Annotated in this window: 55 protein-coding genes, 2 rRNA genes, 8 pseudogenes and 2 other annotated features; all 65 genes and pseudogenes read left to right on the top strand. The window is 45.0% G+C overall.

What is annotated here, in order from left to right; translation table 11 throughout:
• A 23S ribosomal RNA gene (locus L0M13_RS00005) occupies positions 1-2,619 on the top strand.
• 82 nt (positions 2,620-2,701) lie between these two features.
• Positions 2,702-2,817 (top strand): 5S ribosomal RNA (rrf, locus tag L0M13_RS00010).
• 130 nt (positions 2,818-2,947) lie between these two features.
• On the top strand, positions 2,948-3,193 hold the full coding sequence (locus tag L0M13_RS00015; protein ID WP_235197787.1) for a hypothetical protein: 246 nt from the start codon (positions 2,948-2,950) through the stop codon (positions 3,191-3,193).
• A gap of 154 nt (positions 3,194-3,347) precedes the next feature.
• Entirely contained in the window at positions 3,348-3,818 is a 471-nt protein-coding gene (locus L0M13_RS00020; RefSeq protein WP_235199229.1) for a CtsR family transcriptional regulator, read from the top strand.
• An 11-nt stretch (positions 3,819-3,829) separates the two neighbouring features.
• Positions 3,830-4,363, top strand: coding sequence for a UvrB/UvrC motif-containing protein (locus L0M13_RS00025; RefSeq protein ID WP_235197788.1), 534 nt, complete (start codon positions 3,830-3,832; stop codon positions 4,361-4,363).
• Positions 4,353-5,447, top strand: a complete 1,095-nt coding sequence (locus L0M13_RS00030; protein ID WP_235197789.1) for a protein-arginine kinase McsB — start codon at positions 4,353-4,355, stop codon at positions 5,445-5,447. The genes L0M13_RS00025 and L0M13_RS00030 overlap by 11 nt, the downstream gene beginning before the upstream one ends.
• Positions 5,444-7,887: pseudogene (gene clpC, locus L0M13_RS00035) on the top strand (ATP-dependent protease ATP-binding subunit ClpC). The gene L0M13_RS00030 and the pseudogene clpC overlap by 4 nt, the downstream one beginning before the upstream one ends.
• A gap of 60 nt (positions 7,888-7,947) precedes the next feature.
• Positions 7,948-9,324: a DNA repair protein RadA gene (gene radA, locus L0M13_RS00040; RefSeq protein ID WP_235197790.1), complete on the top strand. Its 1,377-nt coding sequence runs from the start codon at positions 7,948-7,950 to the stop codon at positions 9,322-9,324.
• 103 nt (positions 9,325-9,427) lie between these two features.
• Entirely contained in the window at positions 9,428-10,525 is a 1,098-nt protein-coding gene (locus L0M13_RS00045; protein ID WP_235197791.1) for a PIN/TRAM domain-containing protein, read from the top strand.
• A 13-nt stretch (positions 10,526-10,538) separates the two neighbouring features.
• A complete protein-coding gene (ispD, locus tag L0M13_RS00050) occupies positions 10,539-11,234 on the top strand; it encodes a 2-C-methyl-D-erythritol 4-phosphate cytidylyltransferase (protein WP_235197792.1) in 696 nt (231 codons plus the stop codon).
• Positions 11,231-11,689, top strand: a pseudogene (ispF, locus tag L0M13_RS00055) (2-C-methyl-D-erythritol 2,4-cyclodiphosphate synthase); the annotation flags it as partial. The gene ispD and the pseudogene ispF, both read left to right, overlap by 4 nt.
• Before the next feature lie 81 nt (positions 11,690-11,770).
• Positions 11,771-13,234, top strand: a complete 1,464-nt coding sequence (gene gltX / locus L0M13_RS00060) for a glutamate--tRNA ligase (RefSeq protein ID WP_235199230.1) — start codon at positions 11,771-11,773, stop codon at positions 13,232-13,234.
• A gap of 71 nt (positions 13,235-13,305) precedes the next feature.
• Positions 13,306-13,522, top strand: a binding site (T-box leader).
• A gap of 52 nt (positions 13,523-13,574) precedes the next feature.
• A complete protein-coding gene (gene cysE / locus L0M13_RS00065; protein ID WP_235197793.1) occupies positions 13,575-14,213 on the top strand; it encodes a serine O-acetyltransferase in 639 nt (212 codons plus the stop codon).
• Positions 14,214-14,232: 19 nt separating this feature from the next.
• Complete coding sequence (gene cysS, locus L0M13_RS00070; RefSeq protein ID WP_235197794.1) at positions 14,233-15,633, top strand: cysteine--tRNA ligase; 1,401 nt, start codon at positions 14,233-14,235, stop codon at positions 15,631-15,633.
• A 4-nt stretch (positions 15,634-15,637) separates the two neighbouring features.
• Positions 15,638-16,057, top strand: a complete 420-nt coding sequence (locus L0M13_RS00075) for a Mini-ribonuclease 3 (RefSeq protein WP_311195595.1) — start codon at positions 15,638-15,640, stop codon at positions 16,055-16,057.
• On the top strand, positions 16,054-16,806 hold the full coding sequence (rlmB, locus tag L0M13_RS00080) for a 23S rRNA (guanosine(2251)-2'-O)-methyltransferase RlmB (protein ID WP_235197795.1): 753 nt from the start codon (positions 16,054-16,056) through the stop codon (positions 16,804-16,806). Before L0M13_RS00075 ends, rlmB begins: the two co-directional genes overlap by 4 nt.
• Positions 16,807-16,810: 4 nt before the next feature.
• Positions 16,811-17,319, top strand: a pseudogene (locus L0M13_RS00085) (NYN domain-containing protein).
• Between the two features lie 70 nt (positions 17,320-17,389).
• Entirely contained in the window at positions 17,390-18,040 is a 651-nt protein-coding gene (gene sigH, locus L0M13_RS00090) for an RNA polymerase sporulation sigma factor SigH (protein ID WP_052654218.1), read from the top strand.
• A gap of 82 nt (positions 18,041-18,122) precedes the next feature.
• Complete coding sequence (rpmG, locus tag L0M13_RS00095; RefSeq protein ID WP_397443529.1) at positions 18,123-18,257, top strand: 50S ribosomal protein L33; 135 nt, start codon at positions 18,123-18,125, stop codon at positions 18,255-18,257.
• Positions 18,258-18,316: 59 nt separating this feature from the next.
• Positions 18,317-18,502 (top strand): preprotein translocase subunit SecE, encoded by a 186-nt coding sequence (secE, locus tag L0M13_RS00100; RefSeq protein WP_235197796.1) that lies wholly within the window; start codon positions 18,317-18,319, stop codon positions 18,500-18,502.
• Positions 18,503-18,610: 108 nt separating this feature from the next.
• A complete protein-coding gene (gene nusG / locus L0M13_RS00105; protein ID WP_235197797.1) occupies positions 18,611-19,144 on the top strand; it encodes a transcription termination/antitermination protein NusG in 534 nt (177 codons plus the stop codon).
• Between the two features lie 164 nt (positions 19,145-19,308).
• Complete coding sequence (gene rplK / locus L0M13_RS00110) at positions 19,309-19,734, top strand: 50S ribosomal protein L11 (RefSeq protein ID WP_052654209.1); 426 nt, start codon at positions 19,309-19,311, stop codon at positions 19,732-19,734.
• 105 nt (positions 19,735-19,839) lie between these two features.
• Positions 19,840-20,535 (top strand): 50S ribosomal protein L1, encoded by a 696-nt coding sequence (gene rplA / locus L0M13_RS00115; protein ID WP_235197798.1) that lies wholly within the window; start codon positions 19,840-19,842, stop codon positions 20,533-20,535.
• A gap of 46 nt (positions 20,536-20,581) precedes the next feature.
• Positions 20,582-20,729 (top strand) — a sequence feature (ribosomal protein L10 leader region).
• Between the two features lie 35 nt (positions 20,730-20,764).
• A complete protein-coding gene (gene rplJ, locus L0M13_RS00120; RefSeq protein ID WP_235197799.1) occupies positions 20,765-21,265 on the top strand; it encodes a 50S ribosomal protein L10 in 501 nt (166 codons plus the stop codon).
• A 55-nt stretch (positions 21,266-21,320) separates the two neighbouring features.
• Entirely contained in the window at positions 21,321-21,680 is a 360-nt protein-coding gene (rplL, locus tag L0M13_RS00125) for a 50S ribosomal protein L7/L12 (protein WP_235197800.1), read from the top strand.
• Between the two features lie 124 nt (positions 21,681-21,804).
• Positions 21,805-22,407 (top strand): class I SAM-dependent methyltransferase, encoded by a 603-nt coding sequence (locus L0M13_RS00130; protein WP_235197801.1) that lies wholly within the window; start codon positions 21,805-21,807, stop codon positions 22,405-22,407.
• Between the two features lie 215 nt (positions 22,408-22,622).
• A complete protein-coding gene (gene rpoB / locus L0M13_RS00135) occupies positions 22,623-26,177 on the top strand; it encodes a DNA-directed RNA polymerase subunit beta (protein WP_235197802.1) in 3,555 nt (1,184 codons plus the stop codon).
• Between the two features lie 108 nt (positions 26,178-26,285).
• Entirely contained in the window at positions 26,286-29,891 is a 3,606-nt protein-coding gene (gene rpoC / locus L0M13_RS00140; protein WP_235197803.1) for a DNA-directed RNA polymerase subunit beta', read from the top strand.
• 130 nt (positions 29,892-30,021) lie between these two features.
• Positions 30,022-30,270 carry a 50S ribosomal protein L7ae-like protein gene (locus L0M13_RS00145; protein ID WP_235197804.1) on the top strand — a complete coding sequence of 83 codons (249 nt, stop codon included), beginning with the start codon at positions 30,022-30,024 and terminating at the stop codon, positions 30,268-30,270.
• A gap of 100 nt (positions 30,271-30,370) precedes the next feature.
• A complete protein-coding gene (gene rpsL / locus L0M13_RS00150; protein WP_052654186.1) occupies positions 30,371-30,790 on the top strand; it encodes a 30S ribosomal protein S12 in 420 nt (139 codons plus the stop codon).
• Positions 30,791-30,835: 45 nt separating this feature from the next.
• On the top strand, positions 30,836-31,306 hold the full coding sequence (rpsG, locus tag L0M13_RS00155; RefSeq protein ID WP_008432480.1) for a 30S ribosomal protein S7: 471 nt from the start codon (positions 30,836-30,838) through the stop codon (positions 31,304-31,306).
• Positions 31,307-31,360: 54 nt separating this feature from the next.
• Positions 31,361-33,439, top strand: a complete 2,079-nt coding sequence (gene fusA, locus L0M13_RS00160; RefSeq protein WP_235197805.1) for an elongation factor G — start codon at positions 31,361-31,363, stop codon at positions 33,437-33,439.
• A gap of 115 nt (positions 33,440-33,554) precedes the next feature.
• Positions 33,555-34,743, top strand: a pseudogene (gene tuf, locus L0M13_RS00165) (elongation factor Tu).
• Between the two features lie 534 nt (positions 34,744-35,277).
• Positions 35,278-36,177 carry a branched-chain-amino-acid transaminase gene (gene ilvE, locus L0M13_RS00170; RefSeq protein WP_235197806.1) on the top strand — a complete coding sequence of 300 codons (900 nt, stop codon included), beginning with the start codon at positions 35,278-35,280 and terminating at the stop codon, positions 36,175-36,177.
• 352 nt (positions 36,178-36,529) lie between these two features.
• Positions 36,530-38,256: pseudogene (gene ilvB / locus L0M13_RS00175) on the top strand (biosynthetic-type acetolactate synthase large subunit).
• Positions 38,253-38,765 (top strand): acetolactate synthase small subunit, encoded by a 513-nt coding sequence (ilvN, locus tag L0M13_RS00180; protein ID WP_052654169.1) that lies wholly within the window; start codon positions 38,253-38,255, stop codon positions 38,763-38,765. Before ilvB ends, ilvN begins: the two are co-directional and overlap by 4 nt.
• Positions 38,766-38,794: 29 nt before the next feature.
• Entirely contained in the window at positions 38,795-39,829 is a 1,035-nt protein-coding gene (gene ilvC, locus L0M13_RS00185; protein ID WP_235197807.1) for a ketol-acid reductoisomerase, read from the top strand.
• Positions 39,816-41,357, top strand: a complete 1,542-nt coding sequence (locus tag L0M13_RS00190) for a 2-isopropylmalate synthase (protein WP_235197808.1) — start codon at positions 39,816-39,818, stop codon at positions 41,355-41,357. Before ilvC ends, L0M13_RS00190 begins: the two co-directional genes overlap by 14 nt.
• Positions 41,358-41,387: 30 nt before the next feature.
• The gene (gene leuB / locus L0M13_RS00195) at positions 41,388-42,488 is read left to right on the top strand and encodes a 3-isopropylmalate dehydrogenase (RefSeq protein ID WP_235197809.1); all 1,101 of its coding nucleotides are present in this window, start codon (positions 41,388-41,390) and stop codon (positions 42,486-42,488) included.
• Between the two features lie 18 nt (positions 42,489-42,506).
• Positions 42,507-43,925, top strand: a pseudogene (leuC, locus tag L0M13_RS00200) (3-isopropylmalate dehydratase large subunit).
• A gap of 19 nt (positions 43,926-43,944) precedes the next feature.
• Positions 43,945-44,534 (top strand): annotated as a pseudogene (gene leuD, locus L0M13_RS00205) (3-isopropylmalate dehydratase small subunit).
• Between the two features lie 234 nt (positions 44,535-44,768).
• Positions 44,769-46,094 (top strand): Na+/H+ antiporter family protein, encoded by a 1,326-nt coding sequence (locus L0M13_RS00210; RefSeq protein WP_235197810.1) that lies wholly within the window; start codon positions 44,769-44,771, stop codon positions 46,092-46,094.
• A gap of 255 nt (positions 46,095-46,349) precedes the next feature.
• Complete coding sequence (rpsJ, locus tag L0M13_RS00215) at positions 46,350-46,658, top strand: 30S ribosomal protein S10 (RefSeq protein ID WP_033542800.1); 309 nt, start codon at positions 46,350-46,352, stop codon at positions 46,656-46,658.
• Between the two features lie 49 nt (positions 46,659-46,707).
• A pseudogene (gene rplC, locus L0M13_RS00220) lies at positions 46,708-47,336 on the top strand (50S ribosomal protein L3).
• 28 nt (positions 47,337-47,364) lie between these two features.
• The gene (gene rplD, locus L0M13_RS00225; protein WP_052654139.1) at positions 47,365-47,988 is read left to right on the top strand and encodes a 50S ribosomal protein L4; all 624 of its coding nucleotides are present in this window, start codon (positions 47,365-47,367) and stop codon (positions 47,986-47,988) included.
• Entirely contained in the window at positions 47,988-48,272 is a 285-nt protein-coding gene (gene rplW / locus L0M13_RS00230; protein ID WP_235197811.1) for a 50S ribosomal protein L23, read from the top strand. Before rplD ends, rplW begins: the two co-directional genes overlap by 1 nt.
• A gap of 48 nt (positions 48,273-48,320) precedes the next feature.
• On the top strand, positions 48,321-49,151 hold the full coding sequence (rplB, locus tag L0M13_RS00235; protein ID WP_235197812.1) for a 50S ribosomal protein L2: 831 nt from the start codon (positions 48,321-48,323) through the stop codon (positions 49,149-49,151).
• 60 nt (positions 49,152-49,211) lie between these two features.
• On the top strand, positions 49,212-49,490 hold the full coding sequence (rpsS, locus tag L0M13_RS00240; protein ID WP_006828932.1) for a 30S ribosomal protein S19: 279 nt from the start codon (positions 49,212-49,214) through the stop codon (positions 49,488-49,490).
• A gap of 19 nt (positions 49,491-49,509) precedes the next feature.
• Positions 49,510-49,851, top strand: coding sequence for a 50S ribosomal protein L22 (gene rplV, locus L0M13_RS00245; RefSeq protein WP_052654130.1), 342 nt, complete (start codon positions 49,510-49,512; stop codon positions 49,849-49,851).
• 3 nt (positions 49,852-49,854) lie between these two features.
• Positions 49,855-50,511, top strand: a complete 657-nt coding sequence (gene rpsC / locus L0M13_RS00250) for a 30S ribosomal protein S3 (protein WP_235197813.1) — start codon at positions 49,855-49,857, stop codon at positions 50,509-50,511.
• Between the two features lies 1 nt (position 50,512).
• Positions 50,513-50,947 (top strand): 50S ribosomal protein L16, encoded by a 435-nt coding sequence (rplP, locus tag L0M13_RS00255; protein WP_052654124.1) that lies wholly within the window; start codon positions 50,513-50,515, stop codon positions 50,945-50,947.
• Positions 50,937-51,137 carry a 50S ribosomal protein L29 gene (gene rpmC, locus L0M13_RS00260; RefSeq protein ID WP_052654121.1) on the top strand — a complete coding sequence of 67 codons (201 nt, stop codon included), beginning with the start codon at positions 50,937-50,939 and terminating at the stop codon, positions 51,135-51,137. The genes rplP and rpmC overlap by 11 nt, the downstream gene beginning before the upstream one ends.
• Positions 51,138-51,161: 24 nt before the next feature.
• The gene (gene rpsQ / locus L0M13_RS00265; RefSeq protein WP_052654109.1) at positions 51,162-51,425 is read left to right on the top strand and encodes a 30S ribosomal protein S17; all 264 of its coding nucleotides are present in this window, start codon (positions 51,162-51,164) and stop codon (positions 51,423-51,425) included.
• Between the two features lie 47 nt (positions 51,426-51,472).
• Entirely contained in the window at positions 51,473-51,841 is a 369-nt protein-coding gene (gene rplN / locus L0M13_RS00270) for a 50S ribosomal protein L14 (protein WP_052654106.1), read from the top strand.
• Positions 51,842-51,876: 35 nt separating this feature from the next.
• Entirely contained in the window at positions 51,877-52,188 is a 312-nt protein-coding gene (gene rplX, locus L0M13_RS00275) for a 50S ribosomal protein L24 (RefSeq protein ID WP_235197814.1), read from the top strand.
• A 27-nt stretch (positions 52,189-52,215) separates the two neighbouring features.
• The gene (rplE, locus tag L0M13_RS00280) at positions 52,216-52,755 is read left to right on the top strand and encodes a 50S ribosomal protein L5 (RefSeq protein WP_036803924.1); all 540 of its coding nucleotides are present in this window, start codon (positions 52,216-52,218) and stop codon (positions 52,753-52,755) included.
• A gap of 19 nt (positions 52,756-52,774) precedes the next feature.
• A complete protein-coding gene (rpsN, locus tag L0M13_RS00285; RefSeq protein WP_006828941.1) occupies positions 52,775-52,960 on the top strand; it encodes a 30S ribosomal protein S14 in 186 nt (61 codons plus the stop codon).
• Positions 52,961-52,989: 29 nt separating this feature from the next.
• On the top strand, positions 52,990-53,388 hold the full coding sequence (gene rpsH, locus L0M13_RS00290) for a 30S ribosomal protein S8 (RefSeq protein ID WP_052654104.1): 399 nt from the start codon (positions 52,990-52,992) through the stop codon (positions 53,386-53,388).
• Positions 53,389-53,418: 30 nt separating this feature from the next.
• On the top strand, positions 53,419-53,958 hold the full coding sequence (gene rplF / locus L0M13_RS00295; RefSeq protein ID WP_235197815.1) for a 50S ribosomal protein L6: 540 nt from the start codon (positions 53,419-53,421) through the stop codon (positions 53,956-53,958).
• A gap of 33 nt (positions 53,959-53,991) precedes the next feature.
• Positions 53,992-54,354, top strand: coding sequence for a 50S ribosomal protein L18 (gene rplR / locus L0M13_RS00300; protein ID WP_235197816.1), 363 nt, complete (start codon positions 53,992-53,994; stop codon positions 54,352-54,354).
• A 20-nt stretch (positions 54,355-54,374) separates the two neighbouring features.
• Positions 54,375-54,875 (top strand): 30S ribosomal protein S5, encoded by a 501-nt coding sequence (gene rpsE / locus L0M13_RS00305; RefSeq protein ID WP_052654093.1) that lies wholly within the window; start codon positions 54,375-54,377, stop codon positions 54,873-54,875.
• 14 nt (positions 54,876-54,889) lie between these two features.
• Complete coding sequence (rpmD, locus tag L0M13_RS00310) at positions 54,890-55,072, top strand: 50S ribosomal protein L30 (protein ID WP_235197817.1); 183 nt, start codon at positions 54,890-54,892, stop codon at positions 55,070-55,072.
• 34 nt (positions 55,073-55,106) lie between these two features.
• Positions 55,107-55,547, top strand: coding sequence for a 50S ribosomal protein L15 (gene rplO, locus L0M13_RS00315; RefSeq protein ID WP_052654087.1), 441 nt, complete (start codon positions 55,107-55,109; stop codon positions 55,545-55,547).
• Positions 55,547-56,842: a preprotein translocase subunit SecY gene (gene secY / locus L0M13_RS00320; protein ID WP_235197818.1), complete on the top strand. Its 1,296-nt coding sequence runs from the start codon at positions 55,547-55,549 to the stop codon at positions 56,840-56,842. Before rplO ends, secY begins: the two co-directional genes overlap by 1 nt.
• Positions 56,843-56,902: 60 nt before the next feature.
• Positions 56,903-57,556: an adenylate kinase gene (locus L0M13_RS00325; RefSeq protein ID WP_235197819.1), complete on the top strand. Its 654-nt coding sequence runs from the start codon at positions 56,903-56,905 to the stop codon at positions 57,554-57,556.
• Positions 57,557-57,671: the final 115 nt, after the last annotated feature.

Consider the following 57,671-nt stretch of genomic DNA (forward strand, 5'->3'; position numbering starts at 1 on the left):
TTACAAAATCCGGAATTTAAGCGAAGCGACCTGGAACGGTCCGCGAGACAAGGTAACAGCCCTGTAGCTGAAAGGTTCGGATCTCCCGAGTGGATCCTGAGTACGGCGGAACACGTGAAATTCCGTCGGAATCCGGGAGGACCATCTCCCAAGGCTAAATACTCCCTAGTGACCGATAGTGAACCAGTACCGTGAGGGAAAGGTGAAAAGCACCCCGGAAGGGGAGTGAAACAGATCCTGAAACCGTGTGCCTACAAGTAGTCAAAGCCCGTTAATGGGTGATGGCGTGCCTTTTGTAGAATGAACCGGCGAGTTACGATTGCATGCAAGGTTAAGCTGAGAAGGCGGAGCCGCAGCGAAAGCGAGTCTGAATAGGGCGAATGAGTATGCAGTTGTAGACCCGAAACCAGGTGATCTACCCATGTCCAGGGGTGAAGGTAAGGTAACACTTACTGGAGGCCCGAACCCACGCACGTTGAAAAGTGCGGGGGATGAGGTGTGGGTAGCGGAGAAATTCCAATCGAACCTGGAGATAGCTGGTTCTCTCCGAAATAGCTTTAGGGCTAGCCTCAATCGTTTAGAATCCTGGAGGTAGAGCACTGTTTGGACTAGGGGCCCATCCCGGGTTACCGAATTCAGACAAACTCCGAATGCCAGTGATTTATGATTGGGAGTCAGACTGCGAGTGATAAGATCCGTAGTCAAGAGGGAAACAGCCCAGACCACCAGCTAAGGTCCCCAAATATCCGTTAAGTGGAAAAGGATGTGGCGTTGCTTAGACAACCAGGATGTTGGCTTAGAAGCAGCCATCATTTAAAGAGTGCGTAATAGCTCACTGGTCGAGTGACACTGCGCCGAAAATGTACCGGGGCTAAACGGATTACCGAAGCTGTGGATGGACCTCATCTGAGGTCCGTGGTAGGAGAGCGTTCTAAGGGCGTTGAAGTCAGACCGGAAGGACTGGTGGAGCGCTTAGAAGTGAGAATGCCGGTATGAGTAACGAAAGACGGGTGAGAATCCCGTCCACCGAATGCCTAAGGTTTCCTGAGGAAGGCTCGTCCGCTCAGGGTCAGTCGGGACCTAAGTCGAGGCCGATAGGCGTAGACGATGGACAACAGGTTGATATTCCTGTACCACCTCCCCGCCGTTTGAGCAATGGGGGGACGCAGAAGGATAAGGTGAGCGCGCCGTTGGTTGTGCGCGTCCAAGCAGTGAGGCGTGGAATGAGGCAAATCCCATTCCTGATACGTTAAGCTGTGACGGCAAGAGGATTCATCCTCGAGTCCCTGATTTCACACTGCCAAGAAAAGCCTCTAGCGAGGCGGGAGGTGCCCGTACCGCAAACCGACACAGGTAGGCGAGAAGAGAATTCTAAGGTGAGCGAGTGAACTCTCGTTAAGGAACTCGGCAAAATGACCCCGTAACTTCGGGAGAAGGGGTGCTCTGGTAGGGTGTTACAGCCCGAGAGAGCCGCAGTGAATAGGCCCAGGCGACTGTTTAGCAAAAACACAGGTCTCTGCAAAACCGTAAGGTGACGTATAGGGGCTGACGCCTGCCCGGTGCTGGAAGGTTAAGGGGAGTGCTTAGCGCAAGCGAAGGTGCGAACTGAAGCCCCAGTAAACGGCGGCCGTAACTATAACGGTCCTAAGGTAGCGAAATTCCTTGTCGGGTAAGTTCCGACCCGCACGAAAGGCGTAACGATCTGGGCACTGTCTCAACGAGAGACTCGGTGAAATTATAGTACCTGTGAAGATGCAGGTTACCCGCGACAGGACGGAAAGACCCCGTGGAGCTTTACTGTAGCCTGATATTGAATTTTGGTGCAACTTGTACAGGATAGGTAGGAGCCTTTGAGCCCGGAGCGCCAGCTTCGGAGGAGGCGTCGGTGGGATACTACCCTGGTTGTATTGAAATTCTAACCCACACCCCTGATCGGGGTGGGAGACAGTGTCAGGCGGGCAGTTTGACTGGGGCGGTCGCCTCCTAAAGAGTAACGGAGGCGCCCAAAGGTTCCCTCAGAATGGTTGGAAATCATTCGCAGAGTGTAAAGGCACAAGGGAGCTTGACTGCGAGACGTACAGGTCGAGCAGGGTCGAAAGACGGGCTTAGTGATCCGGTGGTTCCGCATGGAAGGGCCATCGCTCAACGGATAAAAGCTACCCCGGGGATAACAGGCTTATCTCCCCCAAGAGTCCACATCGACGGGGAGGTTTGGCACCTCGATGTCGGCTCATCGCATCCTGGGGCTGTAGTCGGTCCCAAGGGTTGGGCTGTTCGCCCATTAAAGCGGTACGCGAGCTGGGTTCAGAACGTCGTGAGACAGTTCGGTCCCTATCCGTCGCGGGCGCAGGAAATTTGAGAGGAGCTGTCCTTAGTACGAGAGGACCGGGATGGACACACCGCTGGTGTACCAGTTGTTCTGCCAAGGGCATCGCTGGGTAGCTATGTGTGGCCGGGATAAGTGCTGAAAGCATCTAAGCACGAAGCCCCCCTCAAGATGAGATTTCCCATTGCGCAAGCAAGCAAGATCCCTCAAAGACGATGAGGTAGATAGGTTCGAGGTGGAAGCGTGGCGACACGTGCAGCTGACGAATACTAATCGATCGAGGACTTAACCAAAATGGCTTTCTGAAGAGCGCGTTTCCTGTATTCAATGTCGAATATCCAGTTTTGAGTGAACAAGTCACTCTGAAAAAAATAGTCCAGTGATGATGGCAAAGAGGCCACACCCGTTCCCATCCCGAACACGGAAGTTAAGCTCTTTTGCGCCGATGGTAGTTGGGGGTCTCCCCCTGTGAGAGTAGGACGTCGCTGGGCACATGGAAAGTCGTTACCGTAGCCGGTAACGGCTTTTTTGTATTTAAAAAGTAAAACTATCTTATATAATTCAAGGAAATGTAGGATTAAAAAACTTCAATTTGGGGGAAACTGAAGTGAGGTGAATATCATGAAAGCAGGTTTATATAAAGTAGAAAACATTGATAAACGCTCAGCTTTACTCATTTCACTTGATGGAGAAAAGGAACATTTTACTTTTCCAGTAGCCGATTTCACGCACAATGTCTCTAAGGGTGATGTAGTGGAAATTTGGAGAGAAGGCGTAAAGTGGACAACCAAATACCGAGAAGAAGAAACAAGGTCAGCATCGAGCCACGCAAAAGACTTCGTAAAAAAAATACTTGAACAAGAATAAAATCATTTAATGTCTCGGGAATCACTCTCGGGACATTTTTAATTATTTTGGCATCGAATCATACTATTTGAAATGCACAAAATGTATAGTGTATAATTAAGTCAAATATAGTCAAAGTCAGTTTTGACATATTAGTATCGAAGAGGTGATGACGATGCGGAATATTTCTGATGTAATTGAAGGTTATTTAAAAGAAGTTATCGAATTAAGCGATAGAGAACATATTGAAATAAAGCGCAGCGAAGTTGCTCAAAAATTTCAATGTGTTCCTTCGCAAATTAATTATGTTATAAATACTCGTTTTACTGTCGACCGTGGATATATCGTTGAAAGCAAAAGAGGCGGAGGCGGTTATATTCGAATTAAGCGGATTCGCTTTCATCAAAAGGCAGATTTTATTGCTGAGATTATTGAGCGATTGAAGCAGGGTGCGACACAAAGTATGGCTGAAGACATTGTCTTTCGGTTGCTTGATGAAGAGATTGTCTCTAAGCGTGAAGCCAACTTGATTTTGAGTGCGGTTGATCGATCGACATTGCTGATGCCTTTGCCGGTCCGTGATGAAATTAGAGCAAGAATATTAATTGCTATGCTGTTTACCTTAAAGCATCAGCCGAACATGTAAGGAGTGGTAATATGATTTGCGATCAATGCGGCGATCGGCCTGCCTCCGTGATAGTAAAACAGAATATCAATGGGCAAATGACTGAACGACAGTTATGCCATGTATGTGCAGCAGGAAACCACAATTTTAATATTGTTTTTGAACAGGATCCTCTAGCGATACATCAATTACTGTCTAATTGGTTTCCAAACCAGCAAACTTCTCCAAATCCAATAAAAAAAGAAGTGGCTGTTTGCCCGTCCTGTGGATTTACATTTAATAAGTTTCTAAAGTTAGGTAAATTCGGGTGTGCTGAGTGCTATGAAGTATTCGAGTCTCAATTGGATGAGATCTTTAAAAGACTTCATAACGGAAACAGTGAGCACACTGGCAAAATACCCGCTTCTTATGGAAGTACCTTAAAAATAAAAAAAGAGATTGAAGAGCTGCGTAAGCAAATGAAGTCTTCAATTGAGCAGGAGAATTTCGAACAGGCTGCAAAGTTAAGGGATCAGGTAAAAGCTCTTAATGTTCAGCTGGAAGGAGGTGCTTCTGATGGCAATTGAGCGCTTTCTTCAGCCAAGGGCAAGCAGTTGGATGTCGAATGACGGTGAGAATGTAGATATTGCAATGAGTACTAGAATTCGACTGGCCCGAAATTTGAACAATTTTAAATTTCCTTATGCTTATACGGAAGACGAGGCTTTGAAAGTAGACAAGGAAATATCTGCTGTCTTGCTCGATAAGGGAAAAGAATTGAAACATTCCTTTACTCATATTAGTATTCAAGAAACTCCTCAATTAGAAAGAGAAGTTTTAGTAGAGAAGCATTTGATTAGCCCTTATTTAGCAAAAGGCACTCATTCGGGGTCAGTATTGATTTCGGAAAATGAGGAACTCAGTATTATGGTAAATGAGGAAGATCATTTGCGTATTCAAAGTTTGCAGTCAGGCTTTCATTTACAGGAAGCTTATCAACGAGCGAATGAGTTAGACTCTTTACTCGAAAAACACTTATCTTACGCTTTTCATGAAAAGTATGGATATCTAACAAGTTGTCCGACGAATACAGGAACTGGAATGCGCGCATCTGTCATGCTCCATTTGCCAGCGTTGACCATGTCTCACCAAATCACTCGCATTATTCCAGCTATATCACGTTTAGGAATGGTAGTAAGAGGTATTTACGGAGAAGGCAGTGAAGCGCTTGGAAATGTTTATCAGATTTCCAACCAAGTTACGCTTGGGAAATCAGAATATGAGATTCTGCAGGATCTGGAAAATATGACAGATCAGATTATCCAGCAAGAGCGCCGGGCAAGAGAAGCTATTTTAAGCAACTCTCCAGTTGTTCTGGAAGACCGAATTTATCGCTCGCTTGGCACGCTGACCAATGCAAGGTTGCTGACAACAGAAGAAGCGGCCACTTGTCTCTCCGATGTCCGTCTTGGAATCGACTTGAAAATGATTGAAGGCATGGACATGTCCATACTGAATGAGCTGATGGTATTTATGCAGCCCGCTTTTTTACAGCGCTATTCAGACAAGCCGCTGCAGCCGAAGGAAAGAGACTATGCCCGAGCCAAATTGTTCCGGGACCGTTTAAATAATGAAGATGTTACTAACAACAGAGGAGAGGATTTTGCATGATGTTTAATCGATTTACACAACGCGCACAAAAAGTTCTTCAATTAGCCCAAGAAGAAGCTATTCGTATGAAGCACGAGTCAATTGGTACTGAGCATATCCTATTAGGTTTAATTCGTGAGGGTGGCGGTATCGCCGCTAAAGCTTTGGAAGCGATTGAAGTGAACACGCAATTGATTGAAGAAGGAGTTAAAGAATTGGTTGGTGTCGGTGAGAAAGATGTAGGCCCAATCGTTCACTATACGCCAAGAGCGAAAAAAGTCATTGAACTTTCGGTTGATGAATCTCGTAAACTTGGCCATTCTTATATCGGAACTGAACATTTACTGCTTGCCTTGATCCGTGAAGGTGAAGGTGTAGCGGCACGCGTTCTTGGAAATGCCGGTGTCAGCTTGAACAAAGCACGCCAACAAGTCTTGCAGCTTTTAGGCAGCAATGAACAAGCGTCTACAGGAAGCAGCCCGAATGCTTCTGCAAACACGCCGACTCTTGATGGTCTGGCACGTGATTTGACGCAAGTAGCCCGTGAAGGCAGCTTAGATCCAGTGATCGGCCGCAGCAAAGAAATCACACGTGTTATTGAAGTCTTGAGCCGCCGGACTAAAAACAATCCAGTATTGATCGGGGAACCGGGTGTTGGTAAAACAGCGATTGCTGAAGGCTTAGCACAGCAAATTGTAAATAATGAAGTACCGGAAACTTTGCGCGACAAACGCGTAATGGTTTTAGATATGGGTACAGTTGTCGCAGGTACAAAATACCGCGGCGAGTTTGAAGACCGGTTGAAAAAAGTGATGGATGAAATTCGCCAAGCCGGCAACGTGATTCTGTTCATCGATGAGCTGCATACCTTGATTGGTGCTGGCGGTGCAGAAGGTGCAATCGATGCGTCAAATATCTTGAAGCCGTCCTTATCCGCGGTGAGTTGCAATGTATCGGTGCTACGACTTTAGATGAGTACCGTAAATATATTGAAAAAGACGCAGCCTTAGAACGCCGTTTCCAACCGATCCAAGTAGACGAGCCAACTGTTGATGAATCGATTCAGATCATTAAAGGGCTTCGTGACCGCTATGAAGCGCATCACCGTGTGAAAATTACGGATGAAGCCATCGAAGCAGCAGCAAAAATGTCTGACCGTTATATTTCGGATCGGTTCTTGCCGGATAAAGCGATCGATTTGATTGATGAAGCGGGATCTAAAGTCCGTCTTCGTTCGTATACGACTCCGCCAGATTTGAAAGAGTTGGAAGCGAAGTTAGAAGCGGCTCGTTCCGAGAAAAATGAAGCGGTGCAAAGCCAGGAGTTTGAAAAAGCGGCTTCGCTTCGTGATGCTGAACAGAAATTGAAAGACCAATTGGATAAAACGAAAAAAGAATGGAAAGAAAAGCAAGGCAAAGAAGAGTCTGAAGTGACAGTGGAAGATATTGCAACAGTGGTCTCTATGTGGACAGGCATTCCAGTATCGAAACTGGCTCAAACAGAGTCTGATAAATTATTGAACTTGGAAGAAATTTTGCATAACCGCGTCATCGGCCAAGAAGAGGCGGTAACCTCGATATCTAAAGCGATCCGCCGTGCACGTGCAGGGTTGAAAGATCCGAAACGTCCAATCGGTTCATTCATTTTCCTTGGGCCTACTGGTGTCGGTAAAACAGAGCTTGCGCGCGCGCTAGCTGAATCAATGTTCGGTGATGAAGACGCCATGATCCGCATCGATATGTCCGAATACATGGAAAGACACTCGACTTCACGCCTTGTCGGTTCGCCTCCAGGTTATGTCGGTTATGAAGAAGGCGGCCAATTGACTGAGAAAGTCCGCAGAAAACCTTATTCTGTCGTCCTTCTTGATGAAATCGAAAAAGCGCATCCGGATGTCTTCAACATTCTCTTGCAAGTGCTTGAAGATGGCCGCTTGACTGATTCCAAAGGACGCCGAGTAGATTTCCGCAACACCGTCATCATCATGACTTCTAACGTCGGTGCAGAAGAATTGAAATACAATAAATACGTTGGGTTCAATTTAGAAGATGCGAAAACGGATTATAAAGACATGAAGGGCAAAATGTTGGCTGAATTGAAGAAAGCCTTCCGTCCTGAATTCTTGAACCGTATTGACGACATGATCGTCTTCCATTCTCTTGAGAAAGAGAACCTTCGCGAAATTGTGACCTTGATGTCTAAGCAATTAACGGAGCGTTTGAAAGAACAAAACATTGATTTGGAACTGACAGACGCTGCGCTTGAAAAAGTAGCCAAAGAGGGGTATGATCCTGAATATGGAGCACGGCCTCTTCGTCGCGCACTTCAAAAATATGTAGAAGACCGTTTGTCTGAAGAGTTGTTAAAAGGCACAGCGATTGCAGGTCAGCGCATTGTATTTGATGTGGAGGACGACGAATTCGTTGTTCGCACCAATGAAGCGGTTACGGAAGTAAAGTAAGGTAAATTTTCCGCTCGCCGAGTTTCGGCGAGCGTTTTTTATTTGGAAAAGGAGGTACCCATGGCTAAGAAAAAGACGAAGTTTGTATGTCAGTCGTGCGGTTATGAGTCAGCTAAATGGATGGGGAAATGTCCAGGCTGCGGAGAATGGAATCAGATGGTGGAAGAAGTGGAAGTGGCTGCACCTAAAGGAACGCGAGGAGCGTTTCAGCATTCGGCTGCAGTTCCGCAAAAAGCGGTTTCCATAAATGCCATTGAGACAAAAGAAGAGCCGCGCGTAGAAACCGAACTTGAAGAATTAAACCGTGTACTCGGCGGCGGGATTGTTCCAGGATCGCTTGTTTTGATCGGTGGAGATCCCGGAATCGGGAAGTCGACTTTGCTGCTGCAGGTATCTGCGATGCTTGCGAACAGTGGAAGCCGCGTCTTGTATATTTCAGGTGAAGAATCGATTCGCCAAACCAAATTGCGCGCACAGCGTTTGAATGCCTCTTCTTCGGAACTCTATATCTATGCGGAGACCAATTTGGAATTGATCCATCATACGATTGAAGAAGTGGCACCGGATTTCGTCATTGTCGATTCCATCCAGACGGTACACCATCCGGAAGTGACATCTGCTCCCGGCAGTGTGACCCAAGTTCGGGAAAGCACGGCTGAATTAATGCGGATCGCTAAGACGAAGAATATTGCTATTTTCCTGGTAGGACACGTAACAAAAGAAGGGCAGATTGCCGGCCCTAGAATCTTGGAGCATATGGTGGATACCGTTTTGTATTTTGAAGGCGAACGCCATCATACGTATCGGATTTTGCGAAGTGTCAAAAACCGTTTCGGGTCGACCAATGAAATCGCGATTTTTGAAATGCTGCAAGGCGGATTGAAAGAAGTGCTGAATCCGTCTGAATTATTTCTTCAAGAACGCTCAAGCGGGGCAGCAGGCTCTACTGTTGTAGCATCCATGGAAGGGACGCGTCCGATTTTGGTTGAAATCCAAGCATTGGTCACGCCTTCAAGCTTTAACTATCCGAAGCGGATGGCTACGGGAATCGATCAAAACCGGGTGTCGCTTTTGATGGCCGTGCTTGAGAAGCGGATGGGCATGTTGCTGCAGGCACAGGACGCCTATATCAAAGTTGCGGGCGGCGTAAAATTGGACGAACCGGCGATCGACTTGGCCGTACTTGCGAGCATTGTTTCAAGTTACCGCGATCTCGCACCGAATGTCTATGATTGTATAATTGGTGAAGTAGGTTTAACAGGGGAGATCCGACGGGTATCCCGTATTGAACAGCGAGTTCAGGAAGCTGCGAAATTAGGGTTTAAACGGGCCATTATTCCAGCTTCGAATCTTGGCGGCTGGGATTATCCGGAAGGAATCCGAGTAGTCGGCGTTGAAAGTGTAAATGATGCGTTAAAAGAGATTTTCCCACAATAAAGGAGGCAATTTGCCTCCTTTTTCTTTAGCTAATTTCCTGAAAGGGTCTGCAGAGCGTTTCGTCATCAAAATGTGTATAATTATTATAAAGGAGGTGGAGTCTATGCTAAAAAGAATTATTCAAGTGTTATTTTTGCTTGTTGGTGCCACTGTCGGGATTCTATTTTTACCATACGGTTTTGAACTTATTCCTATTCTTGACAATCCCTGGGTCAATAATGCAATTGCATCTGCTTTAATCGGTGCACTTATCTTTTTTCTTTTGTCTCTATTGTTTGCGGATGCCATCGTTAGGTTTATGAAGTGGATGGAGGAAAGGCTTCTTCATGCCCCCACTCCGGATCTGCTGTTTGGTACAGTCGGACTCATCATTGGGTTGATTGTCGCTTTTTTGATCGGTTTTGCATTGAATACGATTGATATTCCGGTGGTGGCGACAGCGGCTCCGATCATCTTATCGGTGGTATTGGGATATCTAGGTTTCCAAGTCGGCTTCCAAAAGCGAGAAGAGATGATAGCAGCGCTGACGCCTCAACGTCTAGTGGTATCGAAAAAACCGGAAATTGAGGAAGCCGTTGAAAAGACTTCTTATAAGCTTCTGGATACGAGTGTCATCATTGACGGTCGGATTGCTGACATTTCCGCGACTGGATTTATGGAAGGGACGTTTGTCGTTCCTCAATTCGTGTTGTCGGAGCTGCAGCATATCGCCGATTCTTCCGATACTTTGAAAAGAACGCGCGGGCGCAGAGGGTTGGATATTTTGAAACGCCTTCAAAGTGAACGCGAAGGTGCTATTATGATTACGGAAGAAAGTTTTGACGAAGTCAGCGAAGTGGATTTGAAGCTGATGCGCGCCGCTAAAAAAATGGGCGGGCAAGTCGTCACAAATGATTTTAACTTAAATAAAGTCTGTGAGCTCCACAATGTTCCGGTCTTGAATATTAATGACTTGGCGAATGCGGTGAAACCGGTCGTAATCCCAGGAGAAGATATGCATGTCGTTGTTATTAAAGACGGGAAAGAACAAAATCAAGGTGTAGCTTATCTTGATGATGGTACAATGATTGTCATTGAAGACGGCAAAGGGTTTATCGGGCAAGCAATTGATGTTACGGTAACGAGTGTGCTTCAAACTTCGGCGGGCCGAATGATTTTCGCGAAACCGCGAGAAGGCCGCCAAGTCACAATGAATGGATAAAGGATGGCACAATATGAATTATACAGTCGTTCTTCCTGCTGCGGGCAGTGGGAAACGGATGAAGGCAAATAAGAATAAATTATTACTCGAGCTATTCGATAAACCGATTTTCCTTTATACCCTGGAAGTGTTCCAGCAGGATCCGAATTGCGAAAGCATTTGGCTCGCTGTCAAAAAGGATGAGCGTGAACTAATCGAAACTTGCGTCAACCAATACGGCATTACGAAAGTCCATGGCTATGCAGAAGGCGGAATGGAGCGGCAAGACAGTGTTAGAGCATGTCTTGAAGCGATTCCGCCTTGTGGCGTTGTATTGGTCCATGATGCAGCGAGGCCATTCATTGATCCGTCAGTCATTTCGGAACTGGTGGGAACCGCTCGTGCTTCTGGAGCAGCGATTGCAGCTGTTCCGGTAAAAGATACGATCAAAAAGGCACGGGATGGCATCATTACGGAAACGGTCAACCGCGAGCAATTATGGATGATTCAAACGCCGCAAGCTTTTCGATATGACTTGATTTTGGCAGCTGCACAGGCAGCAGCCAAAGATGGTTTTTTAGGAACGGATGAAGCGATGCTAGTGGAGCGCTTAGGGCATCCGGTAGAAATTGTGGAAAGTACGTACGAAAATGTAAAAATGACTACACCGGAAGATTTAATTTATGGCAAGGCCATTTTAGAAAACCGGAAACAGGAGGAACAGAAATGATCAGAATTGGACAAGGATACGATGTTCACCAATTAGCAGAAGGGCGCCCGTTCATTTTAGGCGGCATTGAAATCCCTCATGACAAGGGCTTGCTTGGCCATTCGGACGCAGATGTCTTGCTGCATACCATTACAGATGCAGCGCTTGGCGCAATTTGCGGCGGTGATATCGGCAAGCATTTCCCGGATACGGACCCGGAATTCAAAGATGCGGATTCGCGTAAATTGTTAACGCATATTTGGCAATACGTAAAAGAACAAGGCTATGAACTGGGCAATGTCGATTGCACCGTCATCGCACAAAAACCGAAGCTTGCTCCTTATATCGAACAGATGCGCGAATCGATTGCAGGCTTATTGGAAGCGGACATTTCACAGGTGAATGTGAAAGCCACAACTTCCGAACACTTGGGATTCACTGGCCGCGAAGAAGGGATCGCTGCACTTGCAGTCATCTTATTGACAAAACGCCGCTTCCGCTGGATGCTCCAGAGTGATAAAATAGAACATACTGTTATTCAATTAGGAGGAAAAAACATGACACAAGAAGTACGCGTACGTTATGCTCCGAGCCCGACTGGCCATTTACATATCGGCGGAGCCCGGACAGCGCTCTTTAATTATTTATACGCACGCCACAACAACGGGAAGTTCATCGTCCGCATCGAGGACACGGATATTGCCCGCAATATCGAAACAGGCGAATTATCGCAATTGGATAATTTAAAATGGCTTGGTTTGGAATACGATGAGTCCGTTGATATCGGCGGCGAATACGGCCCTTACCGCCAAATGGAACGTTTGGATATTTACAAAGGCTATGCCGATGAAATGCTCGAAAAAGGAACGGCTTATAAATGCTTCTGTACGCCTGAAAAGTTGGAAGCAGAACGCGAAGCACAAAAAGCGGCAGGAATTGCTGCCCCTCAGTATAGCGGAACATGCCGCAATTTAAGCGCAGAAGAAGTGGCAGAAAAAGAAGCGGCAGGAATGCCTTACACGCTGCGCATGAAAGTGCCGGCTAACGTAACATATGCATTTGAGGATTTGGTCCGTGGACCGGTTTCATTCGAATCGAAAGATGTGGGTGACTGGGTGCTGGTAAAAACGAATGGCATCCCGACTTATAACTTTGCTGTTGTAATTGATGATCATTTGATGAAAATTTCTCACGTATTCCGCGGGGAAGAGCATTTGTCAAATACACCAAAACAAATGATGGTTTTTGATGCTTTTGGATGGGATTATCCTTCATTCGGGCATATGACCTTGATTATTAACGAAGATCGCAAGAAATTGTCGAAGCGCGATGAGTCGATTCTTCAGTTCATTTCCCAATACAAAGACCTTGGCTATATTCCAGAAGCTTTGTTTAATTTCTTTGCATTGCTTGGCTGGTCTCCAGAAGGGGAGGAAGAAATTTTCTCGAAAGAGGAATTGATCCGCATCTTTGATGTGAAACGCCTTTCTAAATCGCCATCCATGTTCGATAAGCAAAAAATGATGTGGATGAACAATCAATACATTAAGCAAATGCCGCTTGATGAAGTGGTGAAACTCGCGCTTCCTCATTTGCAGAAAGCGGGCAAACTGCCTGAAGAATTATCAGAAGAACAAACCGTTTGGGCTGAAAAGCTGATTGCTTTGTATCATGATCAAATGAGCTACGGTGCTGAAATTACGGAGATTTCGGATCTGTTCTTCACAGAAGAATTGTCGTTCGGCGAAGAAGAGAAAGAAGTGCTGGCTGGCGAGCAAGTGCCGGAAGTGATGGCTTCGTTCATCGAGCAGCTTGAAAGCCTGGAAGCATTTGAACCTGCGGAAATCAAAGCAGCGATCAAAGCGGTCCAAAAAGCGACTGGCCATAAAGGCAAGAATTTATTCATGCCGATCCGCGTTGTTACGACAGGGCAAATGCATGGACCGGAATTGCCGGATTCCATTGCGCTTTTAGGAAAAGAAAAAACCATTGCACGCTTAGCTAAATTCGCACAGGCATAAGGCGAGTAGCTGCCGCAGAGAGTGCAAGAAATTGACTTATGGCGGCAAGCGTGTAAAATGAACTTACTATTAGTAAATCGTTGACGAGAAGAAGTAAATGCAGCAAGCTCCAAAGAGAGGATCATCACCGGCTGAAAATGATCCGGGCCGCTGCTGCGTTGAAATGCCTCTCCGAGTGCTGAGTCGAATCAAGTAGACCAGACGTATCGCCTGCGTTAAAGGCATTCGAGAGAGAAGGGCAAACGCCTTTCTAATCAGAGTGGAACCGCGCAATCATGCGTCTCTGTCATTTTTATGGCAGAGGCGCTTTTTATTTTGCACAAGAAAGGAGAGAGTGAGTTTGTGGAAATTTTTAAAAGAAGACGTTGACGTTGTGTTTGAGCAGGATCCGGCTGCCCGAAGCTATCTGGAAGTCATCTTGACCTATTCGGGGCTGCATGCCATTTGGGCACACCGCTTAGCGCATTTTTTCTTCAAGAAGAAATTATTTTTCATTGCCCGTGTCATTTCGCAGATCAGCCGCTTTTTCACGGGCATCGAAATCCATCCGGGAGCGGTGATCGGCCGCCGGTTTTTCATTGACCACGGCATGGGGGTAGTCATCGGTGAAACGTGTATCATCGGTGATAATGTCACCTTGTACCAAGGTGTGACGCTTGGAGGAACAGGAAAAGAACGCGGCAAACGCCATCCGACGCTTGAAGATAATGTGTTGGTCGCTACAGGCGCGAAGGTCCTCGGCTCGATCGTCATCGGGGAAAATTCAAAAGTCGGCGCAGGTTCCGTCGTGCTGAAAAGCGTTCCGGCCAATGCGACGGTTGTAGGTATTCCCGGGAAAGTGGTGATCCAGGACGGCGTGAAAGTGAAGCCGGATCTGAATCATCAAGATATGCCGGATCCGATGATGGATAAATGCGAAAGCATGGAAATGAAAATAGCTGAACTGAAGCGGGAAATTGAACGATTAAAAAACGCATAAAAGAAAGAAGGGCAACCGAATGGCAATTCAAATTTTTAATTCGCTATCGCGTCAAAAAGAAGCATTTATTCCTTTAGAAGAGGGAAAAGTAAAAATGTATGTGTGCGGTCCAACGGTCTATAATTACATTCATATCGGCAACGCGCGCCCGGTTATCGTCTATGACACGGTTCGCCGTTACCTGACTTACCGCGGCTATGACGTTACGTATGTGTCCAACTTTACGGATGTCGATGACAAATTGATCAAGGCTGCCAATGAATTAGGCGTGGAAGTGCCGGAAATCGCGGAACGCTTTATCCAAGCTTATTTTGAAGATACGAAAGCACTGGGCTGCGATGAAGCGGATGTGCATCCGCGCGTCATGGACCATATGCCGCAAATCATTGATTTTATCGAAGCGCTTGTTGAAAAAGGCTATGCGTACGAATCACAAGGGGACATCTACTACCGGACGCGTAAATTCGAAGGCTACGGAAAATTATCGCATCAATCGGTCGATGAGTTAAAGGTGGGCGCACGGATTGAAACCGGCGACAAGAAAGAAGATGCTTTGGATTTCGCTTTATGGAAAGCGGCGAAGCCAGGCGAAATCTCTTGGGAGAGTCCTTGGGGCAAGGGGCGTCCAGGCTGGCATATTGAGTGCTCAGTCATGGCGCGCGAGCATCTGGGCGATACCATCGACATTCATGCAGGCGGACAGGATTTGACATTCCCCCATCATGAAAACGAAATTGCCCAGTCTGAAGCTTATACCGGCAAGACGTTTGCCCGTTACTGGATGCACAACGGCTATATCAATATCGACAACGAAAAAATGTCGAAATCGCTGAATAACTTTGTTTTAGTCAATGATATTTTAAAAGAATTGGACGCGCAGGTACTTCGCATGTTCATGCTGTCTGTGCATTACCGCCATCCGATCAATTACTCCCAGCAGCTGGTCGAAGATGCCATTGCTGGACTTGAGCGCCTGCGGACGGCTTATGGAAACTTGAAGCACCGTTTGGAAACTTCGGCAGGCCTTGGCGACCATTCCGATATTTGGCTGGCTAAAATGAATGCCATTAAAGAAGAGTTTGTTGAAACGATGGATGATGATTTCAATACAGCCAATGCGATTTCGAAACTCTTTGATTTATCGCGGTTGTCCAATACGTATTTATTGGAAAAACAGACTTCGACGGAAGTGCTTGAAGCCTTCTTGAGTTTATTCGACGAATTGGCAGGCGTTTTAGGATTGCCGTTCAAACAGGAAGAAGAATTATTGGATGCTGAAGTTGAAGCGCTGCTTGCAGAGCGCATTGAAGCACGCAAGAACCGCGACTTTGCACGAGCTGACGAAATCCGTGACTTGTTCAAAGAGAAAAACATCATTTTAGAAGATACGGCGCAAGGCACGCGTTGGAAAAGGGGGTAAGGGCGTGAATGTTTTACGAAATCAGGACGTCGATCAGATGAACGCACTGGCGCTCGCTTATATGGGCGATGCTGTATACGAGCAGGCTGTGCGTGAACATCTGCTGCGCTCTGGACGCGTCAAACCCAATATTCTGCACCGCCAAGCCACCACCTTCGTTTCGGCAAAAGCGCAAGCGGTTGTGCTAAAGAAAATGACAGAAGAAACGTTTTTAACCGAGGCAGAATTGGCTGTAATGAGAAGAGGACGCAATGCGAAATCAGGGTCGGTGCCGAAAAACACCGATGTCCAAACTTATAATTTCAGCACCGCTTTCGAAGCGGTCCTTGGATGGCAGTATTTAAAAGGCGAGCAAGGGCGGGTCGATGAAATCATCGCCTATGCAATTGACACAATAGAAGAGCTGAGAGGAGCGGTCAAATGACTGAGGAACTAACACCGGAAATTATCGGCGGCAAAAACCCCGTACTGGAAGCTTTGCGCGCTGACCGGGATGTCAATAAAATCTGGATTGCTGAAGGCGTCCAGAAAAAAGGGATTACGGAATTGCTGCAGTTGGCAAAAGAAAAAGGGGTCCTGGTTCAGTTTGTGCCGAAAAAGAAAGTGGATGGATTGACGGATTCCAACCATCAGGGAATCGCGGCAGCCGTGGCTGCTTATAATTACGCCGAACTGGATGATTTATTCGAAGCAGCGGCAGCGCGTTCAGAAGATCCTTTCTTTTTGATTTTAGATGAATTGGAAGATCCGCATAACTTAGGGTCAATCATGCGGACTGCGGATGCAATCGGCGTACATGGCATCGTAATTCCAAAACGCCGGGCAGTCGGTTTGACGGCCGTTGTTGCCAAGTCATCAACGGGTGCCATTGAGCACGTGCCGGTCGTGCGCGTCAATAATCTATCCCAAACGGTAGATGAATTGAAAAAACGCGGCGTGTGGATTGCCGGGACGGATGCAAAAGAGTCTACGGATTACCGCAACATGGATGCAGGCTTACCGCTTGCCGTGATCATCGGAAGCGAAGGGAAAGGTATGAGCCGAATCTTGCGCGATAAATGTGATTTCCTTTACCAATTGCCGATGGTCGGGCATGTGACTTCGCTTAATGCATCAGTGGCTGCGAGTTTATTGATGTACGAAGTTTATCGAAAGCGCCATCCACTCGGGTGATTCCATGGATATTCTGCTGGTTGATGGCTATAACATCATTGGAGACTGGGTGGAACTTAGAGAATTAAAAAAAGACAAGCTTGTAGATGCCAGGGACCGTTTGATCGAACGCATGGCTGAGTATAAAAGTTACAAAGGCTGGCGAGTCATCATCATTTTTGATGCGCATCTGGTCCCAGGAATCGAAGCAAAGAATATGCACCATGAAGTTGAAGTTATCTTTACGCGGAAAGTGAAACGGCGGATGAACGGATTGAAAAGTTGGCTACTAGTCTAAGCAACCGCAGAGACCAAATTTATGTAGCCACTTCCGATCAAACCGAACAACGGGTTATTTTTGGCAAAGGGGCTCTTCGTATTTCAGCCAGGGAACTGGAAATTGAGATGGAAGAAATTCAACGGAATATTTCGAAAAAAGTGAAAGAAATCCAAGAGCAGCGTGCATTCTCTAAAATTCATCTATCCGAAGAAGTGGCAGAAATTTTCGAAAAATGGCGACGTGGACTGAAATGACTGGTTGACGCTCAATTTTTTCTTCATGTATACTGAAGTTATCGAGGTTCACGCAACCGGAGGGATAGCCGTGGTAAATCATGAGCAAGTTCAAACGCACCGATTCACAGAAATGACAGATGAAGAACTTGTCAGTTTGGTCCACAGCGGAAATACCGAAGCCTTGGATTTTTTAATTACGAAGTTTCGGCATTTTGTTCGCATGAAAGCCCGTTCCTATTTCTTAATAGGGGCTGATAAGGAAGACATCATCCAAGAAGGGATGATTGGCTTATACAAAGCGATCCGCGATTTCCGAAGTGATAAATTGTCTTCTTTCCGGGCCTTTGCCGAATTGTGCATCATCCGCCAAATCATCACGGCGATCAAAACGGCGACAAGGCAAAAGCATATTCCGCTGAATTCCTATGTTTCCTTGGATAAGCCGATCTATGATGAAGAGTCGGATCGGACGTTGATGGATGTTTTGACTGGGACTGGTGTAGATGATCCTGAAGAGTTGATGATCAATAACGAAGAGTTTTTGTATATGGAAGAAAAAATGGGTGAAGTGCTGAGTGACTTGGAACGTGAAGTTCTGGCTTTGTACTTGGACGGCCAATCGTATCAGGAAATTTCCGATAAATTGGAACGGCATGTCAAATCGATTGATAATGCGCTGCAGCGAGTTAAACGAAAACTGGAGCGGCATCTTCAATTTGACGAGACCCAGATGTCCTAAGGCCTAGTTGACAGCTCCGTTTTAAGGTGATAACCTTGAAAAAGCTGCAAACTCGAATAGGGTGAGAAAAATGGCTAAAAAAATGGTTTTAAGCTGCTCGAAATGTGCTTCCCGTAATTATACGGTACCTTCGAAAGAAGGGCGCAGTACACGTTTGGAACTCAAAAAATTCTGTGCTCACTGCAATGGGCATACCGTGCATCAACAAACCTTATGAATTTTAATTGAATGCCGGACGATATAGAGTAATTTTGAAAGTCGGAGGTTTTTAAAACAATGGGCAACATTGGTGGTTTCTTTAAAAATGTCGTTTCGGAAATGAGAAAAGTAAGCTGGCCAAAACGCAAAGAACTGACACGCTACACAGTAGTTGTTCTTTCAACTGTAATCTTTATGGCTCTTTTCTTCGCATTAGTCGATACTGGCATCTCGGAATTATTCCGTTGGTTCTTGGCACTTTGATTTTAGGTATTCAACAAGAATAACGCATAAAAAATAGCCCGTCATTCTTAGAGAACGGGTTTTTTCATTTGGCAAAAAAGGAGGGATGGACGTCTAGTCCGCACGATTATGGAGAAAAATTGGTATGTAGTCCATACGTATTCAGGTTATGAAAACAAAGTAAAAGCAAACTTGGAAAAACGCGTAGAAACAATGGGCATGCAAGATAAAATCTTCCGCGTCATCATTCCCGAAGAACAGGAAACGGATTTCAAAGACGGAAAGAAACGTACAGTTATGCGCAAAACTTTCCCGGGATACGTTTTAGTGGAATTGATCATGACAGATGAGTCTTGGTATGTTGTACGAAATACACCAGGTGTAACCGGATTTATCGGTTCATCAGGCGGAGGCGCGAAACCGACGCCTTTATTGGATGAGGAAGTTGAGTTCATCTTGAAACAGATGGGCATGACGGCGCGCAAAGTGGATATCAACTTTGCTGTTGCTGACGTGGTCGAAGTCATGGAAGGGCCATTCGCGAACTTCCAAGGCAAAGTGGAAGAAATCGATGAAACAAAAGGCAAGGTAAAAGTTTCAATCGATATCTTCGGCCGGGAGACAAAAATGGAACTTGATTTCGAGCAGGTTCAAAAAATATAAAAGCCGCTTGCTATTATGGTGAAGAAGTGGTATTATTTCATAGGTCAGACTGTCATAGGACAATTTGTACAATTTAGCTAATTCTATCAACAAAGTTGACAGACAGATATTGAGTGGGAGGGGAAACCCTATTACCACATCACGGACTTAAGGAGGTGTGTTTCGTGGCTAAAAAAGTGATTAAAGTTGTAAAATTGCAGATCCCTGCAGCAAAAGCTAATCCAGCGCCGCCGGTTGGTCCAGCATTGGGTCAAGCAGGTGTTAACATCATGGGCTTCTGTAAAGAGTTCAACGCACGTACTGCTGAACAAGCAGGACTGATCATTCCGGTTGAGATTTCGGTATTTGAAGACCGTTCATTTACATTCATTACGAAAACTCCGCCCGCTGCTGTTCTATTGAAAAAAGCAGCTGGTATTGAATCAGGTTCAGGCGAACCGAACCGCAATAAAGTAGCGACTGTGAAACGCGACCAAGTTCGCGAAATCGCAGAAACTAAAATGCCAGATCTAAATGCTGCTTCAGTTGAAGCTGCAATGTTGATGGTTGAAGGTACTGCTCGCAGCATGGGCATTACAATCGAAGACTAATACAGTAGTTGTTTTTGGATGGGTTGCGCGCGTTCGCCAGAACCGCGCAGCCTTTAATCGTGGGAGGTTTAAAACCGCTCGACCACAACAAGGAGGACATTTAAAATGGCTAAAACAGGCAAAAAGCTGCAAGAAGCAGCAAAATTAATCGATCGTTCAAAATTGTACGATGTAAAAGAAGCAATCGAACTTGCGAAAAAAGCTAGCACAGTTAACTTTGACGCAACAGTAGAAGTAGCTTTCCGTCTTGGAATTGATACGCGCAAGAACGACCAGCAAATCCGCGGAGCAGTAGTGCTTCCAAACGGAACTGGTAAAACTCAAAGCGTATTGGTTTTCGCTAAAGGCGAAAAACTTAAAGAAGCTGAAGCAGCTGGCGCAGATTTCGTCGGCGATGCTGAATATATCCAAAAAATCCAACAAGGATGGTTTGACTTCGATGTAATCGTTGCAACTCCTGACATGATGGGTGAAGTTGGTAAACTTGGACGCGTATTAGGACCAAAAGGCTTAATGCCAAACCCTAAAACAGGCACAGTTACATTCGATGTAACAAAAGCTGTTCAAGAAATCAAAGCTGGTAAAGTGGAATACCGTGCAGACAAATCAGGTATCATCCACGCGCCAATCGGAAAAGTTTCTTTTGATGACAGCCAACTTGCTGAAAACTTAGAAGCGATCCACGAAGTAGTTCTTAAAGCGAAGCCATCTTCTGCTAAAGGAACTTACATCAAATCACTTAACGTTACTACTACAATGGGACCTGCTGTAAAAGTGGATACAAACAGCGTAGCTAAGTAATTTAAGTGTTGACAATCTATTTCACGCTTGCTACAATGGCTTAGTTGTGAAATGCATATTTGTACCGCAGACAGCAGGGGCGCTAGCCGCTTAATTTATCCCTGCCGAGGACATGATGAATTCAGTAAACATCTTTTTGATGCTGAACTTATGCCTCTGTGTCTGTAAAGACCAGAGGCTTTTCTTATGGACGAACGGTACGAATGAAAAATCTATAGGAGGTGCCAAAATGAGAAAAGCAGTTGAAACGAAAAAAGTTGTTGTGCAAACGATCGCTGACAAATTCGAAGCTGCAGCTTCGGTTGTAGTTGTGGATTACCGCGGCTTGAACGTTGCTCAATTAACAGAACTTCGTAAACAGCTTCGTGAAGAAGGCATTGAGTTTAAAGTTTACAAAAACTCAATGACTCGCCGTGCTACTGAAATGCATGGACTTGAAGCAATCAACGAACACTTTACAGGACCAAATGCGATTGCATTTTCTAACGAAGATGTAGTAGCACCAGCGAGAATCATCAACGATTTCGCTAAAAAGAACGAAGCGCTTGAAATTAAAGCGGGTATCATCGAAGGCACTGTATCATCTGCTGACGATATTAAAGCATTGGCAGAACTTCCATCACGCGAAGGTCTACTTTCTATGCTACTCAGCGTACTACAAGCTCCAGTCCGCAACTTCGCTGCTATTACAAAAGCAGTTGCAGACAGCAAAGAAGAACAAGGCGCTTAATAAGTTAGCCGGATAAGCACGACAAAAAATCAACTTTCCATAGGAGGAAACTATAATGACACAAGAACAAATCTTAGACGCAATCAAAGAAATGACAGTTCTTCAACTTAACGACCTAGTAAAAGCAATCGAAGACGAGTTCGGCGTAACTGCTGCTGCTCCTGTTGCTGCAGCTGCTGCTGGCGGTGCTGCTGCTGAAGAACAAACTGAATTTGATGTGATCCTAGCTTCTGCTGGAGATCAAAAAATCAAAGTTATCAAAGCAGTACGCGAAGTTACTGGCCTAGGCTTGAAAGAAGCTAAAGCACTAGTTGACGAAGCTCCTAAAGCACTTAAAGAAGGCGTTTCTAAAGAAGAAGCTGAAGAAATCAAAGCTAAAGTTGAAGAAGTTGGCGCTTCTGTAGAAGTTAAATAATTTCAACAACTTATGAATAAGAAAGAAAGCTCGTCAGTTTATACCGACGGGCTTTTTCTTCTTTTTATATTCAAATCAGCTGAAGGTTTCACGGGTAAGTTGATTATGGTAAGGAGGGCTATCGATGTCCCAGCATTATTATTCTAAAAATCCTCAAACAAAAAGCAATCCTCAAGAATGGACAAATACATTGCGAGGCGAGAAATTCCGTTTTCAGACAGATTCAGGCGTATTCAGCAAAGGCGATATTGATTTCGGTTCCCGTTTATTGGTTGAAACGTATGAAGATTCATCAATTGATGGCCCAGTGTTAGATGTGGGTTGTGGGTATGGACCGATCGGAATGGCGATCGCCAAAGCGTTTCCTCAAAAAGAAGTCCACATGGTTGACGTAAACACACGTGCAATTGAATTAGCGAAGAAAAATGCGGAAAAAAACAGCATTGAGAACGTGAAGATCTATGAAAGTGATGGGTTGTCTGCTGTAGCAGAAAACGACTTCTCAGCGATTTTGACCAATCCGCCGATCCGTGCAGGCAAAGAAACGATTTTCCGTTTTTATGAAGAAGCTTACGACAAGCTGAAGCAGGGTGGATCGTTGTGGGTTGTGATACAGAAAAAGCAAGGGGCGCCTTCGACTCAAGCGAAATTAACGGAGCTTTTCGGAGATTGCCAAGTAATTGACAAGAAAAAAGGGTATTTTATTTTCGAGGCAAGAAAAGTTTGACTTGACAAAACCGCTATGGTATTATAACTAAATGCAAAATTTATTATTTTGAGGTCGTTTGCCCTTTTTAGGGCATGGCATAGCGACAGATTTGATCACGGTAAACCGAGAATGAGCTAATTTTTAGCCTCGTTTTCTTTTTGTCTTTTCGATATCATACACTATTTAGTGGGAATCGCAAAGACCTATAATCGTTTTATTGAGGGGTGAATAAGTTGGTAGGTCAACTAGTTCAGTACGGGCAACATCGTCAACGTAGAAGTTTTTCGAGAATTAAAGAAGTGCTTGAACTTCCTAACCTGATTGAAATCCAATCAGCGTCTTATGAGTGGTTCCTCGAAGAAGGACTGCGCGAAATGTTCCGAGATATCTCGCCGATCGAAGATTTCACAGGAAATCTATCGCTTGAGTTTGTTGATTACAGTCTCGCGGAACCAAAGTATCCAGTCTCTGAATCGAAAGAGCGCGACGTCACTTATGCGGCTCCTTTGCGCGTGAAAGTTCGCTTGCACAACAAAGAGACAGATGAAGTGAAAGAACAGGATGTCTTTATGGGTGATTTCCCATTAATGACTGAAACAGGAACTTTTGTCATCAATGGAGCAGAACGCGTTATTGTTTCTCAATTAGTGCGTTCACCAAGCGTTTATTTCCACGACAAAACCGACAAAAACGGTAAAAAAGGCTTTGGAGCTACGGTTATTCCGAACCGTGGAGCTTGGCTGGAATATGAAACAGATGCAAAAGACGTCGTTTACGTAAGAATCGACCGCACACGTAAATTGCCAGTAACAGTTCTTTTAAGAGCGCTTGGCTTCGGATCCGACCAAGAAATCATTGATTTGCTTGGGGATAACGAATTCCTTCAAAATACGCTTGAAAAAGACAACACGGAAAGCACGGAAAAAGCGCTTCTTGAAATCTACGAACGTTTACGTCCGGGCGAGCCACCGACAGTTGAAAGTGCAAAAAGCTTACTTTATTCGCGTTTCTTCGACCCAAAACGCTATGACTTAGCGAATGTGGGCCGCTATAAAATGAACAAAAAGCTTCACATCAAAAACCGCCTCTTCAACCAAACCATCGCTGAAACTTTGGTGGATCCTGAAACAGGCGAAATTTTAGTGGAAGCTGGTACAGTCATTGACCGCCGAGTATTGGATCGTCTAATTCCTTATTTGGAAAGTGGCGTCAATTTCCATACGGTAAGTCAAACAGGCGGAGTTCTTGAAGGCGATGTTACATTGCAATCAGTTAAGATCTATGCGCCGAATGACGAAAACCAAAAAGAGATCAATGTCATCAGCAATGCTTATATTGAAGACAAGATCAAACATGTAACACCAGCTGATATTATTTCATCCATCAGTTACTTCTTTAACCTTCTTTACGGAGTTGGAAACACAGATGATATCGATCACTTGGGTAACCGCCGTTTGCGTTCAGTAGGAGAGCTTCTGCAAAACCAGTTCCGCATCGGTTTATCCCGTATGGAACGTGTTGTGCGTGAGCGTATGTCTATCAATGATACGCAGGCAATCGTGCCTCAGCAATTGATCAATATCCGTCCGGTTATTGCGTCAATTAAAGAGTTCTTCGGAAGTTCACAGCTTTCCCAGTTCATGGATCAAACAAACCCATTGGGTGAGTTGACGCACAAACGCCGTCTATCAGCGCTTGGGCCTGGTGGTTTGACACGTGAGCGCGCTGGATTTGAAGTGCGTGACGTTCACTATTCGCATTACGGCCGCATGTGTCCGATTGAAACGCCTGAGGGCCCGAACATTGGATTGATCAATACACTTTCAACATTCGCGAAAGTGAACAAATTCGGTTTCATCGAAACGCCTTACCGCCGGGTTGACCCGGAAACTGGAGTGGTTACTCCTCACATCGACTACTTGACTGCAGACGAAGAAGATAACTATGTAGTGGCTCAGGCCAACTCCGAGTTATCTGAAGACGGCTCTTTCGTAGAAGAGGAAGTAGTAGCACGTTTCCGCGGGGAAAACACATTGATCAAACGCGACCGCATTGATTATATGGACGTTTCTCCAAAACAGGTAGTATCTGTAGCGACAGCTTGTATTCCGTTCCTTGAAAATGATGACTCCAACCGTGCATTGATGGGAGCAAACATGCAACGCCAAGCAGTTCCATTGTTAAACCCTGAAGCGCCGTTCGTCGGTACAGGAATGGAGCATTTGGCAGCGCGTGATTCTGGGGCAGCTGTAATTGCAAAATACGAAGGTATCGTAGAATCCGTAGAAGCAAGAGAAATCAAAGTTCGCCGCATCGAAGAAATCGATGGCAAAGAAGTAAAAGGTGACCTGACTACTTATAAATTGCAAAAATTCGTCCGTTCAAACCAAGGTACCAGCTATAACCAACGTCCGATTGTAAAAGTCGGCGACCGCGTGTCAAAACGCGATATCTTAGCAGATGGCCCTTCGATGGAACGCGGAGAAATGGCTCTTGGCCGCAACGTTCTTGTCGCATTCATGACTTGGGACGGCTTCAACTATGAAGATGCGATCATTATGAGCGAACGTCTTGTAAAAGATGATGTATATACTTCTGTCCATATCGAAGAATACGAATCAGATTCGCGTGATACAAAGCTCGGACCTGAAGAAATCACACGCGACATTCCAAACGTTGGTGAAGATGCACTTCGTAATCTTGATGACCGCGGAATTATCCGTGTGGGAGCAGAAGTGAAAGACGGAGATATCCTAGTCGGGAAAGTAACGCCTAAGGGTGTAACGGAACTGACAGCTGAAGAACGTCTATTGCATGCAATCTTTGGAGAAAAAGCACGTGAAGTCCGCGATACTTCATTACGAGTGCCTCACGGCGCCGGCGGTATTGTTCTTGACGTGAAGATCTTCAATCGTGAAGACGGCGATGAGTTGCCACCAGGTGTAAACCAATTAGTGCGCGCTTATATCGTCCAAAAACGTAAAATCCAAGTCGGGGATAAGATGGCTGGACGTCACGGAAACAAAGGTGTAATTTCACGCATTCTTCCAGAAGAAGATATGCCGTTTATGCCAGATGGAACTCCGGTTGATATCATGCTTAACCCGCTAGGTGTACCATCCCGTATGAATATCGGACAAGTACTTGAGCTACACTTAGGTATGGCTTCTCGTTCACTTGGTATTCACATGGCATCTTCAGTATTTGACGGTGCAAATGAAGCGGATGTATGGGAAACGATGGAAGAAGCAGGGATGTCACGTGACGGAAAAACCATCCTTTATGATGGCCGTTCAGGTGAAGCATTCGATAACCGTGTATCGGTAGGGATCATGTACATGATCAAACTTGCCCACATGGTTGACGATAAATTGCACGCCCGCTCTACTGGACCTTACTCATTGGTTACGCAACAGCCACTTGGCGGTAAAGCTCAATTCGGTGGACAGCGTTTCGGTGAGATGGAAGTATGGGCACTTGAAGCATACGGTGCCGCTCATACACTCCAAGAAATCTTAACGGTCAAATCGGATGATGTTGTTGGCCGAGTGAAAACTTATGAAGCGATTGTCAAAGGCGAAAGTGTTCCTGAACCAAGCGTTCCAGAATCATTTAAAGTTTTGATCAAAGAGCTTCAAAGTTTAGGTATGGATGTAAAAATGCTAACGATCGATGACGAAGAAATTGAATTGCGCGATTTGGACGAAGAAGAAGATCTTCAACCTGCGGATTCATTGAATATCTTGCCAATTGCAGATAAAGAAGAAACAGTTGGAACAGTTGATTGATAAAATTTTGGAAGCAGACGGTCCAAGCCTACCGTCTGTCTTCTAATCACTTGGTCGTAAACGAGGAAGAGCCACATAGAAACTCGAGACAAAAGGGAGGTAGGCTCCTTGATAGATGTTAACAATTTTGAGTATATGAAAATCGGATTAGCTTCACCCGATAAAATCCGCTCATGGTCTTATGGAGAAGTCAAAAAGCCAGAAACAATTAACTACCGTACATTAAAACCAGAAAAAGACGGTTTGTTCTGTGAACGTATTTTCGGTCCTACAAAAGACTGGGAATGCCACTGCGGAAAATACAAACGTGTCCGTTATAAAGGCGTAGTCTGCGATCGCTGTGGCGTTGAAGTCACTCGTTCGAAAGTTCGCCGTGAGCGCATGGGGCATATTGAACTTGCAGCTCCTGTATCACATATTTGGTATTTCAAAGGGATTCCGAGCCGCATGGGCCTTATCTTGGATATGTCTCCGCGCTCACTAGAAGAAGTTATTTACTTTGCTTCTTACGTAGTAATCGATCCTGCAGATACACCGCTTGAGAAGAAACAGCTTCTTTCAGAAAAAGAATACCGTGCATACCGCGACAAGTTTGGCAAGAAATTCCAAGCTGCTATGGGTGCAGAAGCGATCAAACGCCTTCTTCAAGAAATCGATCTTGAACGCGAAACAGATTCGTTGAAAGAAGAGTTGAAAACTGCTCAAGGCCAACGCCGTACGCGTGCGATTAAACGCCTTGAGGTTGTAGAATCTTTCCGTAACTCTGGGAACAACCCTGACTGGATGATTCTAGATGTTCTTCCGGTTATTCCACCTGAGCTTCGCCCAATGGTTCAATTAGATGGCGGACGTTTTGCAACTTCCGACTTAAACGATTTGTATCGCCGGGTAATCAACCGGAACAACCGTTTAAAACGTCTATTAGATCTTGGCGCTCCAAGCATCATCGTTCAAAATGAAAAACGCATGCTTCAGGAAGCTGTAGATGCGCTAATCGATAATGGTCGCCGTGGCCGTCCAGTAACTGGACCAGGTAACCGTCCATTAAAATCTCTTTCTCATATGCTAAAAGGGAAACAAGGACGTTTCCGTCAGAACCTTCTTGGTAAACGTGTTGACTATTCAGGCCGTTCCGTTATCGTTGTTGGACCGAACTTGAAAATGTATCAATGTGGATTGCCGAAAGGGATGGCGATTGAGCTGTTCAAGCCTTTCGTAATGAAAGAACTTGTTGAGCGCGGACTTGCCCATAACATTAAGAGTGCGAAACGCAAAATTGAACGTCTGCATTCAGAAGTCTGGGATGTATTAGAAGACGTAATCAAGGAGCATCCGGTTCTATTGAACCGAGCACCAACTCTTCACAGACTTGGTATCCAGGCATTTGAACCGACACTTGTTGAAGGTAAAGCGATCCGTCTGCATCCGCTTGTATGTACAGCATACAATGCCGATTTCGATGGTGACCAAATGGCTGTTCACGTGCCATTGTCATCAGAAGCGCAAGCTGAAGCACGCCTTCTCATGCTTGCTGCTCAAAATATCTTGAACCCTAAAGATGGTAAACCGGTTGTAACGCCGTCTCAGGATATGGTATTAGGAAACTACTACTTAACTCTTGAACGCGAAGGAGCTACTGGTGAAGGTGCTACATTCTCAGGTCCTGAAGAAGTGCTTGTCGCTTATCAAAATGGCCATGTCCACCTTCACACAAGAATTGCAATCCTTGCCGGATCGGTTAAAAACCCGACTTTCACAGAAGAACAAAACAAAATGCTTTTATTGACTTCTGTCGGTAAAGTCATTTTCAATGAAATTCTGCCGGAGTCGTTCCCGTACATCAACGAACCGACTGATTATAATTTGCAGGTAGAGACACCTTCGAAATATTTTGTTCCAACTACTACAGATATCCGCAGTTATTTTGCGGAAGCTGAATTAGTAACTCCATTCAAGAAGAAAATTCTTGGAGAAATCATTGCGGAAGTCTTCAAACGTTTCCACATTACGGAAACTTCTAGAATGCTTGACCGCATGAAGAGTCTTGGGTTCAAATATTCAACACAAGCAGGAATCACTGTTGGTGTTGCCGATATCGTCGTTCTTCCTGATAAAGGGGAAATCCTAGAAGAAGCGCAAGCGAACGTTGATAAAGTAATGAAACAATTCCGCCGTGGATTGATTACTGAAGAAGAACGCTACTCACGTGTTATTTCTTATTGGAGCAGTGCAAAAGATATCATTCAGGAAAAACTGATGGCATCTCTTAACAAACTGAATCCAATTTATATGATGAGTGATTCCGGAGCACGTGGTAACGCGTCCAACTTTACTCAGCTTGCTGGTATGCGCGGACTGATGGCCAACCCGGCTGGACGAATCATTGAACTTCCGATTAAATCTTCGTTCCGTGAAGGTTTAACGGTATTGGAATACTTCATCTCTACTCACGGTGCGCGTAAAGGTCTTGCCGATACAGCACTGAAAACAGCTGACTCAGGTTACTTGACACGCCGTTTGGTCGACGTTGCACAAGATGCAATTGTACGCGAAAACGACTGTGGAACAGATCGTGGCTTGCTGGTTGGAGCATTGATGGAAGGCACAGAAGTGATCGAAGAGCTGGATGAGCGTATCTTAGGCCGCCATGCGAAGAAAACGATCCGCCACCCTGAAACAAAAGAAGTTATTGTAGCGAAAGACGAATTAATCACCCAAGATTTGACTCGTTTGATTATGGAAGCGGGCATAAAAGAAGTGACAATCCGTTCTGCGTTTACATGTAATACGAAGCACGGCGTTTGTAAGAAATGTTACGGTACAAACTTAGCGACTGGAGACGAAGTTGAAGTAGGCGAAGCAGTAGGTATTATTGCCGCTCAATCAATCGGAGAGCCAGGAACTCAGCTTACAATGCGTACATTCCATACAGGCGGGGTTGCAGGAGACGATATTACACAAGGTCTTCCGCGTATCCAGGAAATTTTTGAATCACGAAATCCAAAAGGTCAAGCAGTCATTTCAGAAATCAACGGTACGATTACCGAAGTGGATGAAATCCGCGAAGGCCAAAAAGAAATCACGATTCAAGGCGACGTCGAAACTCGTAAATACCTTGCTCCATATAACGCACGTTTGAAAGTGCAAGAAGGTGATGTAATTCGCCGTGGAGAAGTATTGACAGACGGTTCGATTGATCCTAAGCAATTGTTGCAGGTTAAAGATGTTCAATCTGTCCAAGTGTACCTGTTGAAAGAAGTTCAAAAAGTTTACCGTATGCAAGGGGTAGAAATCGGCGATAAACACGTAGAAGTTATGGTTCGTCAAATGTTCCGTAAAGTCCGCGTAATCGAAGCCGGCGATACTGACTTGTTGCCAGGTTCACTTTTAGACATTCACCAATTTACAGAAGCGAACGAAAAAGCGGTTCTAGAAGGCAACTTGCCAGCTACTAGCCGTCCGGTAATTCTCGGTATTACGAAAGCTTCGCTTGAGACAGAATCCTTCCTGTCAGCAGCATCATTCCAAGAAACGACTCGCGTCCTTACAGATGCAGCGATCAAAGGAAAACGTGATGAATTGTTAGGTCTGAAGGAGAACGTTATCATCGGTAAACTTGTTCCAGCTGGAACAGGAATGCAGCGTTACCGCCAAATTAAGATTGCGCAAAGTGAAAAACAAGCGCAAGAAGAAATTGTCGGAACAGAATCATAAAATTTGGATTCCGGAGAGTTCGTAAAACTCTCCGGGGTTTTTTTAGAAATATTGTTGACACCATTTGAATACAGTGGTAACATGTTGAGGGTTGATGGTTTAACCGTCTGGAACTTTGGAGGATATGCAAATGTCTTATGAAAAAGTAAAGCAGGCAAGCAAAACGATCATCGGTACAAAGCAGACAGTAAAAGCATTGAAAAGCGGCATTGTCCAAGAGGTAATAGTGGCAAAAGACGCGGACGATCGAATGACCGAACAGATAATACAACTAGCTCAAGAAAAAGGTATTCCGATCGGATTTGCAGATTCACGATTAAAGCTTGGAAAAGCATATGGCATTCATGTCGGTGCAGCTGCTGTAGCGATTACTGGATAACAGTTTTTGTGTAGAAAACACAAAGACTTTGTTTTTACCCAAAAAATGAACCACCTGGATATGTGGTATTAGAACACCTTTTGAGAGGAGGAAAAAATCGATGCCTACAATTAACCAATTAGTTAACAAGCCTCGTAAACCAAAAAGCACGAAATCAGACTCACCAGCGTTGAACAAAGGGTATAACAGCTTCAAAAAGTCTCAGACTAACGTGAGCTCACCTCAAAAACGCGGCGTTTGTACTCGTGTTGGTACGATGACACCGAAAAAACCTAACTCCGCATTACGTAAATATGCGCGTGTACGGTTAACAAACCAAATTGAGGTCAATGCATACATTGGCGGCGAAGGCCACAACCTTCAAGAGCACAGTGTTGTACTTCTACGCGGAGGACGCGTAAAAGATTTACCGGGTGTACGTTACCATATCGTTCGTGGAGCACTTGATACTGCTGGAGTAAACGGCCGTATGCAAGGACGTTCTAAATACGGAACTAAACGCCCTAAAGTCAAAAAATAATAACTTGAAATAACGAAGAGAATTCGTTTGAAAGGAGGAACATACATGCCTCGTAAAGGTCCTGTAGCTAAACGTGACGTGTTGCCAGATCCAATTTATAATTCGAAATTGGTGACACGCTTAATTAATAAAATGATGGTTGACGGAAAAAGAGGTACTTCACAAAAGATCCTATACGGAGCGTTTGAACTAGTTAAAGAACGCAGCGGTAAAGATCCGATTGAAGTATACGAACAAGCATTGACAAATGTTATGCCAGTTCTTGAAGTTCGCGCTCGCCGTGTTGGTGGAGCTAACTACCAAGTACCGGTTGAAGTTCGCCCTGAACGCCGTACAACTTTAGGTCTTCGCTACCTTGTAAACTATTCACGTCTTCGTGGAGAGAAAACAATGGAAGAGCGTTTGGCTAATGAAATTTTAGATGCTGCTAACAACACTGGTGCAGCTGTTAAGAAACGTGAAGATATTCATAAAATGGCGGAAGCAAACAAAGCGTTTGCTCACTATCGCTGGTAATTTCTTTCGAGATGCCTATGGCATCTTAATCCGAAACGGAAGGAGAAAAACAACATGGCTAGAGAGTTCTCCTTAGACAAAACACGTAATATCGGAATCATGGCACACATTGATGCCGGTAAAACGACTACTACGGAGCGTATTTTGTACTATACAGGTAAAATCCACAAAATCGGAGAAACACATGAAGGTGCTTCTCAAATGGACTGGATGGAGCAAGAGCAAGAGCGTGGAATCACGATCACTTCTGCTGCGACAACTGCTGCATGGAAAAACCACCGTGTTAATATCATCGATACTCCTGGACACGTAGACTTCACTGTTGAAGTTGAACGTTCACTACGAGTACTTGATGGTGCGGTAACGGTTCTTGATGCACAATCAGGTGTTGAACCTCAAACTGAAACAGTTTGGCGTCAAGCAACAACATATGGCGTGCCACGTGTTGTGTTTGTCAACAAAATGGATAAAATCGGAGCTGACTTCCTATATTCTGTAGGAACATTGCATGACCGCCTACAAGCGAATGCACACCCGATCCAATTGCCAATCGGTGCTGAAGATGAATTTTCAGGGATCATTGATCTTGTAGAAATGAAAGCGCGCTTCTATGCAAACGATTTGGGAACTGATATTACTGAGGGAGATATTCCTGAAACTCATCGTGAACTTGCTGAGGAATGGCGCACTAAATTAGTGGAAGCTGTTGCTGAGCTTGACGAAGAATTGATGGAAAAATATCTTGGTGGGGAAGAACTCACAGTTGATGAACTTAAAGCGGCTATCCGTAAAGGAACTTTAGACGTTGAGTTTTATCCTGTGGTTTGCGGAACTGCTTTCAAAAACAAAGGTGTTCAGTTAATGCTTGATGCAGTAATTGATTACCTACCATCACCATTGGATGTACCTCCAATGACTGGTGTACTTCCGGATTCTGATGAAGAAGTATTGCGTAAACCTAGCGAAGACGAGCCATTCTCAGCGCTAGCGTTTAAGGTAATGACAGATCCATACGTAGGGAAATTAACATTCTTCCGCGTATACTCTGGTACTTTGAAATCAGGTTCTTACGTACAAAACTCTTCTAAAGGCAAGCGTGAGCGCGTTGGACGTATCCTTCAAATGCACGCAAACTCCCGTGAAGAGATCTCTGAAGTATATTGCGGAGATATCGCTGCTGCAATCGGCTTAAAAGATACTTCAACTGGAGATACATTGAGTGATGAGAAACACCAAGTAATCCTTGAGCGCATGGTGTTCCCAGAACCAGTTATCTCATTGTCAGTTGAGCCGAAATCAAAAGCGGACCAAGACAAAATGGGTCAAGCCCTTGCTAAATTGCAAGAAGAGGATCCAACATTCCGTGCGCATACAGATCAGGAAACTGGTCAAACGATCATCGCAGGTATGGGTGAACTTCACCTTGATATCCTAGTTGACCGTATGCGCCGTGAGTTCAACGTTGAAGCTAACGTAGGGGCGCCTCAGGTATCTTACCGTGAGACATTCCGCAGTTCAGCTCAAGTTGAAGGTAAATTTGTACGCCAATCTGGTGGTCGCGGACAATTCGGACACGTTTGGATCGAGTTCTCTCCAAACGAAGAAGGAGCAGGTTTTGAGTTTGAAAATGCTATCGTTGGTGGTGTTGTTCCACGTGAATACATCCCAGCTGTTGAAGCGGGTCTTCGTGACTCTCTAGACAACGGTGTTATCGCCGGATATCCATTGATCGACATCAAAGCTAAATTGTTTGATGGATCTTACCACGATGTTGACTCGAACGAAATGGCATTTAAAGTAGCTGCATCTATGGCTCTTAAAAACGCTATCTCTAAGGTTAACCCTGTAATTCTTGAGCCTATTATGCGCGTTGAGGTTGTTATCCCTGAGGAATACCTTGGAGATATCATGGGTGACATTACGTCACGCCGCGGCCGTGTAGAAGGTATGGACGCTCGCGGAAACGCACAAGTTGTCCGTGCTATGGTTCCTCTTGCAGAAATGTTTGGTTATGCAACTTCATTGCGTTCTAATACGCAAGGCCGTGGTGTGTTCTCAATGCACTTCGATCACTATGAAGAAGTACCAAAATCAATTTCTGAAGAAATTATCAAAAAAAATAAAGGTCAATAATTGAATTTTGATCTTTAATAAAGTATAAATAGTTTGTATGCCTGGAATAATAGGGCCCTATTATTCCGGCACTTCAAACGACCAATTAACTTATATTTCGAGGAGGATTTTTCTAATGGGAAAAGCTAAATTTGATCGCTCTAAAACACATGCGAATATTGGTACAATCGGTCACGTTGACCATGGTAAAACAACTTTAACTGCTGCAATCGCTACAGTACTTGCTAAAGCATCAGGCGGGGAAGCTCGTTCTTACGACCAAATCGATAACGCACCTGAAGAAAAAGAACGCGGTATCACTATCAATACTTCACACGTTGAGTACGAAACTGCTACTCGCCACTATGCACACGTTGACTGCCCAGGACACGCTGACTATGTTAAAAACATGATCACTGGTGCTGCACAAATGGACGGCGGGATCCTAGTAGTATCTGCTGCTGACGGCCCAATGCCACAAACTCGTGAGCACATCCTTTTGTCTAAACAAGTAGGTGTTCCATACCTAGTTGTATTCATGAACAAATGTGATATGGTTGACGACGAAGAATTACTAGAATTAGTTGAAATGGAAGTTCGTGATCTTCTTTCTGAATACGATTTCCCTGGCGACGACATTCCTGTAATCAAAGGTTCTGCACTTAAAGCTCTTGAAGGCGAAGCAGAATGGGAAGCAAAAATCATGGAATTGATGGACGCTGTAGATAGCTACATCCCAACTCCAGAACGCCAAACTGACAAACCATTCATGATGCCAGTTGAGGATGTATTCTCAATCACTGGTCGTGGTACAGTTGCAACTGGTCGCGTTGAACGTGGACAAGTTAAAATTGGTGACACTGTTGACATCATCGGTCTTACTGAAGAACCAAAACCTACTACTGTAACAGGTGTAGAAATGTTCCGTAAATTGTTAGACTATGCTGAAGCTGGCGATAACATCGGTGCTCTTCTTCAGCGGGGTTTCTCGTGACGACGTTCAACGTGGACAAGTATTGGCTAAACCAGGCACAATCACTCCACACACTGATTTCAAAGCTGAAGTTTATGTTCTTTCAAAAGAAGAGGGTGGACGTCACACTCCATTCTTCTCAAACTACCGTCCTCAGTTCTACTTCCGTACAACTGACGTAACTGGTGTTTGTAACCTTCCTGAAGGCGTAGAAATGGTTATGCCTGGAGATAACGTTGAAATGACTGTATCTCTAATCTCTCCAATCGCTATCGAAGAAGGAACTAAGTTCTCTATCCGTGAGGGTGGACGTACTGTAGGCGCTGGCGTTGTAGCTTCTATCCAGAAGTAATTCGTAAGTGTTTAATCCCTAGCTCATTAAATGAGCTAGGGATTTTTTTGTGGAATAAAAGACAGGTGGCTGATTAGATTTTTCAGGCACTCTCTTTATTTAGAGTTAGGAAGTTAGAAAGGACAACCTATTTACACATTTCTCGTTTATTTTCTAACTTTTTTCGTTAATTTGAGCCCTGTCTGATAACTTTTTAAATAGATCGATTGATTAAATTTATGGATCATCATTAGTCATTAAAAAGAATTTCTTATAAGTTAGGAGCAGCGAGTAGGCTGCTCTTTTTTTGATTTTACTGCATATGTAATATATTGCGTACAAAAAATTTTCAGTTTTTTTGTAATTCTTTAAACCGTTGGTATCACAACAATGTAAACGGATACATTAAAATCTAATATTCGAAATAAACTAAAAAGTCGTACAAAGGCGATTGACAGCCCTTAGAATAGGCGATATGATAACAACAATTTACAAGAAGGAAACAAATATTTGACGTTAAAGTAAACAAAACTTTTTCAGAAAGAAGTGGAAAGCATGGGACAACAAGTTATCTACATGAATGGTGAATTTGTTAAAAAGGAAGATGCGAAAGTTTCGGTTTATGATCATGGGTTCTTGTATGGAGACGGAGTCTTCGAAGGAATTCGCTCTTACAACGGAAACGTATTCCGGTTAGAGGAACATTTGGAACGCCTTTACGATTCAGCAAAATCAATCATGCTTGAAATTCCACATACTTTTGAAGAAATGACGAGTCTCGTTGTTGAAACACTCCGGCAGAATCAATTGAAAGATGCTTACATCCGATTGATTGTTTCAAGAGGAGTCGGGAACTTAGGAATTGACCCGCAGACCTGTTCTAGACCAAGCGTCATTGTCATTGCGGAAGCTTTGTCCTTGTTTCCAAAAGCATTATATGAAAAAGGCATTGAGATTGTTTCAGTGGCAACCCGAAGAAACCGCTCAGATGTCTTAAGCCCAAAAGTAAAATCCTTAAATTACATGAATAATATTCTAGTGAAAATCGAAGCCAATCTTGCCGGTGTTTCTGAGGCGCTTATGCTTAATGACCAAGGATATGTTGCAGAAGGATCAGCCGATAATATATTCATCGTTCGAAAGAACAAATTGCTCACACCCCCAGGTTATGTTGGAGCGCTTGAAGGCATTACCCGAAACGCCATCATGGAAGTAGCTGCTGAGAAAGGATATGACATCCAAGAAGGCGTCTTTACAAGACACGACGTCTATGTGGCAGACGAAGTATTCTTAACCGGTACTGCAGCAGAAGTGATTGCAGTAGTCAAAGTGGACGGCCGAGTGATTGGAGATGGAACTCCCGGCCCTGTAACGAATGATTTGCTTGGTTCATTCCGAGAACTCGTACAGCAAGATGGAGTAAAAGTTTATTCGGAACAATTGAATGTCGTGTGATTTTTTCTAGACAATTACATAAAAACAATTCGATGACGAGGTTAAAGTTAATGGGATTTGTAATCACAGAGAGCCGGTATTGGTGGAAGCCGGCATTACTGCCATTAGCGACATCCCCTCTGAGTGGAGTGCTGAAAGGTCCAAACCGTTTAGGCATTCCCGGTAACTGGTTTAAATAAGTTATCGTTAACAAAGGATAAGTTCAACTTATCCATGAGGCTGCGGCTGCGCAGCGAAATAGGGTGGTACCATGAAGCTTTTTCATCCCTATGCAAAGAACAAGTTTCTTTGTGTAGGATGAAAAAGCTTTTTTTATTCTACCGAAGACATAATTCAAAAGGAGGCGGAGAGATTGGGAGTAAATGTAGAAGTTGAAGAAAAAACGGAACTAAAACTGAAAGGCAGCGGGGCTGATATCCTGATTCAATCTTTGAAAGAGCAAGGTGTGGATATCATCTTTGGCTACCCAGGAGGAGCGGTGCTGCCGATTTACGATGCTTTGCATAGAAACCCAATCCGGCACGTGCTTGCGCGACATGAGCAAGGTGCGATCCACGCCGCCGAAGGATACGCTCGGGTGTCAGGAAAGCCGGGAGTGGTGATTGCGACATCGGGGCCGGGAGCAACTAACCTGGTGACCGGGATTGCAGATGCGATGCTGGATTCGCTGCCATTGGTTGTATTTACAGGACAAGTTGCCAGCACCGTCATCGGGACAGATGCTTTCCAAGAAGCCGATATCATCGGCATCACGCAGCCGATCACGAAGCATAATTACCAAGTGAAAAGTGTAGAAGACTTCCCCCGGATTATCAAAGAAGCTTTTTATATCGCTTCCACGGGGCGCCCGGGACCGGTAGTGGTAGATATTCCGAAAGATATCTCAAACGAATTGTTCAAAGGCACTCAAGAACAGTCGAAAGTAAATCTTCCAGGCTATCAGCCGACGACGCATCCAAATTACCTGCAAATCCAGAAAGCAGCCCAGCTTTTATCAAAAGCCGAAAAACCTTTGATCTTGGCAGGTGCGGGTGTACTTGCAGCGGAAGCAACTGAAGAGCTGAAGGCGTTTATCGAACGGCACCAAATCCCGATTACGAATACTTTGCTCGGGCTTGGAACGATAGAAGGCACTCATCCTTTATTCCTCGGGATGGCTGGAATGCACGGAACATATACCGCGAATACTGCAATTTGTGATTGTGATGTGTTATTGAATATCGGAGCCGCTTTGATGATCGGCTGACTGGTAATTTAGCCCACTTTGCGCCGAATGCAAAAGTGATTCATGTGGATATCGATCCAGCGGAAATCGGCAAAAATGTACCGACGGCGATTCCGATTGTGGCAGATGCAAAAGAGGCGCTAAAAGCATTGTTGGAACAGAACTTTGAAACATCAGAGAAAGCGGAATGGCTGGACAAGCTGACCGCGAATTCAGAAGAATATCCGCTTTGCTATAAAACGGGTGAAGAAAAAGGCATTCTTCCTCAACAAGCGATTGAGTTGATCCAGCGATTGACTGATGGAAATGCAGTGGTTACGACGGATGTCGGGCAGCACCAGATGTGGACGGCCCAGTATTATAAGTTCAATCATCCGCATAATTGGGTGACTTCCGGTGGGCTCGGAACGATGGGCTTTGGATTCCCGGCAGCCATCGGAGCACAGCTCGCCAGACCGGATGACCAAGTCATCTCTGTTGTTGGAGATGCAGGTTTCCAAATGACGTTGCAGGAATTATCGCTGCTGCAAGAATTGAGGCTTCCGGTCAAAATCATCATCTTGAACAATCGAAGCCTTGGGATGGTCCGGCAATGGCAAGAGACTTTCTACGAGGAACGTTATTCTCAATCATTGGTGCACGTACAGCCGGATTTCGTCAAACTTGCTGAAGCCTATGATGTAAAAGGCTATAAAGTGGAAACGATGGAACAAGCGGAAGTGGTTTTTGCCGAAGCGTTAGCTTCAACTGAACCGGTATTGATCGATTGCCGGGTGGTTCAGATGGAATGTGTTTATCCAATGGTAGCACCAGGCAAGGGGCTGAATGAAATGATCGGAGTGAAAATCGAATGAAACGAGTCATAACAACGACGGTAATCAATCAAAGCGGCGTCTTAAATCGTGTGACCGGGCTCTTGATGAAAAGGCAGTTCAATATCGAAAGCATTTCGGTCGGGCACACCGAGCAGCCCGGAATGTCGAAAATGACCTTTGTCGTAAATGTCGAAGATGAAGGGAAACTGGAGCAGCTGCTAAAACAGCTTCAAAAGCAAATTGACGTGATCAAGGTAAATGATATCACCGACAAAGCGATGGTGATGAGAGAACTCGCGTTAATCAAAGTGGTCACGCCACCGGCTGCGAGAAATGAAATCTACAGCATCGTTGAACCGTTCCGGGCGACGGTAGTGGATATGAGCAAAAACGTCACTACTTTCCAAGTGGCAGGCGATCCTGAAAAAATTGAAGCTTTTATTGATTTAATGCGGCCTTATGGCATCAAGGAGTTAACGAGAACCGGCGTATCTGCGTTTGTCCGTGAAACTCAGAAAACACATACAGCACAACTATCCATTTTATAAAAACCTAAAAATCCGAGGAGGAAATGAAAATGGCAAAAATGTATTATAACCAAGATGTAAACGAGGAAGTACTAAAAGGACAAAAGATCGCAATCATCGGATATGGTTCACAAGGCCATGCACATGCACAAAACTTAAAAGAATCAGGCTTTAACGTAGTCGTCGGGGTAAGACCTGGAAAATCATTCGAACAGGCAAAAGAAGATGGCATGAATGTAACGACAGTAGCCGAAGCGGCACAGGCAGCAGATGTCATCATGATTTTAGTACCGGATGAAAAGCAGACGAAAATCTACAACGAAGAAATCAAACCGGCATTGACAGCTGGAAAGTCTTTAGTTTTCGCTCATGGTTTTAACGTCCACTTCAACCAGATCGTTGCACCGGAAGATGTCGATGTGTTCCTAGTGGCACCGAAAGGACCAGGCCATCTTGTTCGCCGTACATACGAGGCGGGAGCTGGAGTTCCGGCATTGTTCGCTATCCATCAAGATGTGTCAGGGCAAGCGCAAGAAGTGGCACTTGCTTATGCGAAAGGAATCGGGGCTGCACGCGCCGGGGTGCTTGAAACTTCGTTTAAAGAAGAAACGGAAACGGATCTATTCGGAGAACAAGCGGTACTGTGCGGTGGGGTTACGTCATTGGTGAAAGCCGGATTTGAAACCTTAGTGGAAGCGGGCTACCAGCCGGAAGTTGCTTACTTCGAATGTATGCATGAACTGAAATTGATCGTCGACTTAATGTATGAAGGCGGACTTTCAGGAATGCGCTACTCCATCTCGGATACTGCCCAGTGGGGCGATTTCGTTTCAGGGCCGCGCATTGTGGATGCGGCGACGAAAGAGCGTATGAAAGATGTGTTGACGGATATCCAGACAGGCAAATTCGCGAAAGGCTGGCTGCTTGAGAACCAATTGAACCGCCCTGAGTTTACAGCGATCGAAAAAGCGGAAGAAACGCATCAAATCGAACAAGTCGGCCGCGTGCTTCGTGCGATGATGCCTTTCGTCAATGAAGGCAAAAAGACAAAAACAAAAGAGGTGGTCGCCAGTGCGCAAAATTGACATCTTTGATACAACGCTTCGGGACGGAGAACAGTCGGCTGGGATTAACTTAAACACTGCTGAGAAAATCGAGATTGCCCACCAGCTGGAACGTTTTGGCGCAACGATCATCGAGTCAGGGTTTCCGGCAGCTTCACCAGGCGATTTCGATGCCGTCAAACGCATCGCAGATACAGTGAAGAATTCAATCGTAACGGGCCTTGCCCGTTCGGTTGAAAAAGATATTTCCACTGCGTGGGAAGCGTTAAAAGGCGGCGAACAGCCCCACGTCCATATTTTCCTGGCGACGTCGCCGATCCATATGGAACATAAGTTAATGAAAACACCGGAACAAGTGGTTGAGATCGCAGTAGAGTCAGTCAAATACGCCCGCAAATACTTCCCGCTTGTCCAGTGGTCAGCAGAAGATGCTTCGCGTTCAGATCCAGAATTCTTGGCTCACATTATCCGCAAAGTCATCGCAGCTGGAGCGACAACGATCAACCTTCCGGATACGGTCGGATACGCAACACCGGAAGAATACGGTGCCATGTTCCGTTATATCCAGGAAAATGTAGTCGGCATTGAACATGTAAAACTGTCGGCGCATTGCCATAATGATCTCGGGATGGCGACAGCGAATACGCTGGCGGCAATCGAAAACGGAGCCACGCAAATTGAAGGAACGATCAACGGCATCGGAGAACGGGCCGGGAACGTCGCTTTGGAAGAAATTGCAGTAGCTCTGCATATTCGCAATAAAATCTATCAAACTGAAACGGGCATTCAGTTAAAAGAAATCAAACGGACCAGCCAATTGGTCAGCCAATTGACCGGCAGCCTGATCCAGCCCAATAAAGCGGTAGTCGGCAAAAATGCATTTGCCCACGAATCCGGCATCCATCAGGATGGCATGCTGAAAAATCCGTTGACGTATGAAATTATTACGCCGGAATTGATTGGCGATGCATCGACTGAATTGGTGCTTGGCAAACATTCCGGCAGACATGCTTTCAAAGACCGTGCGATTAAAATGGGCTTTGAATTGACGGACGAGAAATTGAATAAAGCTTTTGCGGAGTTCAAGAAATTAGCGGATAGCAAAAAGGAAATTGTGGAAGATGATTTGTTTGTTTTATTGACGGATCAGCAAATCAATGAAAAAGAGGTCGCGGTCTACGAATTGGAAAGTGTGCAAGTGCATTATGGTTCCGTAAACATTCCGACTGCGACGGTATCAGCCACTCATCCGAACGGTGAATTGGTGACAGAAGCAGCAACCGGTGCCGGCTCCGTGGAAGCGATTTTCAACACATTGGAGCGAGTGGTTGCAGGAGAAGTGCATATCTTAGATTACCGCGTCACTTCAATCGGCAAAGGCCGGGACGCACTTGGCGAAGCAGTCGTCAATATGACATATAACGGGGAAACCGTAACAGGCCGCGATGTCGCGCAAGATGTCTTGGAAGCTACAGCGAAAGCCTATTTAAATGCCGTTAACCGCCAATTGGTAAAAGTGGGGCAGAAAGCAAAAGCAGCCGTAGTTTAAACGGATAAATCGAAAGAGGAGGAATTTAAAATGAAAAAAACAATAGCGGTATTGCCAGGAGACGGAATCGGACCAGAAGTAACAGAAGCGGCAGTAAAAGTGCTGCAATCCATTGCAATGCGTTATGGACATACTTTTCATTTGAAGCACGCGTTGATCGGAGGCAGTGCTGTAGATGCGCATGAGACACCGCTTCCGGATGAAACCATCGCAGCATGCGAGGCGAGCGACGCGATTCTCCTTGGTGCTGTCGGAGGTCCGAAATGGGATCAGAAACCTGCGCATCAGCGTCCGGAAAAAGGATTGCTGAATATCCGGAAGCATTTTGATTTATTCGCGAATATCCGCCCGGTCAAAGCTGTGCCTGCGTTGCTTGGCTCTTCTCCATTAAAGGAGGAAGTGGCGAAAGAAGTGGATATGGTGATTGTCCGTGAGTTGACGAGCGGTTTGTATTTTGGGGAACCGAAACGCCGGACAGAAAAAGCAGCGGTGGATACGCTTGTATATACCCGAAAGGAAATCGAGCGGATTGTGGATCAGGCATTTGAAATTGCACGCGGCCGAAGAGGGAAAGTGACGTCGGTCGATAAAGCGAATGTACTGGAGACGAGCAAACTTTGGAGAGAAGTCGTAGAAGAACGCAAGGCATTCTATCCAGATGTTGAAGTGGAGCATATGCTAGTCGATTCAGCTGCGATGAAGTTAATCACCGACCCGCGGGCATTTGATGTCATGGTGACGGAAAATATGTTCGGGGACATCTTGAGCGATGAAGCTTCGGTGATCACGGGGTCACTTGGCATGCTGCCATCCGCAAGTGTACGCTCAGATGGTTTCGGCCTTTACGAACCGGTACACGGATCGGCACCGGACATTGCCGGACAAAATAAAGCCAATCCATCCGCAGCTATTTTGTCAGCGGCGATGATGCTGCGCCATTCGTTCGGAATGCAGACAGAAGCGGCGGCAATCGAAGAAGCTGTCATGAGCGTTTTGGAAGACGGCTATTGCACAGGGGACTTATCAGGTACAGGAAAGCGCGTCGTTTCAACCGAACGGTTTGTTGAGAAAGTGATCGAAGAGCTAGAGCGCGAATTGGTGTCAGAACACATCATGTATTCATATGTCTAAGTAAGAGGAGCGGTTAAAATGGCAAAAACGATTATTGAAAAGATTTGGGAACAACATATTGTCTTTGAAGAAGCAGGGAAGCCGGACCTTCTCTATATTGATCTTCATTTATTGCACGAAGTGACTTCTCCTCAGGCGTTTGAAGGGCTGCGGTTGAATGGGCGGAAAGTACGCCGCCCGGATCTATGTTTTGCAACGATGGACCATAACGTGCCGACGCGGAACCGGGAGACGATCACTGATCCGATTTCCGCAAGCAAATCAAGACTTTGCAGGAGAACTGCGAAGAGTTCGGTGTTCCGCTTGCTGGCATCAATCATCCAGACCAAGGAATTGTACACGTTATCGGACCGGAATTGGGATTGACGCAGCCGGGGAAAACGATTGTCTGCGGCGACAGCCATACGTCGACGCACGGGGCTTTTGGGGCGCTTGCGTTCGGCATCGGTACGAGCGAAGTCGAACATGTGCTTTCCACTCAAACGCTATGGCAATCAAAGCCGAAAACGATGCAGATCCGCATTGACGGAGAACTTGGATATGGGGTTTCTGCAAAAGATATAATTTTAGCGGTCATTTCAAAATACGGCGTCGATATGGGAACGGGCCATATCGTGGAATATACAGGTGAAGCGATCCGACGGCTTTCGATGGAAGAGCGCATGACCATCTGCAATATGTCAATTGAAGCGGGAGCACGTGCCGGCTTGATTAGCCCCGATGAAACGACGATTGAGTACATGAGAGGGCGCAGACATGTGCCGCAAGGAGAGGCGTTTGACAGAGCGGCGGCAGGATGGTTAGCGCTGGCGACAGATGAAGGTGCAGAATACGATGTAACGCGCACCATTCATGCGGATGAAATTTCTCCTTTCGTTACATGGGGCACGAACCCGTCGATGGGATCTGGAATTGCAGAGCACGTTCCTTATGCAAAAGACTACGAAGACCCGGCAGATCAGGAAGCGCTTAAACAGGCTTTAGCTTACATGCAGCTTGAAGAAGGCGCGCCGTTAGCTTCGATTGAAATCCAGCATGTTTTTATTGGATCTTGTACAAACGCCCGGATCGGGGATTTGCGTGCTGCAAGTGAAATCATTGCCGGCAAAAAGGTTCATCCTTCGGTCACGGCGATCGTGGTGCCGGGTTCTGAATCGGTTAAGCGAGGCTGCAGAAGCGGAAGGGCTGGATCAGATTTTCTTAAAAGCCGGATTTGAATGGCGGGAAACGGGCTGCAGCATGTGCTTGGCGATGAATGATGACGCTGTGCCGGCTGGAGAGCGTTGTGCTTCTACTTCAAACCGGAATTTCGAAGGACGCCAAGGCGCCGGGTCGATGACGCATTTAGTCAGTCCAGTAATGGCAGCGGCAGCGGCGATTGAAGGGCATTTGACCGACGTCCGCAAGTATATGAGAGAACCTGTACCGACAGCGTAAGAGACAAGGAGGCAATAAAATGGAACCGATCAATAAAATCACAAGCGTCATGACCCCGCTTGACCGTAAAAACGTTGATACCGACCAAATCATTTCAAAAGAGTTTCTGAAGCGCATTGAGCGCACCGGCTTCGGCAAGTATTTATTTTACCATTGGCGGTTCCACCCGGATGGCTCGCCGATCCAAGAATTTGTATTGAATGACCGCGTTTCCAAAGCTCTGAAATTCTAGTTGCGCAAGAGAATTTCGGCTGCGGATCTTCACGTGAACATGCCCCGTGGGCGATTCTCGATTATGGTTTTCGAGTGGTCATTGCACCGAGTTATGCGGACATCTTCTATAATAATTGCGTGAAAAACGGCATCTTGCCGATTCGCTTAGGTGAACAGGAAGTGGATGAATTGATCCGAAAAGGGCAGCAAGAAGTTTTCCGGTTGGACATCAACTTAGAAGAGCAGACAGTCACGGGCCAAGACGGAAGCCGTTATGCTTTTTCGATTGATCCGTATTGGAAAGAAATGCTGTTAAAAGGATGGGACGAAATCGCATTGACCATCCAGTACGATTCGTATATTGCCGCGTATGAGCAAAAACAACAGCAAGCGTAGCTAATAAAATTGGCTCCAAAAAGACAAATAGTTATACAGTGAAACCCTTCATGAATGGAATGAAGGGTTTTTGTGTGTCCGAAAAAGGGATTACTAAGATTAAAGGGGACCGCAAGATTTTCAGATTTTTTCTTCATTAAGGAGTAGAGGCATTTCGTGTTGACAAGGCCAGCAAAGATTTGTTAATTTAAAGTGTACGCTTTAACGCTTTAGCAAACTAAAGGAGATAATATTATGAATGCAGTACTAGTTGCCGTCCTGGTCATGCTTGTGTTGAGCTTGCTGCGGGTCAATGTGGTCTTTGCCTTATTGATCGGAGCGCTCGCAGGTGGGGTCAGCGGCGGTTTATCATTTATGGATACCGTAACATCGTTTACCAATGGATTAGGAGCAGGTGCGACGATTGCTCTCAGCTACGCTATGCTCGGCGGGTTCGCGGTGGCCATTTCAAGAACCGGAATTCCAGAGCTTCTCGTGAACGGCGTCTTGAAGCTGGTCAATAAAGAAGGAGAAGCAACGCGGCAAAACTTGGCGAAAGCGCTGATCATTTTGGCTTTGCTTGTCATGGCGATCTTTTCCCAAAACCTTATTCCGATCCACATCGCTTTTGTTCCTTTATTGGTTCCGCCGATTTTGCACATTTTAAACGAGCTGCGGATCGATCGCCGCCTGATTGCTTCTGTGCTGACATTCGGTTTGACCGCGCCTTATATTTTATTGCCTTACGGCTTCGGTTTACTGTTCCATGAAATCATTGAAAAGCAAATGGGTCTTGCGGGCTTGCCGATCGATATGGCAGACATTCCGAAAGCGATGGCGATTCCAGTAGGGGGCATGGCCATCGGTTTGGCGGTGGCGGTTTTCATCTCGTATCGCAAACCTCGGGACTATAATGAACCGACAACAAGTATTATAGAAGAAACTCCAAACAAAGCGGCTTCGAAGAAAGATATTGCGGTGACGATCCTTGCGCTCGCTGCTGCTTTGTACGGACAGATTGAAACAGACTCGATGCTCATTGGAGCGCTTGCCGGTATCGTCGTCCTTTATCTATTCGGGGCGATGAAATGGCGCGAAGCGGATGAAGTGCTGACAGCGGGCATGCGGATGATGGCATTCATCGGCTTCGTCATGATTTCAGCGAACGGCTTTGCTTCCGTCATCCAAGCGACGGGAGCGATCGAGCCGCTCGTTGAAAGCGTCGCGGATTTATTCGCAGGCAATAAAGGAATCGCGGCGTTCGTGATGCTGATCGTCGGCTTAGTCGTCACGATGGGCATCGGTTCATCGTTTGCCACCATTCCGATCATTGCAGCCATCTTTGTGCCGCTCAGCATGGAGTTCGGATTTTCAACGATTGCCATCATCGCTTTGATCGGCACAGCGGGTGCGCTTGGAGACGCAGGATCACCGGCATCCGATTCGACGCTCGGGCCGACTGCCGGGCTGAACGCGGACGGACAGCATAACCATATCTGGGATACATGCGTTCCAACCTTCCTTCATTGCAATATTCCGCTCGTAATTTTCGGCTGGATGGCCGTCATGGTACTGGCTTAAGATTAAAATGTTCGGACTATTATCGTATGTGTTGAACTCTCAAGAAATCCTGTTATACTAATAAAAGCGAATTGAAAAGAATTTCGTGGAAACACTTGCGGAATTCTTTTTTCTTTTGTATAATGGTGAATGTTGGTCTTTGACTGCGATGAAGCGAGAGGTTACTGATACACCCGGCCGCTTTGCCATGGCGAGTGTGCAGAAAATTTTCGTGGAGAATGTCTATCAAAAAATAGGCGAAAAGGAGGGAAAATAATGGCAAAACAAAAAATTCGTATCCGTTTAAAAGCATATGATCACAGAATTCTAGATCAGTCTGCAGAGAAAATTGTGGAAACAGCTAAACGTTCAGGTGCAAGTGTATCGGGTCCAATCCCGTTGCCAACTGAAAAGTCGGTTTACACAATCTTGCGTTCAGTCCACATCTATAAAGATTCTCGTGAGCAATTTGAAATGCGCACACACAAACGTCTAATCGATATCGTTAACCCAACACCACAAACTGTGGATGCGTTAATGAAACTGGATTTACCGTCCGGCGTAGACATTGAAATTAAACTTTAATCGGTAAACGAAATAGAAAAACACAAATATTATCAGGAGGTGTGACAACATGACCAAAGGAATCTTAGGTAGAAAAATCGGTATGACGCAAGTTTTTGCTGAGAACGGTGATTTAATCCCTGTAACTGTAATTGAAGCTGCTCCAAACGTAGTACTTCAAAAGAAAACAGTTGAGGTTGACGGCTACGAAGCGATCCAGTTAGGTTTTGAAGATAAGCGCGAAAAACTTTCTAACAAACCTGCTAAAGGACACGTAGCAAAAGCGAACACTGCTCCTAAGCGCTTCATTCGCGAACTTCGCAATGTAAACTTAGCTGATTACGAGGTTGGTCAAGAAGTCAAAGTAGATGTATTCGCAGAAGGCGATGTAGTAGATGTCACAGGTACAACAAAAGGTAAAGGTTTCCAAGGTGTTATTAAACGCCACGGACAATCACGTGGCCAATGGCTCACGGTTCACGTTACCACCGTCGTCCTGGATCAATGGGTCCGGTTGCTCCAAACCGTGTATTCAAACAGAAGAAATTACCTGGTCAAATGGGTGGAACAACAATTACAATCCAAAACTTGCAAATCGTACGAGTTGATACGGATCGTAACTTGCTTCTAATCAAAGGTAATGTTCCTGGATCTCGCAAAGCACTTATCCGAGTAAAATCGGCTATTAAAGCGAAATAATATTTTTAAATGAAAGGAGGAAACAGGAATGCCTAAAGTAGCTTTATTAAATCAAACAGGTTCACAAGTGGGCGACATCGAATTGAATGATTTCGTATTCGGTATCGAACCAAATGAAGCCGTGTTATTTGACGCTGTAATCGCTCAACGCGCTTCACTTCGTCAAGGTAACCATAAAGTAAAAAATCGTTCTGAGGTAGCAGGCGGCGGTAAAAAACCATGGCGCCAAAAAGGAACTGGACGTGCGCGTCAAGGTTCTATCCGTTCACCACAATGGCGCGGAGGCGGTATCGTTTTCGGACCGACACCACGCAGCTACAGCTATAAATTACCTAAGAAAGTCCGTCGCTTAGCTTTACGCTCTGCACTTTCATCAACAGTAGTTGGAGAAAAATTGATGGTACTTGAAGGTTTGACTTTCGATGCACCAAAAACAAAAGCATTTACTCAATTGATCTCAGATCTTTCAATCGGTAAAAAAGCTTTGTTCGTAACTGCTGACCCGGATGAAAACGTAGCATTATCTGCTCGCAACATCCAAGGTATGACAGTGGTAGCAGCGACTGGCATCAACGTTTTAGACTTGCTTGGACATGACAAAGTTGTTATGACAAAAGCAGCAATAGAAAAAATAGAGGAGGTGCTTAGTTAATGGAAGCACGTGATATTTTAAAGCGTCCGGTCATTACTGAGCGTTCTTCTGAAGTAATGGCAGATAAGAAGTACACTTTTGAAGTGGACACTCGCGCTAACAAAACACAAGTTAAACATGCAGTTCAAGAAATCTTCGGAGTTCAAGTTGAGAAAGTCAACATCATGAACTACAAAGGGAAATTCAAACGCATGGGCAAACACGCAGGATACACTAACAAACGCCGCAAAGCGATCGTTAAATTGACTGCTGAATCTAAAGACATCGAATTATTCGAGATTTAATTCTCATAAGTTCTTTTAGGAACTAATAAAAGAAGGAGGGGACACAACGTGGGGATTAGAAAATATAAACCTACCACAAACGGTCGTCGTAACATGACAACTTCGGATTTCGCTGAAATCACTACGAACAAGCCAGAAAAATCGCTTTTGCAACCGACGAAGCGTAAAGGCGGCCGTAATAACCAAGGTAAAATCACTGTACGCCACCACGGTGGTGGACACAAACGTCAATACCGTGTCATCGATTTCAAACGTAACAAAGATGGCATTCCAGGACGCGTTGCTACAATCGAGTACGATCCAAACCGCTCTGCAAACATCGCATTGATTCATTATGCTGATGGTGAAAAACGTTACATTTTGGCTCCTAAAGGAATCGAAGTTGGAACGCAGATCATGTCAGGCGTAGAAGCTGATATCAAAGCGGGTAACGCTTTGCCACTATCAAACATCCCAATGGGTTCTACAATCCATAACATTGAATTGAAACCAGGTGGAGGCGGACAATTAGTACGCTCTGCAGGAACTTCAGCTCAGGTGCTTGGTAAAGAAGGCAAATACGTAACTGTACGTTTGCAATCAGGAGAAGTTCGCATGATCCTTGCTACTTGCCGTGCTACTATCGGTGCAGTTGGTAACGAACAACACGAATTGATCAACATTGGTAAAGCAGGACGTAACCGCTGGAAGGGCAATCGCCCAACAGTTCGTGGTTCTGTAATGAACCCTAACGATCACCCACACGGTGGTGGTGAAGGACGTTCGCCAATCGGACGTAAATCACCAATGTCTCCATGGGGCAAACCAACTCTTGGATACAAAACACGCAAGAAAACGAACAAGTCAGACAAGTTCATCGTGCGTCGTCGTAAAAAATAATTTGATTCCGCTGCGGTTCGCCAAAAGAGCCGTGGTGCAATCACGAAGGGAGGATCCCAAATGGGTCGCAGCTTGAAAAAAGGACCTTTTGTTGATGATCATCTTATGAAAAAAGTTGAAGCACAAAAGGACTCTGAGAAAAAACAAGTGATTAAAACGTGGTCTCGCCGTTCTACAATTTTCCCGACATTTATCGGACAAACAATTGCAGTCTACGATGGTCGCAAACACATTCCCGTATACGTAACAGAAGATATGGTAGGCCATAAACTTGGTGAATTTGCTCCAACACGCAAATACGCAAGCCATGGTGCAGACGATAAGAAAACAAGACGTTAATTGAGAGGAGGATTTCCCCATGCAAGCAAAAGCTGTCGCTAGAACAGTACGTATTGCTCCTCGTAAAGTCCGTTTAGTAGTAGATTTAATCCGAGGCAAGCAAATTGGCGAAGCCGTTGCGATTTTACAACATACTCCGAAAGCATCATCTATTGTTGTTGAGAAGTTACTAAAATCTGCAGCTGCGAACGCTGAACATAACTACGAAATGAACCTGGATAACTTGATCGTCAGCGAAGTATTCGTTGATGAAGGTCCAACATTGAAACGTTTCCGTCCACGTGCAATGGGACGCGCAAGCGCAATCAACAAACGTACAAGCCACATCACACTAGTGGTATCTGAGAAGAAGGAGGGATAATTCGTGGGACAAAAAATACATCCAATCGGGATGCGTATCGGAATCATTCGTGACTGGGAGTCAAAATGGTACGCTGAAAAAGACTATGCGACACTTCTTCACGAAGATATTAAAATCCGTGAATACATCGAAGCACGTTTGAAAGAAGCTTCAGTTTCTAAAGTTGAAATCGAACGCGCTGCAAACCGTGTAAACGTAACAATTCACACTGCGAAACCAGGTATGGTAATTGGTAAAGGTGGTTCTGAAGTAGAAGTACTTCGCAAGCAACTTAACACAATGACTGGCAAGCGTGTACACATCAACATCATTGAAATCAAAAGAGCTGACCTTGATGCGAGACTAGTTGCTGAAAGTGTAGCACGTCAATTGGAAAACCGCGTGTCTTTCCGTCGTGCACAAAAACAAGCAATCCAGCGCACTATGCGTTCTGGCGCTAAAGGGATCAAAACTCAAGTATCTGGACGTCTAGGCGGCGCTGACATTGCGCGTGCTGAACACTACAGTGAAGGTACTGTTCCGCTCCATACGCTTCGTGCTGATATCGACTATGCACATGCTGAAGCAGACACTACTTACGGCAAACTTGGCGTAAAAGTATGGATCTACCGCGGTGAAGTCCTTCCAACTAAGAAGAAATCTGAGGAAGGAGGCAAATAATATGTTAATGCCTAAACGCGTTAAATATCGTCGTGAGCACCGTGGCAAGATGCGCGGAGAAGCTAAAGGCGGCAAAGAAATCGCATTCGGTGAATTTGGTCTCCAAGCTTTGGAATCATCTTGGATCACTAACCGCCAAATCGAAGCAGCACGTATTTCCATGACTCGTTACATGAAACGTGGCGGTAAAGTCTGGATTAAAATCTTCCCACATAAGCCATATACGAAAAAGCCTCTTGAGGTTCGTATGGGATCCGGTAAAGGTTCACCTGAAGGCTGGGTAGCAGTAGTAAAAACAGGTAAAATTATGTTTGAACTTGCAGGAGTATCAGAAGAAGTGGCACGCGAAGCATTGCGCCTTGCATCTCACAAACTTCCGATCAAAACGAAGTTCGTAAAACGCGAAGAAATTGGTGGTGAATCGAATGAAAGCTAAAGAAATCCGTGACTTAACCACTGCTGAAATCGAACAAAAAGTGAAATCACTGAAAGAAGAGCTTTTCAACCTTCGCTTCCAATTGGCTACTGGTCAATTAGAAAATACTGCTCGCATCCGCGAAGTACGTAAAGCGATTGCCCGTATGAAAACTGTGATTCATGAAAGAGAAATCAGTGGAACTAACTGATAATTCGAGAGGAGGTTTGCAAGTATGACTGAGCGTAACCAACGCAAAGTATACACAGGCCGTGTTGTGTCTGACAAAATGGACAAAACCGTTACAGTAATGGTTGAAACTCAAAAGAAGCACGCACTTTATGGCAAACGTGTAAAATACTCTAAGAAATTTAAGGCTCATGATGAGCAAAACGAAGCTAAAATGGGCGACATCGTTCGCATCATGGAAACTCGTCCGCTATCAGCTACTAAACGTTTCCGCGTATTGGAAATTGTAGAAAAAGCGGTTATTATCTAATTTAAATAATTTCGGAACCTAAGAAATTCCGAAGGGAGGTAACCTAAGTGATCCAACAGGAAAGTCGTTTAAAAGTTGCAGACAACTCGGGTGCTCGTGAAGTACTAGCGATTAAAGTACTTGGTGGTTCTGGTCGTAAGACTGCAAACATCGGTGACGTAATCGTTTGTACCGTGAAGAAAGCAACACCAGGTGGCGTTGTTAAGAAGGGTGAAGTCGTTAAGGCTGTCATCGTTCGCACGAAAAGCGGAGCTCGCCGTAAAGACGGTACTTACATCAAATTTGATGAAAATGCATGTGTTATCATTCGTGACGACAAAGGTCCACGCGGAACACGTATTTTCGGACCTGTTGCACGCGAACTACGCGACAACAGTTTCATGAAGATCGTTTCACTTGCTCCTGAAGTTCTTTAATAAATCAATGTGCCATACCAAGGAGGTGCGACAGAATGCATGTTAAAAAAGGCGATACAGTTAAGGTAATCTCAGGTAAAGACAAAGGCAAAACAGGTGTTGTTTTATCTGCTCTACCTAAGAAAGACCGCGTGCTTGTTGAAGGTATCAATATCATCAAGAAGCATACAAAACCGAACCAGGCAAACCCACAAGGTGGAATTGTCAGCCAAGAAGCAGCAATTCACGTTTCTAACGTTATGTTACTTGACCCTAAATCCGGCGAGCCGACTCGTGTAGGATACAAGGTTGAAGATGGTAAAAAAGTTCGTGTTGCAAAAAAATCCGGTGAAAAATTAGATAAATAAAATTCCTGAATGAAGGGAGGTACACACATGAACCGCCTAAAAGAAAAATATGTGAATGAAATCACTCCTGCTCTAGTGAGCAAGTTTGAATATAAATCAGTAATGCAAACACCGAAAGTTGATAAAATCGTTATCAACATGGGTGTGGGCGAGGCTGTCCAAAACACTAAGTCACTTGACTCAGCTGTTGAAGAATTACAAACGATCACTGGTCAAAAACCAGTTATTACTAAAGCTAAGAAATCTATCGCTGGCTTCCGTCTTCGTGAAGGTATGCCAATCGGATGTAAAGTTACACTACGCGGAGAGCGTATGTATGACTTCCTGGATAAATTGATTGCTATCTCACTTCCACGTGTTCGTGACTTCCGTGGGGTTTCGAAGAAATCTTTCGACGGCCGCGGCAACTACACACTTGGTGTGAAAGAACAGTTAATCTTCCCTGAAATCGATTATGATAAAGTTTCGAAAGTACGCGGTATGGACATCGTAATTGTAACAACTGCGAACTCTGATGAAGAAGCTCGTGAGTTATTAACACAATTCGGAATGCCGTTCCAAAAGTAAATATGAGGGAGGCGTAAACGTGGCTAAAAAATCTATGATCGCAAAACAAAAACGCACGCCAAAGTTTAAAGTACAAGAGTACACACGCTGTGAAAGATGCGGACGTCCGCATTCAGTATTACGCAAATTTAAACTTTGCCGTATTTGTTTCCGTGAACTTGCATATGTGGGACAAATTCCTGGCGTGAAAAAAGCCAGCTGGTAATCCCCTAATTTGGGAAGGAGGTAAATGTAATGACAATGACAGATCCGATTGCAGATATGCTGACACGCATCCGTAATGCGAACATGGTTCGTCACGAGAAATTAGAGCTTCCAGCTTCTAATGTGAAAAAAGAGATCGCTGAAGTTCTTAAGCGTGAAGGTTTCGTTCGTGACGTTGAGTACGTTGAGGATGACAAACAAGGCATGATCCGCATTTTCTTAAAATACGGTGCTAACAACGAACGCGTTATTACTGGTTTGAAACGTATTTCTAAACCAGGACTACGTGTATATGCTAAAACTGATGAGGTGCCACGTGTACTAAACGGTCTTGGTATCGCTTTAGTCTCTACATCACAAGGTTTGGTAACTGATAAAGAAGCCCGCGCGAAAAAAATCGGCGGAGAAATCATAGCATACGTTTGGTAATAAACAACAAACGAATGGAGGTGCAACAGAATGTCACGTGTAGGTAAAAAACCAATTGAGGTTCCTGCTAACGTTACGATCACTATTGCTGACAATAACGTCGTAACTGTAAAAGGCCCTAAAGGCGAGTTAACTCGTACTTTCAATAAAGATATTGCAATTACAGTAGAAGAAAACGTACTAACAGCGACACGTCCTTCAGATTCGAAAGAACACCGCACAATCCACGGTACAACTCGTGCTTTGTTAGCGAACATGGTTCAAGGAGTTTCAGAAGGATTCGAGCGTACGCTTGAATTAGTCGGTGTCGGTTATCGTGCACAATTACAAGGCCAGAAGCTAGTTCTTAACGTTGGATACTCTCACCCGGTAGAATTTACTCCGGAAGAAGGAGTTCAAGTTGAAGTTCCTGCTAACACGAAGGTCGTTGTAAAAGGTATCGATAAAGAACGCGTTGGAGCTCTTGCTTCAAACATCCGTCAAACACGTCCGCCAGAGCCATATAAAGGCAAAGGTATTCGTTATGAAGGTGAAGTTGTTCGCCGCAAAGAAGGTAAGACAGGTAAATAATGCTGCTTAGGCAGGCTGAAAGGAGTGACCTCAGTGATTACGAAACTCGATAAAAACGCATCTCGTAAAAAACGTCATGCACGCGTACGTTCTAAAATTACGGGTACAGCAGAACGCCCACGTTTAAACGTATTCCGTTCAAATAAATACATTTACGCTCAATTGATCGACGATACAAACGGCGTTACACTTGTTAGTGCTTCATCTATGGAAAAAGATTTCACAGGCGAATCTACTGGCAACTTGGAAGCTGCTGCAAAAATCGGCGAAACAATCGCTAAACGTGCAACTGAACAAGGCTTAAACTCAATCGTTTTCGACCGCGGTGGTTATTTATATCACGGACGTATCAAAGCTCTTGCAGAAGCAGCACGTGAAAACGGTTTACAATTTTAAAAGAAGGAGGGACACATTTCATGCGTCGTATTGATCCAAACAAACTTGAACTTGAAGAACGCGTAGTTACGATTAACCGCGTAGCGAAAGTTGTAAAAGGTGGACGTCGTTTCCGTTTCTCCGCATTAGTTGTTGTAGGCGACAAAAATGGTAAAGTCGGTTTTGGTACTGGTAAAGCACAAGAAGTTCCAGATGCAATCCGTAAAGCTATTGAAGATGCGAAGAAAAACTTAATCGAAGTACCTATGGTTAAAGGTACAACTCCACACTTAGTAACTGGTCGTTTTGGTGCAGGCCAAATTCTTATCAAACCAGCTTCACCTGGTACTGGAGTTATTGCAGGCGGACCTGTTCGTGCGGTACTTGAATTAGCTGGAGTACAAGACATCTTGTCTAAATCTCTAGGTTCAAGCACTCCAATCAACATGGTACGTGCTACTATTAACGGTTTAACTCAACTGAAGAGCGCTGATGAAGTTGCAAAACTTCGCGGTAAAACTACAGAAGAGCTATTAGGATAAGGAGGGAAAATTACATGGCTACTAAACTAGAAATTACCCTCACAAAATCAGTAATCGGTTCAAAACCAGGACAACGTAAAGTTGTTCAAGCTTTGGGCTTGCGTAAAATGCATCAAACAGTTGAGCAGCAAGATAATGCCGCTATCCGTGGTATGATCACTAAAGTCGCTCACTTAGTAACTATCAAAGAAGTTTAATCCCTGATTTCTATAGAAGGAGGTGCCAAACCACATGAAACTTCATGAATTAAAACCAGCAGAAGGTTCACGCAGTTCTAGAAAGCGTATCGGACGCGGTATCGGTTCAGGTACTGGTAAAACAGCAGGTAAAGGTCATAAAGGACAAAACGCACGTTCAGGCGGCGGAGTTCGTCCTGGATTTGAAGGTGGACAAAACCCATTGTTCCGTCGTTTGCCTAAACGTGGATTTACGAACATTAACCGTAAAGACTACGCTATTGTGAACCTTGATGTATTGAACCGTTTCGACGAAGGCACAGAAATTACACCTGCATTGTTAATCGAATCAGGTGTCGTGAGCAACGAACGTTCAGGTATCAAGATTCTTGGTAACGGAAGCTTAGAGAAAAAATTGACTGTTAAAGCTCACAAATTCTCTGGATCAGCTAAGGAAGCAATCGAAGCTGCTGGCGGACAAACTGAGGTGCTTTAATGTTTCAGACAATCTCCAATTTTATGCGCGTGACTGATATTCGAAATAAAATCATCTTTACATTACTGATGCTCATCATTTTCCGTATCGGAACTTTCATTCCGGTACCGAATGTTGATGCGGATGTACTGCAAGCTACCGATCAAGCTGGCTTGATTGGATTCTTAAATACTTTCGGTGGTGGCGCCCTTGCTAACTTTTCGATTTTAGCAATGGGAATTATGCCATACATTACAGCATCGATCATCGTGCAATTATTGCAGATGGATGTTGTACCGAAATTTGCTGAGTGGGCGAAACAAGGAGAAGTCGGAAGACGGAAACTTGCTCAATTCACTCGCTACTTCACAATTGTATTAGCCTTTATCCAAGCGATTGGAATGTCTTATGGGTTTAACCAAATTTATGGTGGCTCTTTGATTCAAGATGACTCGATTATGACCTATGTGGTAATTGCGATTGTCTTAACTGGCGGTACAGCATTTCTACTGTGGCTTGGTGAGCAGATTACGGCAAAAGGTGTGGGGAACGGTATTTCGATTATCATCTTCGCTGGGATTGTCGCTGCAATACCTGGAGCTATCAACCAATTATATGCACAGCAAATTGAAGGGGCTGGCGATCAGCTTCCAATCAATATCGCTATCATGGCGTTGCTTGCATTAGCAGTTGTTGCTGTTACCGTATTGGTTATTTATGTTCAGCAAGCGCTGCGCAAAATTCCAATTCAGTATGCAAAACGAGTTGCTGGCCGTGGCCAAACAACGAGTGCACAACAGACGCATTTGCCTTTGAAAGTAAACGCGGCCGGAGTTATCCCGGTAATCTTCGCAGTGGCGTTCATCATTACGCCGCAAACCATCGCTTCTTTCTTTGGTGCCAACGCGTTTACGGATGCAATCCAGAATACATTTGATTACACGCGTCCGGTCGGCATGATCATTTATGTCGCTTTGATCGTGGCATTCACTTACTTCTATGCATTCATTCAGGTTAACCCTGAAAACGTGTCGGACAACTTGAAAAAGCAAGGTGCTTATATTCCAGGAATCCGTCCGGGTAAAAATACGCAAGATTATTTAACAAGTGTGTTATACCGTTTAACATTTGTCGGCGCTATCTTCTTGGCACTGATTGCCGTAATGCCAATTTTCTTCATCAACCTTGCGGGCTTGCCCCAATCGGCACAAATTGGCGGAACGAGTCTTCTGATTGTCGTAGGTGTAGCACTTGAGACAATGAAACAACTGGAATCTCAGCTTGTTAAACGTCATTATAAAGGCTTTATGAAATAATCAATGGGCGCTTAGGAACGTGAAGACGTTCCTTGTCCAATTGTCTGAGGGGGCAAACGTATGAATATCGTATTAATGGGTCTGCCTGGTGCCGGCAAAGGTACTCAAGCAGACAAAATTGTTGAGAAGTACGACATCCCTCATATTTCTACAGGTGATATGTTTCGCGCTGCTATCAAAGGCGGAACGGAACTAGGCTTGGAAGCAAAATCGTTCATGGATAAGGGTGCATTAGTACCTGATGAAGTGACTATCGGTATCGTCCGTGAGCGTCTTAGCGCTGCGGATTGTGCAGGAGGCTTTCTATTAGACGGCTTTCCGCGTACAGTCCCACAAGCTGAAGCGCTGGAATCTCTTCTTGTCGATCTCGGCAAAAGAATCGAGCATGTCGTAAACATCCAAGTTGAACAAGACGAACTTGTCAAACGATTAACGGGTCGCCGTATCTGTAAAGTTTGTGGAACAGCTTACCATCTTATTTTCAATCCTCCTCAAGTTGAGGGCGTGTGCGATAAAGATGGCGGCGAACTCTACCAACGTGCAGACGACAATCCAGAAACCGTCACAAACCGTTTAGAAGTAAATATCCAACAAACTCAGCCGCTTCTTGATTTCTATGAAAGCAAAGGCGTGTTGAAAAATATAAATGGACAGCAGGACATTCAAAAAGTATTTGCTGACATTGATGCTCTTCTAAAGGGCGACCGAGGCTAAATCTTCGGCGCCGGGCGCAGTTAGTTGCCTCCATGTGGCTTTAAGGAGCACCGGAGATATGAATTTTCGAGAGCTGCAAAAGCATAAAATGCCTGGTTATATGAAATCCGGTGCA

The organism is Planococcus sp. 107-1 (assembly GCF_021513255.1).
Lineage (GTDB): Bacteria > Bacillota > Bacilli > Bacillales_A > Planococcaceae > Planococcus.

Coding starts and splice junctions, on each gene's coding strand:
- ilvE (WP_235197806.1), top strand. CDS start 35,278: ATGGGACAACAAGTTATCTACATGAATGGTGAATTTGTTAAAAAGGAA.
- rpmD (WP_235197817.1), top strand. CDS start 54,890: ATGGCTACTAAACTAGAAATTACCCTCACAAAATCAGTAATCGGTTCA.
- secE (WP_235197796.1), top strand. CDS start 18,317: ATGGGCAACATTGGTGGTTTCTTTAAAAATGTCGTTTCGGAAATGAGA.
- L0M13_RS00025 (WP_235197788.1), top strand. CDS start 3,830: ATGATTTGCGATCAATGCGGCGATCGGCCTGCCTCCGTGATAGTAAAA.
- rpmG (WP_397443529.1), top strand. CDS start 18,123: ATGGTTTTAAGCTGCTCGAAATGTGCTTCCCGTAATTATACGGTACCT.
- rpsE (WP_052654093.1), top strand. CDS start 54,375: ATGCGTCGTATTGATCCAAACAAACTTGAACTTGAAGAACGCGTAGTT.
- rpsS (WP_006828932.1), top strand. CDS start 49,212: ATGGGTCGCAGCTTGAAAAAAGGACCTTTTGTTGATGATCATCTTATG.
- fusA (WP_235197805.1), top strand. CDS start 31,361: ATGGCTAGAGAGTTCTCCTTAGACAAAACACGTAATATCGGAATCATG.
- cysS (WP_235197794.1), top strand. CDS start 14,233: ATGGCAATTCAAATTTTTAATTCGCTATCGCGTCAAAAAGAAGCATTT.
- L0M13_RS00030 (WP_235197789.1), top strand. CDS start 4,353: ATGGCAATTGAGCGCTTTCTTCAGCCAAGGGCAAGCAGTTGGATGTCG.
- L0M13_RS00045 (WP_235197791.1), top strand. CDS start 9,428: ATGCTAAAAAGAATTATTCAAGTGTTATTTTTGCTTGTTGGTGCCACT.
- L0M13_RS00020 (WP_235199229.1), top strand. CDS start 3,348: ATGCGGAATATTTCTGATGTAATTGAAGGTTATTTAAAAGAAGTTATC.
- L0M13_RS00210 (WP_235197810.1), top strand. CDS start 44,769: ATGAATGCAGTACTAGTTGCCGTCCTGGTCATGCTTGTGTTGAGCTTG.
- leuB (WP_235197809.1), top strand. CDS start 41,388: ATGAAAAAAACAATAGCGGTATTGCCAGGAGACGGAATCGGACCAGAA.
- radA (WP_235197790.1), top strand. CDS start 7,948: ATGGCTAAGAAAAAGACGAAGTTTGTATGTCAGTCGTGCGGTTATGAG.
- rplV (WP_052654130.1), top strand. CDS start 49,510: ATGCAAGCAAAAGCTGTCGCTAGAACAGTACGTATTGCTCCTCGTAAA.
- rplD (WP_052654139.1), top strand. CDS start 47,365: ATGCCTAAAGTAGCTTTATTAAATCAAACAGGTTCACAAGTGGGCGAC.
- gltX (WP_235199230.1), top strand. CDS start 11,771: ATGACACAAGAAGTACGCGTACGTTATGCTCCGAGCCCGACTGGCCAT.
- rpsL (WP_052654186.1), top strand. CDS start 30,371: ATGCCTACAATTAACCAATTAGTTAACAAGCCTCGTAAACCAAAAAGC.
- ispD (WP_235197792.1), top strand. CDS start 10,539: ATGAATTATACAGTCGTTCTTCCTGCTGCGGGCAGTGGGAAACGGATG.
- rpsG (WP_008432480.1), top strand. CDS start 30,836: ATGCCTCGTAAAGGTCCTGTAGCTAAACGTGACGTGTTGCCAGATCCA.
- rplE (WP_036803924.1), top strand. CDS start 52,216: ATGAACCGCCTAAAAGAAAAATATGTGAATGAAATCACTCCTGCTCTA.
- L0M13_RS00015 (WP_235197787.1), top strand. CDS start 2,948: ATGAAAGCAGGTTTATATAAAGTAGAAAACATTGATAAACGCTCAGCT.
- rplL (WP_235197800.1), top strand. CDS start 21,321: ATGACACAAGAACAAATCTTAGACGCAATCAAAGAAATGACAGTTCTT.
- ilvN (WP_052654169.1), top strand. CDS start 38,253: ATGAAACGAGTCATAACAACGACGGTAATCAATCAAAGCGGCGTCTTA.
- rplX (WP_235197814.1), top strand. CDS start 51,877: ATGCATGTTAAAAAAGGCGATACAGTTAAGGTAATCTCAGGTAAAGAC.
- ilvC (WP_235197807.1), top strand. CDS start 38,795: ATGGCAAAAATGTATTATAACCAAGATGTAAACGAGGAAGTACTAAAA.
- L0M13_RS00130 (WP_235197801.1), top strand. CDS start 21,805: ATGTCCCAGCATTATTATTCTAAAAATCCTCAAACAAAAAGCAATCCT.
- L0M13_RS00145 (WP_235197804.1), top strand. CDS start 30,022: ATGTCTTATGAAAAAGTAAAGCAGGCAAGCAAAACGATCATCGGTACA.
- rpsQ (WP_052654109.1), top strand. CDS start 51,162: ATGACTGAGCGTAACCAACGCAAAGTATACACAGGCCGTGTTGTGTCT.
- rlmB (WP_235197795.1), top strand. CDS start 16,054: ATGACTGAGGAACTAACACCGGAAATTATCGGCGGCAAAAACCCCGTA.
- rplP (WP_052654124.1), top strand. CDS start 50,513: ATGTTAATGCCTAAACGCGTTAAATATCGTCGTGAGCACCGTGGCAAG.
- rpmC (WP_052654121.1), top strand. CDS start 50,937: ATGAAAGCTAAAGAAATCCGTGACTTAACCACTGCTGAAATCGAACAA.
- secY (WP_235197818.1), top strand. CDS start 55,547: ATGTTTCAGACAATCTCCAATTTTATGCGCGTGACTGATATTCGAAAT.
- rplO (WP_052654087.1), top strand. CDS start 55,107: ATGAAACTTCATGAATTAAAACCAGCAGAAGGTTCACGCAGTTCTAGA.
- nusG (WP_235197797.1), top strand. CDS start 18,611: ATGGAGAAAAATTGGTATGTAGTCCATACGTATTCAGGTTATGAAAAC.
- rpsJ (WP_033542800.1), top strand. CDS start 46,350: ATGGCAAAACAAAAAATTCGTATCCGTTTAAAAGCATATGATCACAGA.
- rpsH (WP_052654104.1), top strand. CDS start 52,990: ATGACAATGACAGATCCGATTGCAGATATGCTGACACGCATCCGTAAT.
- rplA (WP_235197798.1), top strand. CDS start 19,840: ATGGCTAAAACAGGCAAAAAGCTGCAAGAAGCAGCAAAATTAATCGAT.
- rplW (WP_235197811.1), top strand. CDS start 47,988: ATGGAAGCACGTGATATTTTAAAGCGTCCGGTCATTACTGAGCGTTCT.
- L0M13_RS00325 (WP_235197819.1), top strand. CDS start 56,903: ATGAATATCGTATTAATGGGTCTGCCTGGTGCCGGCAAAGGTACTCAA.
- rplF (WP_235197815.1), top strand. CDS start 53,419: ATGTCACGTGTAGGTAAAAAACCAATTGAGGTTCCTGCTAACGTTACG.
- rplJ (WP_235197799.1), top strand. CDS start 20,765: ATGAGAAAAGCAGTTGAAACGAAAAAAGTTGTTGTGCAAACGATCGCT.